Genomic DNA, 57,671 nt, shown 5'->3' with positions numbered 1-57,671 from the left:
GGCACGACGATCACGGGCATGAAGATCATGATGATCATGACGGTGAACACGCGCATGACGAAGATCACGATGACCATGCGAAAGACGATGACCACGATCATGCCGAAGTTGAAGAACATGACGCGCACGATCACGATGACAAACACGATCACGACGACCACGCCGATCATGACGACCACGAAGATCATGATGGGCATGCGCATGGGGAACATGACCCTCACGCCTGGCTGTCCCCGGCAAATGCTGAAATCTGGCTGAACCTGATCGCGGCACAACTTTCAGCTGCTGACCCCGACAATGCGGGAACATATTTTGCAAATGCCGCAGCTGCGCGGGAAGAAATGACGGCGTTGTCAGCAGAAGTGTCCAAAACGCTTGAACCAGTTCGTGGTGGTCAGTTTGTCGTGTTCCACGACGCCTATCAGTATTTCGAAGACGCGTTCGATCTTCCGGCGTCGGGGGCGATTTCTTTGAGCGATGCCTCTGACCCAAGCCCGGCGCGTATCACCGAAATTCAGGCGCGTATCCGCGAAGAAGGCATTGATTGCGTGCTGACTGAGCCGCAATTCAATCCCGGGATCGTGGCAACCGTGCTGGAGGGAACCGAGGCCAAAACTGGTGTGATCGACCCGCTAGGGTCTGATCTGGAGTCGGGTCCGACGCTTTATCCGCAAGTCATTCGCAACCTGGCAAAAACGCTGGCCGAATGTTTGTGATCCAAAGAGATTGAGCAGCGGTTGTATGGAACCCGGCGTGCTTTAGCGGCGCGTCGGGCAATCCACGCTTCAGCGACGGTTGGCCATGATTTCGCGGCAGTTGACCTGTGACAAGCGGGTTCGCGTTTGAAGGATGGGATTGGCAGGCATACGCGGCCGCGAAAACCGAAACACCTCGGACCAGTTGCGCATTTTCTTGCCGTACGCTGTAATCGCGACTTGCAACCAGGCTTAGGTGTATTGATTGCCTGCAATATGTGGACTGGCCAGAGAAGGTCTTCTGCCAGTTGCGCGCGAACGGCGTGGATGCGGTCCCCATCGCCATCACCCACGCGAACCCGCGCGCATGGTCGCATGGCCTGCGGAACAAGCGCGATGTGGTGTCCGTGCGGTGACGGAAAAGGATGGGATGCTTGGTTTCTCGGTTTATCCGCACCATCTGAAGGATAAATCCGACGGCACGTTGGACAATTTTTGTGAAATGATAGCCCGTTCCGCAGACAAGTACGGCGCAAGCCACCTTGGGATCGGCACCGGCCTGTGTCAGGACCAGCCCGACAGCATCGTCGAATGGATGCGTGTGGGCCGCTGGACCCAGCAAATCGACTATGGCGAAGGCTCAGCCTCGGCGCCCGGTTTTCCACACATGCCAAGCTGGCTTCAGGATAACCGTGATTTAGGCAATATCGAGGCTGGTCTGCGCGCCACCCTAGCTGAAATCGAAGACCTGTCCTTCGGAGGCTGGCCGCGGCGGACACCTGTGAGGCCAACGCCCGCCCTCTGGCTGTCGCGACGGTCCCGACCGGGGCCGACGGCGTGGCGAGTCACGGGCTGGCCTATGTCCCGACCTATTGCCAGCATGTGCAGTACGGTAAGGTCGGCGGGCAGGCTGCGCCCGTTCTGGAACAACCATGCCCTGGCGTTGTGACGGTTGACGCTGCGACTGGATTTGCCCATTCCCCAATCGCGGCCCGGTTCGAAGCACTGATCCCCACCGCCCGTACACAGGGTGTGGCTGCGCTGGCGATCCGCAACAGTTATAACTGCGGTGTTCTGGGTTATCATGCGTTTCGATTGGCGCAGGTCGGGCATGTGGGCCTCGGCTATCCCAATGAGCCTGCTTCAATCGCGCCGTCCGGCGGTAACACGGGTGTCGGCGTCGCTGTCAGGGTGCAACTCATAGCGGCAGCGCCGACCGGAGCCACGCTGGGAATCAACGCGTCCCCGTTTTCCGGAACATTGGGCGGACCGAAAACGGGGCAGTTTTTCACAGCGATTGATCCCGGAGCGACGGCGAATGGATGGTTTACGGCAGGGATGTCGGTGCTGGTCGAGGCGATCCGCGCGCAGGAAGGGGCGCATTTGCCCGGGCATGGTTGCGCGTTCAGACGGTGTGGCGGTCAATACGGCAACTCTGGCTAAGATCGAAGAAATCCTGAGCTAGTCGTACCGGCCAGAGATCATGTGTCCGGACCATAGGTTCTGTCCCGCAGCATAGCATTTGACACCGCAAGCAAGTGTGTTTCCATCACCTCGGCGGCCGCCTGACTGTTGCGATCCGCGATATTGCTGAACAATTGCTGGTGCTGTTCGCCCAGTCGCATGAGAGTTGACGGAGAGTACCGCGTTTCACGCCTGCGGGTCCACTCGGCCTGTCGCCGGACTGCACGAATGGAATCGTACACTGTCAGAAACAGAGGATTATGGGCCAGTTCCGCGATTTTGTAGTGGAAAATATCGTCGGCCACGCCATAGGCCTGCGTATCGGCGGCCTCAAGCGTTGCCTGCGTCAGTTGTTCCAGCGTTTTCAATTCTTTGATCGAAGCCCTTTGTGCGGCCAGTGCGGCCAGGGCGGGTTCGATCTCCAGTCGAACTTCCATCACGTCGCGAGGCATGACCTTGGCGGCGACGGCACGAAACGGGCTGGTGCCGACAGCTGGAGGCGGTGAGACGAAAGTTCCCTGACCGTGCCTGCGAAAAACGGTGCCGTCTTCTTCGAGTTGATCCAGAATGCGGCGCATCCGGGTTCGGGTGACGGTCAGTGCATCAGCCAGCGCGCGCTCGGGCAGCAGCTTTCCGTTTTTCAGGAAATCTCCGGTTTCGATCCCCGCACGCAACGCCGCGGTGAGTTCCGTATCAGTTGGACAGTTCCCCAAAGTCAGAAGGCTCCGATCAGGTCGTAAAACATGCGCAGGGACGTAAGCATCAGGAACGCGCCGAAAGCAAGACGCAATGCGCGCGGCGAGATCGAGTGTGCGATGCGGACACCTACATGTGCAAAGCTGGTGGTTAGTGGAATGATCAATGCCGCGGCCACAAGATTGACGTAGCCGATTGAAAACGGCGGCAGGCCCTCTTGTCCAAACCCGGTCGCGGCATAGATCAGCGCACCGGGCAACCCGATGACAAATCCGATCGCCGCAGCGGTGCCCACGGCGCGCCGGATGTCATAACCCAGAAAATTCAGCACTGGTACGCAGACCGTGCCGCCGCCGATGCCCATCATGGCCGACACTGCTCCGGCGAAGATACCTGTTCCGGTCCAGACGCGCGGCGAGAAACTGCGGGGTGTTTCGTCTTCCGTGGGTTTACGCAGGATCATGTCCAATGCCACCAGCCCGGCGACACTCGCAAAGACCGCAACCAGAATATAGCCGCTGACCAGACCACCCAGCAGCCCGCCGATGATCACACCCACAAGGATCGCGGGGGCCCAGCGTTTCAGCAGCGCCATATCCAGTGCGCCGCGTTTGTAATGCCCCCAGCTTGAGGACAACGCCGTGAACACAATGGTCGCCAATGAGGTTCCGACGGCCACCTGCATCGTCAACGCGGGATCATTGCCGTTCAGCGACAGGGCAAAATACAACGCGGGAACGATGACAATCCCGCCGCCGACCCCCAATAACCCGGCCAGAATGCCGCCGAAGACACCGGCGGCCCCAGCGATGGCCAACAGAGGCGCCACCGAGGACAGAGCCATCGCGCCCAAGGCTCAGGGTGCTCCTGTCGCCAGCGACACGCTGGTTCGCCCATCGGCCTTACGCTTGGCTTCCGCAGCGGCGATGGCTTTTTCCAAAGCGGCGCGGTCCGGGTTGCCTGAAAAGTTCTGCGTGCTTGGCATGGCTTCGGCGAAATGCAGGTAACGCTCACCGGCCACATCATACAAGCGACGCAGTTCTGCCAACGGATCGTGATGATCGTCGGTTCGAATGTCGAGCCAGGAATGCGCCTCACCCCGGTGGATCACCATCCCCGCCGCCTGTTTGCCGCGCTTGTCGCCGCCATTGCGCTCACCTGCCTCCATCGCTGCGATCAGGCGTTCGGGAAAAGACAGGTTGCTGGCGGATGCAAAGGCTTCAAACGTGGCGTTGATCACGTCCGGACCGGCCAGCATGTTCCCAGCGACCGAATGGGTGTCGCCACTGCGATGACCGGCCCAATCCACGCAATCCTCTCCGGTATATGCGGCGAAGCCGCCAGACGCGTCCATCAGATGCGCCTGTCGCGCCGCGCGCCCATCGTCGCGCTGCACAAGATCATCCAGTACGGCCTGCGCGGCTTCGCCAGCCTCAAGGCGCCGCAAACCCTCAGTTCCCCAAACCGGGTTCGAAAACGCCTGCGAGGCAATTGCACTGCGGGATCCGACTTTGGGCACCCGCGCGCCACAGGCAAAAAAGCGGCTGGCCACGATCAGGCCGATGGCCCCGGTGTCCGTATCTTTTGCAATCAGAGAATACGTCATCTTATCGTCCCACCGCGTAAGCCTGCATCAAGCGCGGTGTAGCTGCCGCGCGCAGGGTTCCGTCCTGTTCGCGGAGGGCCGCTGTCAGACGGCCCACGGTCCAGCCATCGGCCACCGTGACCTTGTGGCCGCGCGCGCGCAGGTCTTCGATCACCGTTTCGCCAAAGGTGGCCTCGATCATCATCTCTCCCGGAGCAGCGGCGCGGGGATAGAACGAGCCCTGAAAATGCATCGAATGAAACAGCGGCGCGTCCATGCATTGCTGCAGTTCCAGACCGAAATGCACAAAGCGCAGGAACCATATCAATTGCCACTGATCCTGCTGGTCGCCTCCGGGTGTGCCAAAAACCATTTGCACCCCGTCCTTTTCCGCAAGGCTGGGTGTCAGCGTGGTCCGTGGCCTGCGCCCGGGTGCAAGTGAGCTCGGCAGGCCCGGTTCCAGCCAGAACATCTGCGCCCGGCTGTTGAGCGGAAATCCCAGCCCCGGAACGACCGGAGAGCTTTGCAGCCAGCCGCCCGAGGGCGTCGCCGCGACCATATTGCCCCAGCGGTCGATTACGTCGAGATGCACGGTGTCGCCGCGTTTCTCGGTTAGGTGAGACATGGTTGGCTCACCGGCGCTGGCCCCGGCATTGGCCGAGAAATCCCGCGCGGCGCGGGCAATATAGGCATCCGCCAGATGTTCAAACCCCGGCACCCGACCCGGGCGTTGCTCGTGCGAGGCGTCCGGTGAGATCAGCGCGCGACGCTCGGCGGCGTAAGCGTCGCTGAGCAGGTGGTCCATGGGGATATCACTATGGTCGGGATCGCCGTAATAGGCCTCGCGGTCGGCATAGGCGAGCTTCATTGCTTCGATGACCGTATGCACGAATTCGGCCCCGTTCGGGTCCATTGATCCAAGGTCGATCCCTTTGAGAATGGCCAGCGTCTGCAGCAGCACCGGCCCCTGGCTCCAGGCCTGTGTCTTGTGGACGGTCCAGCCGTGATAGTCATAGGTCAGCGTGTCTTCATACGTGGCCTGCCAGTTTTCCATATCCGCGCGCGCCATGACGCCTGCATTACGCTGTCCCGAGACGTCCATGACCTTGGCGTCGGCCAGATAGTCAAAGATGCGATCCGCCACAAAGCCTTGCCGCCACGCGCGGCGGGCGGCATCAATCTGGTCGGTGCGGTCGTCATGCACGGCCTCGGCATCTGCGACCAGACGTTCATAGGTCGCGGCCAGAGCGGGGTTGGCGAAATTGCTGTGGGGTTCGGGCGCTTGTCCGTCGGGCATCCATGTTTCCGCCGAGCTGGGCCATTCATCTTCGAAGAAATCGGAAAGGCCACCGATGGTATGCGCGACGCGTGGCAACACGGGATGGCCGTCGCGGGCATAGTCGATGGCGGGCTGCATGACATCGCGCAGCGGCAGCTGGCCATGATCGCGCAGCATCAGCATCCAGCCGTCAAACGCGCCGGGCACCACCGTGGCCAACAGGCCCGAGCCGGGGATCAGGTTCAGGCCCAGCCCGGTGTAATGCTCAATGGCGGCGGCGGCGGGGGCAGGGCCTTGGGCGCACAGCACCTGTGTTTTGCCGGTCTTGGCCGAGTGGAAAATGGCGGGCATGTCCCCTGCGGGGCCGTTCAGATGCGGCTCGACCACTTGCAGGGTCATCGCGGTGGCGACGGCGGCGTCAAAGGCGTTGCCGCCCTTTTCCAGAATACCGAACCCCACGGCCGAGGCGATCCAGTGCGTCGAAGTAACGACGCCGAAAGTGCCTCGGATCTCGGGGCGGGTGGTGAATTCAGTCATTTCTGGTCTCCGAAATCAATGTTCGCGCGGGTCCAGCGCATCGCGCAGCCCGTCGCCCAATAGGTTGAACCCCAGCACCACGAGGAAGATCGCGATGCCCGGCCACATGGCCATCCACGGGGCTTGGTTGAGGAAGTTTTTGGCGGTGTTCAGCATCGATCCCCAGCTTGGCGCGGGCGGTTGCTGGCCAAGGCCGAGGAAGGACAGCGACGCCTCGGCTATGATGGCGGTCGCGATGGTCAGCGTCGCCTGCACGAGCACCGGCGGCAGCACGTTTGGGAACACGTACCGCGTCAGGATTTTGGGGGTCGGCAGGCCAATGGCGCGGGCCGAGGTCACGTAGTCTTCGGCCTTGACTGACAGGACCTGACCGCGTGTCAGGCGGATGAAGATTGGTGTCGCCGACAGGCCGATGGCGATCATGGCATTGGTCAGCGACGGGCCAAGAAACGCGGCCAGCGCGATGGCGAGGATCAGGAACGGCGCGGCCAGCAGCGCCTCGGTACAGCGCGAGATGATGGCGTCGATCCAGCCGCCGAAATAGCCTGCGATGATGCCCAGCGGCACACCCAGCAAGACAGCGATCCCGACCGAGACGACGCCTGCCAGCAACGACGCCTGCGCCCCCCAGATCATGCGCGACAGCACATCCCGTCCGATCTCATCCGTGCCAAACGGATGCGCAGCAGTGGGCGCTTTGCGCACCGCGCCCCAATCGGTGGCCGCCGGATCGGGCACAGGCAGGATCGGGGCCAGAAGGGCGATCAGCACGAAGAACGTGACCAGCACGCCACCCAGCATGGCGCTTTTGTGGGTGCGGAATTTCTTCCAAACCCGGTTTTCGGGACGGCGCGCGAGGATGGGATCAGCTAGGGCCATGTCAGGCGGTCCTCAGACGGGGGTTCAGCAGCACATAGGCCACGTCGGCCAGCAGGTTCATCACGATGAAGCCCACGGCAGTGACCAGCACGATGCCCTGCACCACGGCGTAATCGCGGTTGAACACGGCGTCGACGACCATCTTGCCGAAGCCGGGGATGGTAAAGATTTGCTCGGTCAGGACGGCCCCGGCGATCAGTTCACCGAACAGCAGTGCAGTCAGCGTGACAATCGGCGTCAGCGCGTTGCGGAAGGCGTGTTTAAGGACCACGCGACGTTCATGCAGTCCCTTAGCACGCGCCGTGCGCACATAGTCGGATTTCAGTACGCCCAGCATGGCCGAGCGTGTATGTCGCATCAGTGTTGCGGCCAGTGCTGTGCCCAGCACAAAGGCGGGCATCAGCATGGTGGTAATGGATTTCACCGGGTCCTCGGACAAGGGCACATAGCCCGAGGCGGGCAACAGGTCGAGTTTCACCGATACAAGCAGGATCAGCATGATCCCCAACCAGAAATTCGGAATCGACAGCCCGGACAGGGCCACGATATTAGCCACATAATCCGTGATCGTGCCTTTCTTGACCGCCGACAAAATCCCGGCGGGTATCCCGATCACCAGCGCAAACAGGATTGCCATGATCGCAAGCTGGATTGTCACCGGCAGCTTTTCAGCAATCAACTCGGTCACCGGCTGATTGGTCCGCAGCGAAATTCCCAAATCGCCCTGCAGCGCGTTGCCGACCCATGTCAGGTATTGCACCGGGATAGGATCGTTCAGGCGATATTTCTCGCGCAGGAATTCCAGCACTTCGGGGTCGCGCTCCTCACCTGCCATGGCAAGGACCGGATCGCCGGGCAGCAGCTTTTGCAGGCTGAACACGAAGATCGAGATCAGCAGGATCGTCGGGATCGCAATCAGAATGCGGCGCAGGATGAAAGACAGCATGGGATCAGGGCTTTCGGTCAAGGATACCCGCCCGGCTGGAGGACCGGGCGGGGGGTGAGTGGCTTATTTCTCCAGCGTCACACCTTCCAGACGGATCATACCGTCCGGGTAGGGTGTGAAGCCTTTGAGGCCATCATCAAGCGCCCAGATCCATGTCTGGTGATAGAGGTATACGATGGGCATATCCTGCGCGAGGATATCGCGAGCTTTGTCGTATTCCACCTTGCGTGCATCGAAATCGGTCGAGGCGCGGGCGTTGTTCAGCATCTCATCCACCTTCGGATCCGAATAGTGGCTGTCGTTGATGCCGCCGCCAGTGGTCATGAACTGGTGGATGTTGCCATCGGGGTCCACACGGCCCGACCATCCGATCTGGCTAGCCTGATAGTCACCGGCGCTTTGATCGGCCAGCAGGGTGGCGAATTCCTTGGACGTGATCTCGATATTGATCCCGGCCTCGGCTGCCATGGCCTGAACCACTTGCATCAACTGCAGCGGAACGGTGGTGTTTGGCACCTGAACCTCCAAATCGATCCCGTCGGGAAAGCCCGCCTCGGCCAGCAGAGCCTTGGCCTTTTCCACATCGCGCGCAGGCACCGGGTGATCGGCGTCATACCACGGAGAGGTCGGCGGGAAGGGCTGGTTACCCGGCGCAAACGCGCCCTCAAAGACGACCTGATTGATCGCATCACGGTCCAGCGCGTAGCTGAGCGCCTGACGCAGGCGTTTGTCGTTGCCCCAGGGGTTGTCGCCCTTTTCGCCATTGTTGACGTTGATGGTAATGCCCTGATATCCCAGCGAAACAGCGCTTTCGACATTGATGCCGCTGTCGTCGTTTGCTTGGCTCAGATCGGTCGCGGCCAGACGTTCCAGCATGTCGATATCGCCCGATTGCAGGTTCGCCAGACGCACGGTGGTGTCAGGGATCGGCAGGAAGGTGACGCTGTCGAAGTGAATTTCGCCCGCATTCCAGTAGTCCGGGAACCGCTCAAGCGCGATCCGGTCCTGCGCCACACGTTCCTTGAACTTGAACGGGCCAGAGCAGACCGGGTTAAGCCCGAAATCCGCACCTGCTGCCTTGGCCGCAGTCGGCGAAACCATCATGCCCGAGCGGTCGGCAAACTGTGCCAGCAGCGTCGCATCTGGGGCCGCCATGTTGAAGCGGACGGTGTAGTCATCCACCACATCGACGCCCACGACCGATTTCAGCTCGGATTTGCGGCGCGATTCCTCAAGGTTCTGCGAGCGGTCGATATTGTCCGCCACCGCCTGCGCGTTGAACGGCGTGCCGTCATGGAACACCACGCCTTCGCGCAGGGTCATGGTCAGGGACTTGCCGTCCTCGCTCCACTCCCAGCCGGTGGCCAATTGCGGGATCAGTTCCAGATCGGGGGTGATATCGACCAGCTTGTCACACATGGAGGCATAGACAATCCGCCCCACAAAGGTACGTGATTGATCAGGGTCCAGCACGTCTGCATCCGATTGCAGGGCGATACGCAGGTCGGCGGCCTGCGCCGAAAGGGCCGTGGCACCCAGTAGTCCGGCCAGTAGGCCGGTTTTCAAGACATTCATAATATATCCTCTCTGTTGTCGGCAGAAGCCGGGGGAGTTTGGACGGCAGCGCGGTAGAGCGCGAACCGCTCTTCTGCTCCGGCGCTGCGGCGTCGGGGCGGGGCCGGTTTTCCGGCCTCTGGTATGGTTTTCCAATGGTGGCAGGCGACGTGATGGTCGGCATCTGCCGCATCAAGAACCGGCGCAGTTGTCCGGCAATTGTCCTGTGCGAACGGGCAGCGGGTATGGAACCGGCATCCTGCAGGCGGGGCCGACGGGCTGGGCGTCTCGCCCAAGAGCGCCATGTGATCTCTTTCACGGTCGGGCTCGGGCTCAGGGATCGCCGACAACAATGCATGTGTATACGGGTGGCGTGGCTGTTCGAACACCTGCTCGGCCGGGCCGGTTTCGACCACCTGACCCAGATACATCACGGCGATCCGGTCGCTCATATGACGAATGACGGCCAGATCATGGGCAATGATGACCAGTGTCAGGTCAAGGTCCTGCTTTAGGTCGTTCAGCAGATTGACAACTTGCGCCTGCACCGACACATCCAGCGCCGAGACGGGCTCATCCCCGATCAGCAACCGCGGACCCGAGGCCAGCGCGCGGGCGATGCCGATGCGCTGCCGTTGACCGCCCGAGAACTCGTGCGGGTAGCGGTTGGCATGGTCCGGCAGCAACCCGACCTGCGCCAGCAGATCCGCAACCTTCTGACGGCGCGCAGTTTCATCCAGCTCCGGAGCGTGCACCTCAAGCGGTTCGCCCACCAGTTTGCCCACGGTCATACGCGGATTCAGCGATGAGAACGGATCCTGAAACACAAACTGCATCTGTTGACGCAGAGGAGCCATATCCCGGCGGGGCAGGTCCTGCACCTCTTGCCCGTCGAACAGGACCTGACCGGATGTCGGACGATCCAGCCGCATCAAGAGGCGTGCAAGGGTTGATTTCCCACAACCGGATTCTCCGACTATGGCAAAGGTTTCCCCTGTGCGGATAGACAGGGAAACGCCATCCACGGCGCGCACAGTGCTCTTACGCTCAAATAATCCGGTGCCAAGGGTGAAATGGCGGGTCAGATCCCGCGCCTCAAGAATTATATCGCGCATCTGACCCCCTTTAGCTGTTCCAGCGGGGCATAATGGCAGGCTACGGCGTGGCCTTGCCCGATCTCGGACAGAACCGGGCGCTCTGCACAGTCGTCCGTGGCAAATGGACAGCGGGTGCGAAACCGGCACCCCTGTGGCATATCGGCCAATGAGGGCACCGTACCCGGCACAGTGATCAGCCGGTCTCGCGACCCGCTCATTCGCGGGACCGAGCTCATAAGACCAATAGTGTAGGGGTGTTGCGGATCGTCAAACACGGCATTTACGGGGCCGCTTTCAACAATCTGACCACCATACATGACCGCAACATTCGTCGCGATTTCCGCAACCACGCCCAAATCATGGGTAATGAACAGAGCCCCCATTCCCGTCTCGGCCTGAAGCTCGCGGATCAGATCGAGAATTTGCGCCTGAATGGTTACATCCAGTGCCGTTGTCGGCTCATCCGCGATCAGAAGTGAGGGGTTGTTGATCAGGGCCATTGCAATCATGACCCGCTGTCGCATGCCGCCTGACAGCTGATGGGGATATTCGCGCAGGCGTTGTTCCGGTGCCGGAATACCAACGCGCCGTAACATGGTAAGAGCGCTTTCAGTGGCCTCGGCCCGGCTGCAATTGCGGTGATGCAGGACTGCTTCGGCAATCTGATCACCGATGCGGAAAGCCGGATTGAGTGAGGTCATCGGCTCCTGAAAGATCATCGCCATCCGATCCCCTCGGGTCTCGGCGTCAAGCTGTTGACGGGTCAGATCATATGACCGGCCTTCAAACTCGAGCAGACCATTGGGAATGTTGATCACGTCCTGCGGCAACAGGCCCATCAATGCCATTGCGGTCACCGATTTTCCACATCCGGATTCGCCCACGATACACAGGGTTTCACCCGCCGAGACAGACAGACTCAGGTCATCGACAGCAGGTGATCCATGGCCACGAAACGACAGGCTGAACGAGCTCAGTCGCAAAACCGGAGGCTCATTTTCAGAATTGGGGCGGTGTTCGCCAGTTGGCACGGGTTTCAACCTTTATAGCAACCAATATTGCATTGGTTGCATTTTGCCGTCGTAATTGTCAACAAATTCGCCTGAGATAATCATTGGGGGCGTGGATATTTACGGGTGCGCGCCCGTTTTCCGGGCAACTGCTTTACGACATGTCGTCAAGGCGACGGCCTCCATCAGAAACTCAGGACTGTTTGCAGCATCCCGCTCGACCCACTGCTATCATCTTGTGATCAGAGAATTTCCATCAAACTCGTCTAGTAAAATCAGGCACAACCGTGCCAAGCTCGAACAGTCGACAAGCTCAGGTCTTTGCAGTGGGAAGGTAGATATATGGCGTCAGGACGCGTGACAGCTTTGATGGGCCAGTTAAGCCTTGTCGCTCTTGTGGTCCTCTCTGGCTATCCGTCAGCCTTTGCGCAAACTGCAGATGCCACGATTGAAACCAGGCCGCTGCCAGACGAGGTGACCACGATTCTCGACCACCGCTGTGTCGTTTGTCACAGCTGCTACGATGCACCGTGCCAATTGAAACTGACATCCCCCGAAGGTCTTTTGCGAGGGGCAAGCAAAGAGGCCGTATACCACTCTGACCGGCTGAGGGATGCAGTGCCAACCCGATTGGGTGTCGATGCCACCACCGTTCCGGGCTGGCGCGCACTTGGGTTTCATTCCGTTACCTCACCTGCTGATCTGAACCTTATGGAGCGTTATCTGGAGCTCGGCCGTTCCGCCGAATTCACGCCCGATGCGCCGTTGCCTGACGAGCTGGACCTTGCACTCGACCGTCCGCTTGCCTGCCCTGCACCGCAGGAGTTTGAGGCCTTCCGAGAGAACCAACCCCTTGCCGGAATGCCTTATGCCATGGCACCGTTGAACGAGCTGGAATATCAAACGCTTGCGTCATGGGCGCGGAACGGGGCGGTGTTGTCCGAGACGCGTGCCGACCTTCCCGACGATCTGCAAGCACAGATTGCCGAATGGGAGGCATTTCTGAACGCCCCCGATCTGCGTACCCAACTGATGAGCCGGTATGTCTATGAACATCTGTTTCTGGCACGGCTACATTTTACCGGTGATGATCCGAGACGGTTCTTTCAACTGGTGCGCTCGTCTACGCCGCCGGGGGAAAAGATCGAAACGATCGCCACGCGGCGACCCTTCGACGATCCGGGCGGGGATGCGTTTTATTACCGGCTGAAACCGGTTGAAGAAACGATCGTCCATAAGGAGCATCTTGTTTACAGTCTTGGACCGGCTCGCATGGCCCGATACCGAGCTCTCTTTCTGAAGCCTGACTGGTCGGTGGCTGCATTGCCAGGGTACGGCGAATCCGAGGGGGGCAACCCGTTCACGACATTCGCCGACATACCGCCGCGCAGCCGGTATCAGTTTCTGCTAGACGACGCATTGTTCTTTGTGCGCAGTTTCATTCGCGGTCCAGTATGCCATGGCCAGACTGCCGTTGATGTCATCGAAGACCGGTTCTGGGTTAGCTTCTTGGACCCGAACTGGGATTTGTCCATCACGAACCCGGATTTCCTGCAGGATGGCGCGACATTTCTGGAATTGCCTGTTTCACAAAGCGAAGCCGGAGCATTAGGCGATCTCCATGGTTTCTCCCACAAAAACCAGGCGCAATATCTTGAATTTCGGGACGCGCGATATGCCAATAGCTCCGCTCACACATCAGGCTTTGGCTATGATGCGATATGGGACGGGGACGGAACGAACCCCAACGCACGGATCACCGTGTTCCGCCACTTTGACAATGCCTCGGCCATGACGGGGTTTCACGGCGGAATTCCCGAAACGGCCTGGGTGATCGATTATCCGATTTTTGAACGCATCTATTACAATCTTGTCGCAGGGTTTGATGTGTTCGGTCGGGTCGAGCATCAGCTGTCAACGCGCATTTATATGGACGAACTGCGGATGGAGAGTGAGGACACTTTCCTGTTCTTCATGCCGAAGGAAAGCCGCAAAGCGATGCATGATGATTGGTATAAGGGAACACTGGCGCAACTTCACACCTACTGGCATCAGCGTCGTGTGGATGACAGCTTTCCTGAAGGCATCGCCTTTGAAACCTCTGATCCAAAGCGGGAGTTTTTGTTAAGTCTGCTGGAGCTTGGTGACGGGCTGTGGCCAGTAATGGATCAGATCAACCGGTGCCCGGGGAACACCTGCCAAATACCTGCGTCCGGACCGATCCTGCCAATTCTGCAAACTCTGGCAGATCAGCCGGGTCCCTGGGTCAAGTTCCTGCCGGATTATACGATATTGATGGTCGAAGGGCTGGACGGCGAGCCGCAGCTTTTTTCACTGCTGCATGATAAAGCGCATGATAATGTGGCGTTTTTGTTTGATGAGACCGCCCGCCGGGACCCGCAATCCGACGTTCTGACAGTCCTGCCCGGCGTTGTGGGCAGCTATCCGAATTTCTTTCTAAGGGTTTCGCGGAGCCAGTTGCAGGCCCTCGCTCGCGATATCAAGTCGATCACAAATCAGGCGGATTGGATGCGGGTGGTGGACGCTCATGGCGTTCGCAGAACGAGCCCCGAGTTCTGGGCAACCAGCGATGCAATTCACCAGACTTTTCTACAACGGAACCCGGTTCAGGCGGGGATTTTGGACCTCAACCGCTACAAGGATCCCAAGTCGGGCGATAGCCCATCCTAACTGGCGTATTCCTGGATAACCGAACAATAGGTGTTTCATGACAACAAACCCGATCAACCGCAGCGTCATATTGTCGAGCAGGCCCAAGGGTATTCCTCAGGCGGACCACTTCACCGTGCAGGAGAGCCCGGTGCCCGACGTGCCAGAGGGGTGTTTTCTGATCCGCACCAGTTTTTGGTCTGCCGATCCGGCTCAGCGCGGCTGGGCAAATGACGCGCCAAATTACCTGCCGCCGGTCGAAATCGGCGCCGTAATGCGCGGCTTTGCTGTGGGTGAGGTGGTCGCCTCGCGGTCTCCGGACTACGCGGAGGGCGATCAGGTGACCGGCATGTTCGGTTGGAGCCGGTACGTGATCTCGAACGGATCAAATGTCGACCGGAAACTGGCTGAGCCTGACCTGTCTCCCTCATTGGCGCTTGGCATTCTTGGGCTGAATGGCGTGACGGCGTATTTTGGCCTATTGGATGTTTGCGCGGCCAAGGAAGGCGACACGGTTGTGGTCTCAACCGCTGCCGGTGCGGTTGGATCGGCGGTTGGCCAGATCGCTAAACTCAAAGGATGCAGAACGGTCGGGATAACGTCCAGTGCCGAGAAAATGCACCTTTGCACGACCAAGTTCGGCTATGATGCGGTGATCAACTACCGGGAACAGAACGTTGCCGAGGCCATCGGCGCGGCATGCCCAAACGGTGTAGACTGTTACTTTGACAATACATGTGGTGCGATATCTGACGCGGTGATGACACATCTGGCGCAAGGCGCGCGCATTGCCATCTGCGGAACCGCCGCGCTGGCGGATTGGGACCCGATCCCTCTTGGTCCGCGGGTCAACCGGCAACTTTTGGTGGCGCGGGCGCGGATGCAGGGGTTCATTATCTTCGACTACAAAGCGCGGTTCCCCGAAGCCATTTCGCAACTGGCGGATTGGGTGCGTACGGAGGAATTGAGCGTCAACGAACATGTTCTGGACGGGGCCGAAGCGGCGCGCGACGCGATTGCCATGCTCTATCGTGGAGAAAACACCGGCAAGCTGCTTATTCGCGTGGACTGAACAGCCATAGAGCCGGCGGTGTGTCAGTGGACGAAATGCAGCTTGGTAAAGCTGCGCCGCCACTCTGAAACCTCGGCTGCGATCTCGTCGCCCTGCAATCCTTGAACAATCAATGAGGCAAGGCGATCTGCGTCCTGTGCAGTCATGCCCCACCTGACCAACTCGGGCGTGCCGATGCGCAAACCGTTCAGGTCACCCTTTACCTGAGGAATTGGCAGCCCAATCCCGCAGGCCAAAAAGCCGCTTTTCCGCAGTGTTTTTGACGCCGTTTGTCCGCCGCCGTACCCTTGGGCGTGGATTGCGAATTGATGTGACCGCGTAAAGCCGGAGGTTCCGGAGAAAACCGGGACATCCCTGGCGGCCAGCGCCTTTGCCAGCGCGCGCGCCATCAAGATCATCTCGGCGGCATAGCTTTCCCCAAAATCGCGCCAATCCAATAATGTCAACGCCAGCGCTGCTGATTTTGCGGCGTCAAAATTGGCTGTCATGCCGGGAAACGCGATCGAGTCCAGAGACTGCGCAAGGCCGCTGTCATTGGTGACGATCAACCCTCCGGCAGGTCCGCCAAGGCTTTTGTATGTGCTCATCGTCATGAGATGCGCGCCCTCATGCAACGGATTGCGCCAGGCTTTGCCCGCTATGATCCCACATTGATGGGCCGCATCAAACATCACCTTCGCGCCCACCTCGTCGGCAATGGCGCGAATCTCCGCAACCGGGTGTTCAAACAGGTTCAGACTGCCACCAACGGTGATCAATTTCGGGTTTTCTCTACGGACAAGGCCCCTCAGCCCATCAAGGTCGATCGTGTAGCCATCTGCATTGACCGGGGCCTCGATGATCCTGAGGCCATACAACCCGGCGCATCCGCTTGTATGGTGGGTGACATGACCGCCGATGGACGCAGGCGGAACGACAATGGTATCTCCGGGCCGACAGGTCGCCATGAATCCGTACAGGTTGGCAATCGCGCCGGACGGCACCCGTATCTCGGCGTATTTTGCCTGAAAAACCTCGGCACATAGCTGCGCGGCGATGACTTCGATCTCTTCTATTGCCTCAAGACCCATCTCATATTTGTCGCCCGGATACCCAAGCGAGGGGCGAGAGCCGATGCCCGAGGATAAAAGCGCCTCGGCGCGGGGGTTCATCACGTTGGTCGCGGGGTTAAGGTTAAAACACTCTGTCTCGTGAATGTTGCGGTTCTTGTCGGCCAAATGAGCGATCCGGGCAGCGAGGTCCTGTGATGTGGCTTTGGATGCTTGTGTTGCAATATCCTGAACTAAGTCTTCGCAGTTGACAGGGACCCAGTCTCTGTGCGCAATTTTCATTTGGTTGTCCTTCCCAAGATGCTCATCTTGATAAAGTTCCCTGCAGTCGCTGCATCTGTCAAAGCTCATTTCGCAGTGCAGTAGGCGTTCGTCCGAATTCCGCCTTGAACGCCCGGGTCATCGCGCTTGCGTTTTCATACCCGCATCTGCTGGCAATCTCGGCCACCGACTGTTCTGTTTCTTCCGACAGGCGCCGCGCCAGATTCAGGCGTAGACGGCGGTACAGCGCTTGTGGTGTAGTTTTCAGCTCGGTCTGCACCCGCACTTCCAGTCGTTTTTGCGAGCAGCCGGAGTTTCGCGCAACTTCGCGGATAGGGATCGGGGTTTCCAGATTTGCCTGCATCACCGACAAGGCGCGGTTGACCACGGTATCCTCGGATTTCAGGGGCAGGGCATAGTGTTCCGCCGATCCCCGGCGCATCAGCAGGTGCGCGACTTCCATTGATAGCAGCGGGCCGTGATCCCTGCGGATGATCTCAGCCGCCAGATCGAAGGCGGCCATGGCCCCTGAACAGGTCATTCTGTCGTCCGAGATGACGTATCGTTCCTGCACCACGTGCACGTCGGAAAAGGATTCCTCAAAGCGCGACAGCTCATCCCAGTGAATTGTCGCCTTGTGATTGTCCAGCAACCCGGCCCGGGCCAAAAGCCAGCTGCCGGTGTCCAACCCCGCCAGTTGTGTGTGGCAGCCCGCTGCTGTCCGCAATGCGCGTCTTGTGTCACGGGTGTCCAGCATCAGGTATCCGTAAGAGGGCATGACAACCAGAACGTCGCCGGACTGATCCTTCAATGCGCCATGGGGCGTGATTGCCAACCCGCTAGAGCTTTGTACGATATCGCCGCCAAGGCTGCAGAACCGCCAGCGATAAAGGTCCTGCCGCGCCAGCGTGTTTGCCGCCCGCAATGGTTCGACCATGTTGGCAAGGCAATGGTTCGAAAAGCCGTCGAACAGAAGAATTGTATAGTGCCGGGTCAAATTGTTCTAACTCTGCACAAATCTTGGTCAACATTGCATGTCACGACAATGAACAGTGCGGTCTGATTGGTCAATCACGCAGTCAGGGAATTTGCCATGCAGTTTGGTCTGTCAGAAGAACAGGACATGATCGTCTCGACCGTTCGCAGCTTTGTGGAGAACGAGATCTACCCGCATGAACAGGCGGTCGAGCGCAGCGGGTCGGTGCCGGTCGAATTGGGCCAGGAAATCAAACGCAAGTGCATCGAACTGGGCTTTTATGCCTGCAACTTCCCGGAAGAGGTGGGCGGGGCGGGGCTTTCACATCTCAATTTAACATTGGTTGAGCGGGAACTGGGGCGGGGGTCGATGGCGCTGACTCATTTCTTCGGGCGGCCGCAGAACATCCTGATGGCGTGCAACGCCGAACAACGAGAGCGCTATTTGCTGCCCGCGGTGCGTGGCGAAAAGATGGATGCGCTGGCGATGACCGAACCGGAAGCGGGGTCGGACGTGCGGGGTATGAAGTGCCAGGCCGTACGAGACGGCGGCGACTGGCTTGTCAACGGATCAAAGCACTTTATCTCGGGCGCGGAGCACGCGGATTTTTTCATCGTGTTTATCGCCACCGGCGTTGACGAAACACCCAAAGGTCCAAAAAAGCGGATCACGACCTTTCTTGTCGATCGGGGAACGCCGGGATTTGAGGTGCGCGAAGGTTATAATTCGGTCAGTCACAAGGGCTACAAGAACTATATCCTCTATTTCGACAATTGCAGGTTGCCTGACGCGCAGGTTTTGGGCGAGGTCGGTGGCGGTTTTGCGGTTATGAACGAATGGCTCTACGCCACGCGTCTGACGGTGGCCGCCTTTTCGGTTGGCCGGGCTCGGCGGTGTTTCGACTATGCCCTGAGTTACGCGGCCGAGCGCAAGCAATTCGGGCAACCCATAGGTAAGTTTCAGGGTGTCAGCTTTCAGATCGCCGACATGATCACCGAGATTGATGCCGCCGATTGGCTGACCCTTTCCGCCGCGTGGCGACTGGACCAGAGCCTGCCATCTAACCGCGAGATCGCCTCGGCCAAGCTATACGCGTCGGAAATGCTGGCGCGGGTCACGGACACGACCTTGCAGATTTTCGGCGGTATGGGTCTGATGGATGATTTTCCAATCGAACGTTTTTGGCGTGATGCACGGGTCGAGCGGATTTGGGACGGCACCAGCGAAATTCAACGCCATATCATCAGCCGGGATTTGCTGCGCCCATTGGGGGCGTGACAATGGCCGGGGACCTAAACCGTCTGCTGTGCCCCGGCTCCATCGCGGTGATTGGGGGCGGTGCGTGGTGTCAGCAAGTGATCCTGCAATCAGAGCGCATGGGATATACGGGACACCTCTGGCCGGTTCACCCCGACAAGTCCGAGATTGCGGGACATCCAGTCTACTCCCGCCTAGAAGACTTGCCATCGGCACCGGATGCCACCTTTGTCGGGATCAACCGCCATGCAACCATCGAGGCGGTCCGTGTCCTGTCGCAGATGGGTGCCGGGGGCGCGGTTTGTTTTGCGTCCGGGTTTTCCGAGTCGGTGGCAGAAGACAACTCAGGCGCGGATCTGCAAGCGCATCTGATCGCCTCAGCAAGTGACATGCCTATTTTGGGGCCGAACTGCTACGGGTTCATCAATGCGTTGGATGGGGCGTTGCTTTGGCCGGATCAGCATGGGGCAAAACCCGTCGAAACAGGTGTTGCGATCCTGACCCAAAGTTCGAACATCTCCATCAACCTGACGATGCAGAAACGGGCTCTGCCAATCGCCTATATGGTCGCCTGTGGTAACATGGCCCAGACAAGCCAGGCAGCGATTGCTTCAGCTTTGATCGATGACCCGCGCGTGACAGCTGTGGGACTGCATGTCGAGGGGTTCGGCGACATTCGGGAATGGGAAGCTCTTGCCGCCAAGGCCTATGCAAAAGGGGTCCCGCTGGTGGTGCTCAAGGTTGGTGTTTCTGAACAGGCACAGGCGGCGACGGTGTCTCATACAGCGTCGATTGCGGGTAGCGACGCAGGCGCGCAGGCCTTGCTGAACCGATTGGGCATCCCCCGCCTGTCGGCTTTGCCGGACTTTCTGGAAACACTGAAGATATTGCATTGCTATGGCCCCTTGCCCGGAGCCAACATCAGTACGATCAGCTGTTCGGGCGGCGAGGCGAGTCTGATTGCCGATATGGCAACGGGAACGAACCTGAGCTTCCCTCGCCTCAGCGACCGGCAGCAGACCCGGCTGCGCGCGGTGCTTGGCCCAATGGTCGCGCTAGGCAATCCGCTGGATTATCACACGTATATCTGGCGCGACGAGGCCGCGATGACGCAAGCCTGGTCTGCGATGACCGGGGAGGGGATTGATCTGACCTTGTCCATTGTTGATTACCCCACCACCGACGCCGGCGATTGGGTTCATGCCACACGGGCGGCTTTTGCCGTTCGAGCCAATACCGGCGCGCGGTTTGCGGTTGCCTCGACCCTGCCCGAACTTCTGCCTGAAGATGTTGCGGAGGACCTTATGGCTGGCGGCGTCGTCCCCCTGATGGGTCTGCGCGAAGCGCTGTCGGCCACGCAGGCGGCAGGGCTGATCGGCGCGCCATCCAGCGACCCCATTTGCCAGCCCGGACATGCTGTGCCGCGCCGCACCTTGACCGAGAGCGCTGCCAAACAAGCGCTATCCGAGTTTGGTTTGCCAACCCCGCGCAGCCGGATCGCGAGCAACCCGGACGAGGCGGCTTACATGGCGCATGAGCTGGACGGCCCATATGTGATCAAAGGTGCCGGGTTTTCGCATAAATCGGAACACGGGGCGGTTCGATTGGGGGTGCGGATCGAGAACGTTGCGGATGTCGCGAAGAGCATCGGAACCCAGGAGGTTTTGATCGAAGAGATGATCACGGGCGGCGTGGCCGAATTACTGATTGGCGTTGTCCGTGATCAAGCCCATGGGTTTGTTCTGACACTGGGTGCAGGTGGCACCCTGACCGAAGTGTTGCGTGACACTGTGTCGTTGCTGATACCCGCCTCGGTTGACGATATCGTCTCAGCACTGGACACACTCAAAATAGCGCCACTGCTGGCGGGCTACCGTGGCCAGCCCGCGGCTGACAGGGACGCAATTGTCCGCGCGGTTCAGGCCGTTCAGGCCTATGTGATGCATAATGCCGACACGCTCGGCGAAGTTGAGATTAACCCGCTCCTTTGTACACCGGACAAGGCTGTTGCAGTGGACGCCCTTATCAGAAAGGCCTGAGATATGGACCCGATCAAAACCCGCCGGGACGGAGCAATTCTTGAGGTGACCCTGGACCGGCCCAAGGCGAATGCCATTGATCTGGCCACCAGCCGTGTCATGGGGCAGGTCTTTGCGGATTTTCGCGACGACCCCGCCTTGCGTGTCGCGATCCTGACCGGAGCAGGTGAGAAGTTCTTTTGCCCCGGATGGGACCTTAAAGCCGCAGCCGAAGGGGACGCCGTGGACGGAGACTATGGTGTCGGCGGATTTGGTGGCCTGCAAGAGCTGCGCGATCTCAACAAACCCGTCATCGCGGCGGTCAACGGGATTGCCTGCGGCGGAGGTCTTGAGCTGGCCTTGTCCGCTGATATGATCCTCGCGGCCGATCATGCCAGTTTTGCCTTGCCGGAAATCCGGTCCGGCACTGTCGCAGATGCGGCGAGTGTCAAACTGCCCAAGCGCATACCCTATCACATCGCAATGGAGCTTCTGTTGACCGGGCGCTGGTTCGACGCCGAGGAAGCCAAACACTGGGGTTTGGTGAACGAGATTGTCGCCGCCGATCAGCTGATGGATCGCGCATGGGAACTGGCTCGCCTGCTGGCCTCGGGGCCGCCTCTGGTCTATGCGGCGATCAAAGAGATCGTGCGCGAGGCGGAAGACGCCAAGTTTCAGGATGCCATGAACCGCATAACCAAACGCCAGTTCCGCACCGTGGATACACTATATTCCAGCGAGGACCAGTTGGAGGGCGCGCGGGCCTTTGCGGAAAAGCGCGACCCTGTCTGGAAAGGCAGATAGGGCCGCGCGTTGGTCCCCGTTGCGCCGCCCTGTAAGACAGTCCCTCGGTCCCTAGCCTTTGGCCCCTTGACCCCTTGAATAAACATCTTCGTACCGGATGATATCGTCTTCCCCCAGATATGAGCCGGTCTGGACCTCGATCAGGACCATGTTCACTTTGCCGGGGTTTTCCATGCGATGTACCGCACCCAACGGAATGTAGACCGACTGGTTTTCGCTCACCAGTTTGACCTCGTCGTCAATCGTGACCTTCGCGGTGCCTTCAACCACGATCCAATGTTCGGCCCGGTGATGGTGGCTTTGCAGGCTGAGCGCGGCACCGGGATGCACGTGAATACGCTTGACCTGAAAGCGGGGTGCAATGACAAGGCTTTCGAACCAGCCCCAGGGTCGGTAATCCCGTGGCAGGGTCTCGGCCTGAGGGGCGTCTTTGGCTTTCAGCGCCGCTACTGCGGATTTGACGTCTTGCGCCTTGTCTTTATGCGCAACCAGCACCGCGTCGGGCATGGCGATTGCTACAATATTCTCCAACCCGATCCCCACCAGTTCCTGAGCATCGGATTCTGCCCGAAGCAGTGTGTTTTCGCATTCCAGAGCTGTGGCAGCTCCTGCAGTGACCACGCCGTTGTCGTCCGGTCCGCTCTCGCGCCAGACCGCATCCCATCCACCAAGGTCAGACCACGCGCCACTATAAGGGACGACAGACAGGTTTTGAGCCTTCTCCATCACCGCATAGTCGACCGAAATGTCTTCGACAGTGCTCCATGGTTCAGGTGCCAGTCTCGTAAAACCCAGATCGCATTCTGCGAGATCGACAGCGGATCGTACTGCGGCCAGCATGTCGGGCATGAACGTCTCAAAAGCGTCGATCAGGACTGTGGTCGAGAACAGGAACAAGCCTGCGTTCCAAAGGTATTTCCCGTCCTTCAGCATCGCCTCGGCAGTCGCGAGGTCGGGTTTTTCGACGAACTGTTTCAACGCCTGCGGGGTCGCAGAGAAACTGGCGTCCGGGGTTTCACTCAGCTCAAGCCAGCCATACCCGGTTTCGGCCCGGTCGGGGCGAATGCCAAAGGTAACAATCTGCCCGCCACCCGCAGCCGATGTCGCGGCCTGAACGGTCTCGCGAAACCGCGCTTCGTCCGAAATTACATGATCGGACGGCGCCACCAGCATCAATGCGCCGGGTGTCTGTGCCTCAAGCGCCAGCGCGGCTGCCAGAATAGCCGGGGCCGTGTTGCGCCCTTCCGGTTCGATCAGGACCGTTTTTGTCGCGATTTCAACCTCGGCCAGTTGTTCAAGAACGATAAAGCGAAAATCGGACCCGGTGACCAACATCGGGGCTGCAAACCCCTCGCCGGACAATCTGCGCGCGGATGCCTGAAACAGGCTTTCTTCGCCGGTCAGTTTGGAAAATTGTTTTGGATAGCTTTTGCGGGACAAAGGCCACAGACGCGTGCCCGAGCCGCCACACAAAAGTAATGGATAAATGGTTTGCGTCATACGTTCGAATTCCTTGCAACACATATCACTTTTGCAACCACTATCGGGAAAACGCACGATGATTCTCAAGGAACCCGCCGTAATTCTGTGAAACAGCGAGATTTTCCTGCACCAGCATGCATCTCGATTTACACCAAATCCGAAAACGTTTTGGTCGTGATCAACCTGCGTGGTGCCGGGGTCAATATGCCCTGAGGTGGCGAAGAAAGCCCACTTGCCGAAAAATGCCGTGGCGACTATCTAGCGTAGAACGTTCACAGGTTTGTCAGAGTGCATTTTCCCTGTGTCACCCTCAATGATTGCGGAAAACCGTTTTGCCGAAAGCCAAACAAAAGTTAGACGAAATCCTGAGCGACTCCATCCTTTGGCGCCTTTTGACTGAAAATCTGCGCGCTCAGGCCGTTCCGTACATTATTTCGATGATCGCCATGGTTCTCGTGGCGGGCACGACAGCTGCCGTCGCATTCATCATGCGCGACGTGGTCGATTCCCTTTTCGACAGTGCAAACTCGGCCAAAATCTTCAGCGTTTCGATGGCCGTGTTTATCATTTTCATGGTGAAGGGACTTGCGACATATGTTCAGGTCGTTGCCATGACGCGCGCCGGAAATCGTATTGTCGCGCAGCAACAGATCAAGTTGTATGACAAGCTGCTGCGGCAAGGCGTTTCCTTCTTCAATCTTACTGAAAGTTCCGATTTGTTGCTGCGAGTGACACAATCGGCCCAAGCGGCGCGTTCGGCGATTGAAATCGTCATCACAACGGCGGTGCGGGATACGCTGTCTCTCATCGGACTTTTGGCCGTTATGTTCTATCAGCAGCCGTTCCTGTCCCTTTTCACGCTGATTATTGGTCCGCTGGCGATTTGGGGTGTTCGGACTCTGCTGCGCAAAGTGCGCGAAATCGCGGATATGGAGATGCAATCGCTTGGCGCGATTATGCAGGTTATCCAGGAAACCTCGGCCGGTATTCGTGTGGTCAAGTCTTTCAGTCTTGAAGAGCGGATGGCGGGCCAAATGTACACTGCTGTCAAAAGCGTCGAAAAACGGCGCAACAAACTCGCCCGTCTTCAAGCTGCGACCAGCCCGTTGATGGATATTCTTGCGGGTTTCGCGATTGCTTCAGTCATCGGGCTGAGCGCAGCCAATCTCTTTGGGTCCTCGAGCACCACACCGGGCGAGTTGATGTCCTTTGTGACAGCGTTGATGATGGCATATGAACCCGCCAAGCGCCTGTCCCGAGTCCGTGTTAAAATGGAGCTGTTTTTGCGGCGGGTGCAGATGATGTTCGCACTTCTTGACCAGCCGGAAACTCTGAAGGAGGAGGCTGATCCTCTGAGTCTGCCAGAGGGTCCGGGGGAAGTTATCTTTGACGATGTAACTTTTGGGTATCGGCAAGACGACCCAATCCTGAGGAACCTGTCCTTGACTTTCGAGGCGGGGAAAACCACGGCGCTTGTTGGCCTGTCCGGAGGCGGCAAATCGACGATCCTGAACCTTGCGCTGCGTCTTTACGATCCGCTTGAAGGGACGGTCAGCATCGATGGCAATGATGTAAAACTGGCCTCGTTCGAGACCCTGCGCAAGAAGATGTCTTATGTTGGCCAAGAGGTGTTTTTGTTCTCAGCCTCGATTGCGGACAATATCCGCCTGGGACGGCAAGACGCATCTTTGGAAGATGTCATCGAAGCGGCCAAGGCCGCAAATGCCTATGATTTCATCATGAAGCTCGAGGATGGGTTTGATACCCTAACGGGCGAAAACGGGGCGTTTTTGTCTGGCGGGCAAAAACAACGCCTTGCGATTGCCCGTGCTCTGCTGCGCGACAGCCCCATTTTGTTGCTGGACGAACCGACAAGTGCGCTGGATTCGAAATCTGAACATGTGGTGCAAGAGGCCTTGCATCGCCTGACTGAGAACCGGACGACGATTATTGTTGCCCACCGTTTGTCGACGATCCTGCATGCGGACAAGATAGTGGTTATCGAGAACGGTCAGGTGCTGGAGCAAGGCCGTGCCGAGGACCTGCTCAAGGAACCGGGGCCATTCCGTACGCTTTATGATCACCAGTTTTCGAACGCGGTCAAAACCGAAGAATAGCCGTCCGCCGGACGCCTTAACAAAAGCGAAACGACATGGATGCGTCCGTCATTATTCCGACCTATCACAGCTGGGACAAGCTGCAGGCTTGCTTGAATTGCCTGACGAAACAGAGCGTGGACCCCGCGCGGTTTGAGATACTCGTGGTCAATAACGACCCGGCCGATCCGCTTCCGGCCACGTTCAATCTGCCGGAAAACGCATCTGTTCTTGAGCAGGCAAAACCGGGATCTTACGCCGCGCGGAACCGGGGCATCGAACAAGCCACAGCCAACCTTCTGTTTTTCACTGATTCAGATTGTTTGCCCGATCCGGAGTACATCGCCGCTGGTCTGGACATCGCCGCCGCACACCCGGAAATCGGGCGTTTCGGTGGAAATGTTGTCCTCATTCCAAACGGGGACCATTGGACCACGACCGAGCTTTATGACTTGCACTTGGGGCTTGAACAGCAAAAGTGGGTCGAGCGGGGACGGGCTGTTACCGCAAACCTGATTGTACGTCGCGAAACAATGGACCGTGTCGGCTGGTTCAATGACACCGTCCTGTCCGGTGGTGATATGGAATGGAATGCGCGAGCGTCGGCGGCTGATGAACCAATCCTTTTTGCGGCTGACGCCATCGTCCGTCACCCGGCCCGTGGTAGTCTGAACGAGCATTTGACCAAGGCGCGCAGGATCGAGGGCGCGCGGCTACGTCGAAATGCGAGCCGAGGGTTGGTGAACTACATTCCGCCCATCCAGAAGCTCATTCCCTCTTTCAAAACGCTAGGCAACCTTCTGAAAAACCCTGAACTGAGCACGGGGCAGGCCTTTTCGGTCTGGGGCGTTCACTATGCGATCCGGGTCGTGAAAATTACCGAAACGGTGCGGCTTCTCTGGTTCAAGAGACCTGACCAGCGCACCTGACACATCTTCCGAGCTGTCCGGGAAACGTTCAGGAATACGCCTCATGCGGTTGTGCGTTGAGTTTGCCTGACGTCAACGCAGCCAAGGCGACCATCAGCGCAGCGGTTCCCAGCACCGCTGCCAACCCGCCGATTTGATAGGTCAAACCTGACAGGACCGTGCCGAGCAGGCGTCCGGTCGCGTTGGCCATATAATAAAATCCGACATCCATCGTGACACGTTCCGACTTGGTGAAAGTTAGGATCAGATATGAATGCAGCGAAGAATTTACGGCAAAAACCGCACCAAACGCCAGCAGGCCGACAACCAGCGTGACGGTTAACCAGGGTTGCGGCGCTTGCGACATAAGGACGGCCACCGTCAACACCATGGGCACACAAAACAATGCGGCGGCCCAGTTGCGGGCAGCCAGGATCAGATCTCCTTCGCTACGCTCCGAAGCACGCAGGATTTTGGGTGCGTTGGCCTGTACGACGCCATACAAGATAACCCAAATGGCCATGAACGTACCGATCATGAAAAAGGCAGTGCGATTGCCATCCTCAGAGCCGTCTGAAAGTACCGCATAGAAGTATATCGGGATGCCAACCACGAACCACACATCCCGCGCACCGAACAGGAATACCCGTGCCGCTGACAGCCAGTTCACGTTGGGAGATTTGGAAAAAACTTCCGAGAACTTCGCGCCTTTGCGCCCCTTGGGCAGACCCTGTGGCATGAACAGAATGACAGCCGCAAGGATTACGCCCAGTACGATTGCCATCACCAGGACGGCCCAAGTGAAACCCAGCGTTGCCAGCAGCGCCGCCCCCAACAAAAATCCAAGACCTTTGACCGCGTTTTTCGAGCCTGTCAGAAGCGCGACCCAGCGAAACAGTCCCCCGCCTTCTGTTGGGGCCAAAAGTTTCACTGCTGACTTCGAGGACATTTTGGCCAGATCCTTTGCGACCCCGCTGGCTCCCTGCACGATCATCACAAAAACGACCTTGGCCGGTATTGCCCAGTTCGGGTCCAGTTGTGTCAGAACCAGCAAAGCCCCGACTTGCAGCGCAAGGCCCGCGTATAATGTCGATGTCAGACCGAACCGTGCTGCGATCCAACCTGCGGCCAGATTGGTGACTATCCCCGCGATTTCATAAAGAACAAACAAATAGGCCAGCTGAACGGGTGAGAACCCCATAATGTGAAAGTGCAGAAGGACCAGCATCCGCAGGGCGCCGTCCGTCAGCATGAACGCCCAATAGGCTGCCGTGACCGCCACATAAGCCGAGAACCCCTCGGGCCGCTGCGTCACAGCGCGGCTCCGACCATCAAGGCAACATCAACCAGACGGTGGGCATAGCCCATCTCGTTGTCGTACCAGGCATAAATCTTAACCTGCGTCCCGTTCACGACCATGGTCGATGGCGCATCGATAACCGAGGATCGGGGATCATTGGTATAATCCGTCGAGACCAGAGGGCGGGTTTCATAGCCCAGAATGCCCTTCAGCGGACCATCGGCGGCGGCTTTGAAATAGCTGTTGACCTCTTCCGGCGTCGTGGGGCGTTCGACTTCGAACACACAGTCGGTCAGCGAGGCGTTCAGCAATGGGACACGCACGGCATGCCCGTTCAGCCGTCCTTTGAGTTCAGGGTAGATCAAGGTGATTGCGGTGGCCGAGCCTGTGGTGGTCGGGATCAGCGAATTCAGCGCCGACCGTGCGCGGCGCAGGTCCTTGGCGGGGCGATCGACAATGGTCTGCGTGTTGGTCACATCATGGATCGTGGTCATGGACCCGTGCCGGATGCCCAGATTCTCGTGGATCACTTTCACGACCGGTGCCAGACAGTTGGTCGTGCAGGACGCTGCCGTTACAATGTGGTGCTTGTCAGCGTCATAGGTACCCTCGTTCACGCCCATGACGATATTCGCCGTCGGACCGTCCTTGACGGGGGCAGAAACGACAACCTTTTTCACTCCGGCCTTGAAATAGGGGGCCAGTTTCTTTTCGCTTTTGAAAACACCAGTGCAGTCAATCACCACATCGACCCCATCCAGCGGCAGGTCCGACAGGTCCGTGGTTCCGATAAAGGGCAGGCGGGTGCCGTCGATCGTTACACTCTCGGCATCATGCTGGAACGTCGCGTCCCAGCGCCCGTGAACCGTGTCGAACTCAAGCAGATGAGCGTGCATCTCGGGGTCGCCGACGCCATCGTTGATCCAGGCGATCTTAGCACCCTTTTCCAGCAAAGGTTTCAGGGCCAGCTTTCCCATTCGGCCAAGGCCGTTTATGGCATATATGGTCATTTCACGCCCTCGACCGGCGTGCGCCCGATATCATCGACTGCGGATTGTAATGCGATCCGGTCGAGACTTTCGACAGGCAATGATGTAAACGCCTCGATCCGCCGTTTGAGCGCGCCGTAGGCGTTCTGAAAGGCCAGGCTTTTCTCGGCATCCGTGCCGGTCGCCTTGACTGGATCCACCATGCCCCAATGGCCGCTGATCGGTTGGCCTTCCCAAGCGGGGCAATCCTCGTTCGCGGCCTGATTGCAGACTGTAAAAACGAAATCCATCCGAGGCGCGTCGCCTGTCGCAAATTCCGACATGTGTTTTGATCGCAGTACCGAAGTGTCGTGCCCTTTGTCGGTTAGCACCTGCAAGGCAAACGGGTTTAATTCGGACGTTGGCTGCGTTCCGGCAGAGTAGACGTTGAACCGGTCTGCCCCCAAAGAGCCCAGAATGGACTCGGCAAAGATCGACCGGGCTGAGTTGCCAACGCATAAAAAAAGGACATTAAATTTTCGGTCCGCCATGGTTTCATTTCCTTGGGTGAAAGGCAGGCAGACATCAGGTCTGCCGCGACAGCAATCGTTCAGCAGAAATTCCAGCATCTTTTGCACGTTGCCCATTTCGATCGAATAAAGAAGTGAGGTTCCCGACCGCGCCTGACGCACCAAACCCGCTTGCTGAAGCGCATTCAGATAATTCGACAACGTGCTGGGTTTTATGTCGAGCCCAGAGGCCAGTTCCCCCGCCGGCACAGCGTCAGGAAAGCGTCGCATCAACATGCGAAACACAAGAATCCGTTGCGGGTGGCCCAGCGTGGCCAGTTGGCTTGTTATCTCTAATTCCATATTTCATGAAATATGGAATTAGATAATCAGCGTCAACATCGAATAGCCTTTAGGCTCAAATAGAAGCAAAAGACGGAAGCTGAACTATCTGACATAAAAACACAAATTAGTGAGCAAGAAAGAACATTATTTTCGGACGATCTGCAATGCTTGTTGGGGTTTAGAGCATACCTCTATCATAAAGAGCAGATAAATTTCCTTGTAGAAAACCGCTGGATCAGCCGGCGGCTGCCGCAGAATCAGAAAAGGAAGCTTGTCATGAAAACCATGAAAACTCTTGCGTTTGGACTTGTCCTTGGCGCCTCAGCGCTGGCGTTTGGCCATTTTGCACCCTCAGTGCAGGCACAGGTATCGGATGACTGGCAACCAAACTGGACAGCTGACGGCGAGCTGGTTTTGCCCACAGGCTATCGGGAATGGGTCTTCCTCGGCTCTCCCCTGACCCCTAACGCGTTGAATGGCGGGCAGGCAGGGTTTCCCGAATATCACAACGTCTACATGCACCCGGCGGCTTATGCGATTTACAAAGAAACCGGCGAATTTCCTGAAGGCACAATTTTGTTGAAGGAGCTGCAATTGACTCAACCGGGAGAGGAAGAGGACGGCTCGCGCTTTGAAGTATCCGGGCGTGGTTTCTTTCCTGCCGGCTTCAATGGCATCGACATCGCGGTCAAGGATTCCTCGCGCTTTGCGGACAGCAACAACTGGGGATATTTCAACTTTGGCCACCATGCACCACCATATGCAGAAACCGCCGCCGCGGCCCCGATTGAGGCCTGTGCATCCTGTCACATTGATAATGCTGACGAAGACATGGTCTTTACCCGGTTCTACACAATCCTGAGCGCTGACTGAACCTCCGCCGAAGACACGGGCCGCTGATCTCCAATTGCGTTGCGGTCCGTGTCTGGCGCGGCGACACGGGCACGTGATGACCTGTCTTGTCTTCAGACACCGGAACGAACACATGAAACCTCATGAATCCGCGATTTGCATATTGATACTTGGTTTTTTCATGCTTGTGTCCCCGGCCTTTGCGCAGATGGGCGCACCGGTTGATCATTGCGCGGCGCAAGCGGAACCAGGCGTTGACTGGCATGAGTGCGACTTTTCCCACGAAGACCTGGCAGGTGTGGATCTAAATGGGGCCAACCTGAACGGGGCCAAGTTCACGGCGGCCAATCTGCGCGGCGCAAACCTGTCCAACGCGGACCTGAGTGGTGCGATCCTGATTGGCGCTGATCTGCAGGAGGTTGATTTTTCCGGCGCAGATTTGCAGGGCGCGTTCATGACCAAGGCACAGCTTGGGAAAAACCGGTTTGATGGCACATTGCTGAGCGGAGCTTATTACAATAACGCGCATAAATGCGCGCAGGGTTCGGTGGGCATCTGCAAGTGACGCCCAAATGGTCCGGTCTGATGTCACGCCGTCAGTGGATGGCGCTGATCGGTATGGCGGGCGTCTTGGCGCTTGCAGGTCCAACAGAAGCCAGCACCCGAAATATCCGACAGAACCGCGCATCCAGGCGGGGATTCTATGCCAACACATATCTGATCGAAGGTCCGCAGAGCTTTGCTCTGATAGACGCACATTTGCATCCGGACGAAGCCCAAGAGCTTTCGGCGCTGATTCTGGCGGCACAAAAACCGCTTGAGGCAGTTGTCATCACCCATCCGCACCCGGACCACTATCTCGGCTTGGAACATCTGGGCAGCTTGTTCCCCCACACTCGTGTCCTGAGTTCAGACGTGACCCTGCGTTTCATTCGAACAGCCGCAGCAGACTGGCCTGAGTTCAAAGCTCCTCTGATTGCTGTGGGGCAAGGCGAGTTGACACTCGCCGGACGTCGATTTCAGTGTTCGCTGATGCCGGATGCGGAAAGTATGGCACCCTTGGTGCTTTTTGAAACGGAAACCCGCACGCTGATCACCGGCGATCATGTTCTGAACCGACAGCATTTGTGGTTGGTCGAGGGGCGCCCCGAGGCCTGGTTACGCAATCTTGATCACTTGGCTGCCTTAGCCCCGAAGACGGTGTTGCCCGGACACGGGGCCATCGGCAGCGCTGAGTTAATCGGCGCGACGCAGGCTTATTTGCGCGATATACTGGAGCTCACGGAGCGAAATACTCCAACGGAACATCTGCGCGCCGAGATGCTGCGCCGTTACCCTGAACATGTCTTTGTCGAGGCTCTCGATGACAGTCTTCGCGCGCTGCTCTGATTTTCTTCGCTTGGGTCCAACGCAGTTCGGCCGCCAACTGGTTAGCTCTGTTCCTTCGTAGGCTCGATCTGGTCGAATATGGCGTTGCAAATCTGGCCCATCTCCAGCGCGAAGAAATTCTTCGCAGCAGCCTCATTGGGGTGGAATGGGTCCTTGACCAGACCTTTCTTATTCAGCCGAAAATAATCTTTATTGCCCTGATTTGCCGCGACGGTTGCCGGAGTGGCACCAGGTACAAATGTGCACCGCAGTCCTGTTGTTTTGAACGCATTCATCAGGTTGGCCTGTGCCCGCAGACGCAGGTCCACGATTTTTTTCTTATAGGCCGGGGCCGTTGTCATGAAGATGCAGGGCAAATCCGGCGGCAATTGCGCTTTCAGCCGTTCCACATCCCTGACGGCCGACTCGGGATTGTTGGCCCAGTGTTTGGCGGAATTTCCAAGAAAAGACATGAGCAGCAGCTTGGGTTCGTAATAGTCTTCTCGCAGCATCGCCTCGAGAGGTGATTTGTTCGGCGAGCAGAATTGATATTCCTTGCCTTGGCCGATCTGCACATATTTGTTCTTGGTTTTGTTGACGAACCCGTATGTGCCTGCATTAACTCTCCATTTCGGGTCGACCTTGCAGATCGTATCTTTCTTGCGGCCTGACCGCGCGGTCCACGAGTCGATCGAGCTGGAACGTACCCCGATAACGCCGACCCGCATGTCACCCAGTTTCGCAAGGTTTTGTTTCTGTTCGGCATTGGGGCTGCAATGCTGCTTGATATCGCTGAAGAACTCCAGAAACGCGGGGCCAGAGCCAAATGATATCTGACTGTCCCCAATGATCAGGATCTCGGGCGAGTCAAACGCCTCGGCGTGGCTCTGCCCGACAGGTATCAGCAGCGCACTCAGCGCCATTATTATCTTATTTCGAAACTGCATGTTCCCCCCTATGCCGTTCCCCTAGTCCAAAGCGGAAAATACCGCATCACATAACGCATCCGCGTTAATATCCAGAAACTGGCGGATGGCCGCCGGGCTCGGATGGTGCGGGTCTTTTACCTTGCCGGCATCATTGCGCCGGAAATACTGTGGTTTCCCTTCAATTGCCGCTCTGGTTTTCTTGTTGAACCCCTCAACAACTTCGCAATGCCCGCCGGCCCTTTCAAAAGCGCGGGCGATCTGGGTTTGCGCCTTCATCCGTTTGTCATTGGTCTTTTTCAAATAGACGGGCACGCTTGAGACAAACACGCATGGAATGTCCTGCGGAATCTGTGCCAGCGTACGTTGCGCATCCTGATCAGCAGCCTCGGATGAATTTGCCCACCGGTCGGCCGAATTGCCCAGGAAAGTCAGAACAAGAAGACCTGGTTTGTAGTAGCCTTCGGCAAATGCGGCCTCGAACGCGGTCTTTTGTGGTTTGCAAAACTGATAGGACTTGCCCTTGCCGATCTGGATGAAGACCCGTTTTGGGTTTCCATCTATGCCATAAGCGCCTGCGTTCACACCAAATTTCTTGTCTACGTCACAGATTGCCCCGCGCGGCGCGCCCTTGGTGGTGGTCCAGGATTGCAACGATGTCGATCGAACACCGATGGCTGCGATCTCGCGTTCCCCTAGTTTTTGCAGGGATTTTTGGCGTTTGGGCGTCATTTCGCATCGGTCGCCAAGCTGTTCGAAGAACCGGGTATATTCCTTTCCGGCCCCAAACGATATCTGGCTGTCGCCCAAAACCAGAACATCAGGTTGTGCCAACGCCGGAACCGAGGCCAGAGTCAAGAAGACTGCTAAACAGGTCCGCAGGGCATTTGCAGTTTTGTTCTTCACGTCGTCACCATGGTCGCGGCCAGATTAAGATCGCTGTAAAGCGTTTGTCCAGATTATGATGCCGCTTTCGGCAGTGAAATACGATACAACACCTTGTTAATGCCATGGTGTCAGGGCTTCCGACGGTATTTCGCCCTAAACTCAGCATACTAACCGCGTTTGGGGCAGCTTCCTGAATGTCACAGGTTTTCAAAGGTCGCGGGGGTTCACGGCAACGTCAGCCGGATTTAACCCGACAGGTGCTGACGCCGTGAACGTCCCGGACCTTGTCAAACTGACTTCAGCTTGAGATCGGAAGCCAGTTTGCGATTGCCTGTCCAATCTCATCTGGCGAGTCTTCCTGAATATAGTGAATGCCCGGAACCGTGACTTCGGTCAGATTGGGCCAGCTTCGCACCAGATCCTGAACCGGCCCCTCTGTAATCAGCGCGCCCGGTTCGGCGTTTACGAACAACTTGGGAAACTGGGACGTCGCCAGCCACGCGCCGTAAGCTGCGACAAGCTCGGCCACGTCTGTGGGGTCACCCTCGATCGGGATTTGCCTTGGCCAGGTCAAGGTCGGCCTGCGGTCTTCACCAGCGCTTAGAAACGGACGCCGGTATTCATCCATTTCTTCAGGATCGAGTGCGCGCAGTATGCTGCCGGGCAGAACGTTTTCAATGAAGATATTCCCCTGCAGGATCATCTCTTCACCCGCTGGTGAACGGAAGGCCTGAAAGATCTCACGCGCGGCTTCGGGAAACGCGGACCAGCTTGGGACCGGTGCGACAATGGCCTCCATGAAGGCGATTCCCCTGACAGCGTCCGGATGGGTATGCGCCCAGTGAAAACCAAGGCCGGACCCCCAATCATGGATCACCAGCGTGACGTTGTGCGCGACGTCCAGTTCTTCCAGAAGAGCAAACAGATAGCTTCGGTGTTCCGCGAAGGTGTAGCGGTCCGGTCCCGAATTATCGAGCTTTTCGGAATCGCCCATCCCGATAAGGTCCGGTGCTATCAGACGGCCACGACCTTCAAGATGAGGCATGATATTGCGCCACAGATACGAGGAGGTCGGGTTGCCATGCAAAAATACAATCGGGTCCCCCTCGCCATGCTCTACATAAGCCATTTTCCTTCCGAGAATTGTTTTTGATTTTTTGCTGTAGGGCATTTGTGAGGTCTGTTTGGTCGGCATCTCAGTCTTCCCATTGGATTGAATTTCGGGGGTGGTGCGCATGTCTGGATCTTAGATAGCATGGTCGCCCCAGACGTCATGTTCGCTATTTTATAGGTCGTTTACATTAGCCCGGTCTAAAGGTTTCACGCTACGCGTTCGCTTCAACCCCCATCACGACGCGGTGAGCAATTTCAACATTGGAAAAAAAATATTACCAATTTTTGCGCCCCGCGTTATGTTACGCGGGTATCGTTTGGCCTGTCACAGGCAAGGCGATCATCTATGGGAGGAACAGATGACCAAAAAGCTTATCACGCGCCGCAGCGCGTTCAGAAGCATTGCCGGTGCCGGTGCCGCGACACTGGCCGCACCGCATATCGCAACCGCCGCTGGTGAAGGGACCACCTGGAAGATACAGACATCCTGGCCTGGCGGCATCGGTCTGCAGGTCTTCAAGGACTGGTGCGCGACGATTGAGGAAAAGACCGGCGGAGAACTGGCCTTTCAGGCCTTTGGCGCCAACGACGTCGTGGGTGATTTCCAGCTGGCAGATGCTGTAAAGAACGGCGTTCTGGACGCAATCAACCCGTTCACCATCTATTATCAGGGTATCATCCCTGCGGCGGTTTTCCTCAGCTCTTATCCGCTGGGCCTGCGTCAGCCGCATGAATATGACACGTTCTATTACGGTCTGGGTGGTCTGGAAATCGCCCGCGAATTGCTGGGCGCGCAAGGTCTGCATTTTGTCGGACCGGTGCATCACGGGCCGAACATCATCCACTCGAAAGTGCCGATCCGGTCGATTGACGATTTTGAGGGCCGCAAGATGCGCCTGCCAGGCGGAATGGTGGCCGAGGTGTTCTCGGAACTGGGTGCGGAAACGACCGTTCTGCCGGGGTCCGAGATTTTCCCGGCACTGGAAAAGGGCACAATCGACGTGGCCGACTTTGTGGGGCCAGCCGTGAACCACGCCCTGGGCTTCAGCCAGGTGACAGATTACATCGTGATGGGTCCTGCGGGCTTTATGTCCGTCTATCAACCGGTCGACATTATGGATATCACGGTCGGAAAAACCGCCTGGGACAAGCTGAGCCCGCAGATGCAGGAATTCGTGGAAATGGAAACCCACGTCTATTCCGACCTGCACCATGCAGCCATTCAGGCCGCCGATCAGGAAGCCTGGAAAAAGTTCGAAGCCGAAGGTACCGAGATCACCCGTCTGTCGCAGGACGACGTGGAGCTGATGACCGAAATCGCCGTGCCGATCTGGTTCAAATACGCAAACCGCGACAAGAACGCTGCGCGGGTTTTCAAAATCCAGCTTGATTACATGATGTCTGGCTCATTGGGCTATGTGACGCCTGAAATGATCGAAGGTCAGACGCTGGATCTGTGATCCGCTGATCCTTTGCTAACAGTCCGCGCGGTCGCCGCGCGGACATGACTTTTCTTTGGAATTCGGAACGTACCATGCCGAGCGTCGATTTCACGCTGCCGCACTGGCTGTATTGGGTCGGGCTGATCGCCTTTCCTGCTCTGGCCATGGTGTTGGCGCGTAAAGCCCAGCCTGAAAAACGCACCTATGGAATGCCACTGGGCTACCTGATCCTTGTCACGGGCGGGATGCTTGGCCTGCACCGGTTTTATTTGCGCAGTCTTCTGGGGCTGATTTATCTGCCGATCTTCCTGATGATCCTTTTTGCGAATGGAGAAGAGCGCACGGCGCGGAACGAATTCTCCAACGCCATCAACATCGTGCGACAGGCCGAGCGTACCATCGAAAGGGAATCCGGTCGGGTTGAGGCTGCCGAGGAGGGGCTCGCGGACCTGCGCGCGGCCGCCGAGGCGGCACAGGATGGCACCGCGCTGCAGAAGCGACGCGCAGAAAGGTCTCTGGACCGGGCCGAAAAAGCCATTGCAACGGGTCGCGAGCGACTGGCCGAATCCGAGGCCGCGCGGGTTGAAGCCCAGCCTTTGGCCGACGCTGCCGGCAAAGATCGCGCCTTTTGGGGATCAGTTGCGCGCTATGCGTTCTTCACAATTCTGGCGCTTATGGCAATCGATGCGCTGTTGATGCCCAAGCTGGTTGCAAGCGCCCGCGCCAAGGCCGAGGCCGAACCACATGAACCTGAAATGGAGATCGACGAAGAAACTGCCGCCCGGGCCGCCGAACTGGACCCGAATGCCCGCAAGTCAGATCAGGACTATGCGCAGAACTGGATAGACAGGCTGTCGCTTTATGCTGGTGAGTTCGTCTCGTACTGGGCGGTGATCGCTGTCTTTGTCTACTATTACGAGGTGATCGTCAGATATGTGTTCAACGCGCCGACCAATTGGGCACATGAATCCATGTATCTGATGTTTGGGATGCAATACCTGATCGCCGGATCCTATGCGATGCTGACCGAAAGCCATGTGCGGGTGGATATCTTCTATGCTCCGCTGACCAAAGCAAAACGGGCATGGGCGGACCTTTTCACATCGATCTTCTTCTTCATCTTCGCAGGTACTCTGCTGGTGACGTCGTACATTTTCGCAATGGATGCGGTTGCGGTGCCCACTGGCAACTCGGTCGTATCGGATTGGGCGCGTGGTGAGATCGGGTTCTTCCAGATGTTCGGATCGCTGACCTTCGGCGACTGGACCGATCCGAACATTCGCTGGGGTGAGATCAGCTTTAACGAATGGGAAATCCCGCTTTGGCCGATGAAATGGATGATGGTCGTGGGCGCGATACTGTTGATTTTGCAAGGGGTGTCGAAACTGTCCAAAGACATCCGAACGATTGCACGGGGGTACTGACCGATGGGTCTTGATATGTCCATCGAGCTGCTGACGCTCGTTATGTTCGGATCCCTGCTGGTCCTGCTGATGGCGGGTTTGCCGCTTGCTTTTGTCACCGGGGGGTTGGCCTGTGTCTTCCTGTTCGTTCTGGGCGATGCGCGGGCGCTGAATATCGTACCCAGCCGGATTTTCCCGCTGATGACGAACTATCAGCTATCTGCGATCCCACTTTTCATCTTCATGGCTTCGATGCTGGAACGGGCCGGGATCATCAACGACATGTTCGATGTGATCTACAAGGTACTCGGCGGTCTGAAAGGCGGGCTGGCTGCGGCGACAATCATCGCCTCGACCGTTCTGGCGGCGATGGTTGGTGTCATCGGGGCCGCTGTGGTGACAATGGGGATCATCGCGCTGCCTGCGATGCTGAAACGCGGCTATGATACCAAGATCGCCATGGGTTCGATCATGGCAGGGGGGACGCTGGGCATTCTGATCCCGCCGTCTATTCTGGCCATCATCTACGCCGTTGTGGCCGAGCAATCGGTGGGAGAACTGTTCATCGGCGCCGTCATTCCCGGTCTGATGCTGTCGGGGATGTACATCATCTATGTGGTGGTCCGGTCCTATATCAATCCGGTTCTCGGCCCCCCAATCCCCGTCGATGAACGTATCTCGAACCGCGAGAAAATGCGCCTAATGGGCAAGATGTCGGCCCCAATCGCGTTGATTGTCATCGTGCTGGGCGTGATCTTTTCCGGCGTCGCGACCCCGGTCGAGGCCGCAGGTATCGGTACCTTCGGCGCGTTCATTGTGGCGGCTATCCACAACAAGCTGGACTGGCCCACGGTTCGCGAGGCGTGTCTGACCACGCTAAAAGCTTCGGCCATGGTGATCTGGATCATGTTCGGTGCGACGATCTTTGTGGGGCTTTACGTGCTGGAAGGCGGTCAGCAATTCGTGCAGGAAACGATGCAGGGCGCGGGTCTTGGGCCGTGGGGTATCCTGATCGTCATGCAGATCCTGCTGGTGGTGCTGGGTATGTTCCTCGACTGGGTCGGTATTCTGCTGCTGTGCGTGCCGATCTTTGTTCCGATCATCAAGGCGTTGGGGGCGGCCGCGTTCGGCTTTGAAGATCCGAACGATTTGGTTCTGTGGTTCGGGGTTCTCTACCTGGTGAACATGCAGATGAGTTTCCTGTCGCCGCCCTTCGGTTATGCGTTGTTCTATCTGCGTGGGGTTGCCCCGCCCTCGATCCCGATGACGGACATCTTCAAAGCGGCCCTTCCATTTCTGTTCTTGCAGATCGTAGGGCTTGTCATCTGTATGCTGTTCCCATGGGTCGTGACGTGGCTACCGAACCTGGTCTATGGCTAGGCGTTCCGGCTGGTCGCGAACCTATTTGAGCGCGCGGGCCAGAAAGGCCCGCGTCGCTTCATGCCGGGGTGCGCCAAACAGCTGCGCGGGGGGGCCTTCTTCGACAATGCGCCCGTCCTGAAGAAAGCAGACCTTGTCTGCCGCCTCGCGGGCGAACCCCATTTCATGGGTCGCCATCACCATGGTCATACCCTGCTTTTTCAGCATCAGCAGCACGTCCAGTACCTCACCCACAAGTTGCGGATCAAGGGCCGAGGTAATCTCGTCAAACAACATGACCTCGGGTTTCATGGCCAAGGCACGCACAATGGCGACGCGCTGTTGCTGACCACCGGACAACTGATCGGGATAATTGTCCACACGGTCCGCCAATCCGAACCGGGCAAACAGGGCTTCGACCTCGGTTTGGAGGTCTGCACGGGTCAAACCGTGTACCCGGCGCGGGGCCAACATCACGTTCTCCAGCGCCGTCATATGCGGAAACAGGTTGAAGCTCTGGAACACAATCCCAATGCGTGCGCGCACCGATTGTGGATTGAGACCGGGGATCGAGATATCCTCTCCGTCGAGAAATATCGCTCCGTCATCGATTGGCTCCAACAGGTTGATGCATCGCAAAACCGTTGACTTGCCCGCACCAGAGGCGCCGATCAGACAGACCATTTGGCCTTCTTCAACCGCCAGATCGATGCCGTTGCACACGGTGCGTTCGCCGAACCGTTTGATGACGCCTTGCAAGTCGAGTTTCGGCATCAACGCCTCGCTCGCATTTGACGGGCCATCAGGTGATCAGCATAGCGGGTGGCCGGAACGGTCACGATCAGAAAAATGATCGCTGCACCAACATAGGGGGTAAAATTCGCCAGCAATGATTTGAAAACGCCGGCCTGACGGAAGATTTCGACCGGGCCGATGAAACTCAGCAGCGAGACATCCTTTTGCAACGCAATTAACATGTTCATCTGCGATGGAACCACATTGCGGACGGCCTGCGGCAAAACCACATCCCGCATCACCTGTCGTTCGGACAAACCCAGCGAAAGCGCGGCCGCCCTTTGACTATGATGTACGCTGTCTATCCCCGAGCGGAAGATTTCAGCCACATAGGCCGAATAAGTCAGGATCAAAGCCAGAGACCCCCAAATATACGGCGAATTCCAGGGGCGTGGCAGGCCAAGGCCCGGGATTCCAAAGCCGATCAGATAGACCGTCAGAATAACCGGCACGCCACGAAAGACATCCGTGAAGGCAGCCCCAAATATCCGCAATGGAAAAAGCGCGGGTGACTTGGCATCACGCGCAAGCGCGATCAGCAGGCCCAGAACCGCGATAGCAGGGGCGGACCATGCAAAGATCATGACGTTGATGCGAAATGCCTCAAGCAGTTTCGGAAATGTCTTGATCAACGTGTCGCCGTCGAAAAAGCTCTGCTGAACCTTGGCCCATCCCGGGGCCAGCGGCACAAGAAAGTAGATCGCCGCAACCACGATCACCGTACTTGTCGCCGCAATTACCACCGAGCGCCGCCGCTGCTGCGCCTCATATCGTTCGCGGCGGGTTGCTCCCGTCGCCTCTGGTCCGGTCATCTTATTTGATCAATGGGACACCAGTCGTGTCCTGCAGCCATTTGGCCTCGATCTCGGCCAGTTTGCCGGTTTCGGCCAAGGTCACAATGGCCGCATCTATGCAGGGTTTGAGCGGGTTTCCTTCCTCCATCAACATTCCAAACTGGTCAGGGTTGTCACTTTGATCCGGCGGAAACTGTCCGATCACCTTTGACCCTTCGATCATAACGGCGCTCAGAAACAATGCTGTCGGCAAATCGAACAGGGCCGCATCGATCTGATTGGCTGTCATAGCCGCATTCACGTCTGCGTTGTCCCCGTATAGCAATGGATCGCTGTCGGGCTGGATGATACTCGCCAGTTTCGGAACTGCCGTGGTCGATCCCACTGCGCCCCACTTCAAAGCTTTCAACGCCTCCAGAGACGGCGCAGTGCCGACAGCATTGGCGCTGACAAGAACGGCCATCGGCGCGGTATAGTAGGGTGCCGAGAAATCCACCACCTGATCCCGTTCTGGCGTGATCGAGTATTGCTGCATATTCACATCAAACTCTTTCACACCGGGCTGGATCGCTTCATCGAACGAGGACCGGATCCAGATCACATCTTCCGCTGCAAAGCCCATTTCTTCTGCCACTGCATAGGCTACAGCGGCTTCGAAGCCCTCGCCGCTTTCGGGCGTATCGTCCAGAACCCATGGGTAATAGGCAGGGTTTCCGGTGGCGATGGTGAACTTGCCCTCGGTCAGTGTTTTGCCTGCGGCGCACTGCCCGTCCGCAGAAACCGCAGTGGCAAAGCCAAGCGATAGGGCCGCAAAGGTAAGCGTCCTGAACATGAGATCATCCCTCGTATTGGGTTATGCAGTCGCTACGGTAGTCCCGCCCGGACAACCTGTCCAGCGCCTGTCATCCGCCGGTTTCGGAACCACCAAACAGGGTCGGCGTATCGCCTTCCTGCCACTGCGCATACTTGGCCATTACACTTTGAAATGGCGCGCTGTTCAGGAAGTTGTCGAGCCAGAGAACAAGATCGGGCCAGTCCTGCGCGTCAAACCATGCTCTGTCGATATAGGCAAATTGCCGGACAAAGGGCAAAAGGGCCAGATCAGCCAAGGTAGGACGATGCCCGAACAGCCAGGGCTGACCTCCCAAAACCAGATTGAGTTCCTTGAGGTGCAGCGCGGCTTTGGCCCGCTCTGCTTGATGATCAATGTCCGGATAGCGCGTCGCATATTTGGTATGATCAAGCGCCCGTTTAAACGGCCCGTCATTTGCGGCGATCAGGTCCCATCCCAGGCGCGGCATATCCAGCAGGCGCTGTGGATCACTTTGTTCAAGCGCCCAGACCATGATGTCCAGGCTTTCATCCAGAACGCGATCGGTCAGACGCAGGGCGGGTACGGTGGTACTGGGCGATGTTGCAAGAAAAGCCTGCGGTTTTTCCCGCAATACCACTTCGCGTAATTCGACCGTTATGGCAGCGCTGGCCAGCGCCAAGCGGCTACGAATGGCGTAGGGGCAGCGGCGAAACGACCAAAGAACAGGGTAATCTGTCATAGCGTTTTCTAACGGGCCACCCTGTCGCTGGTCAAACCCGGGGCGCCTCAGGCTGTGACACCTACGCCGACATAGGTTTCAAAACCCGATCCCAGAACCATCTTGGGCGAATAAATATTGCGCAAATCGACCATACGAGCCGAGTTCATCATCTCGGCCATCTCAGACAGGTTCAGCGCGCGGAACTCGTTCCATTCGGTCAGAAGAACCACTGCATCGGCACCTTTTGTGGCCTCGTAGGGATCGTCCATCCAGGTCACGCCGGGCAAAAGCGCTTCACCTTCGGCGCGGCCCTGAGGGTCGACCACGCGGACCGTCGCGCCACCGCCGATCAACGCTGGCACAATGGTAAGCGAAGGTGCATCTCGCATATCATCCGTGTTGGGTTTGAACGTGACGCCCAGGACGGCAATTGTTTTGCCGTTGAACTTGTCGTCGCAGACGTCGCGGATTTTCTCGACCATACGGGCTTTGACGCTGTCATTGACGCGCATGACGGTTTCCGTGATCTGCATCGGATACGCATAGTCCTGCCCTATCCGGGCCAAAGCCGCGGTGTCTTTAGGGAAACACGACCCGCCATAGCCGGGACCAGCGTGCAGGAACTTGTTGCCAATCCGCCCATCCAGACCAATCCCGCGCGACACCTCTTTCACATCTCCGCCGACCCTTTCGCACAGACCTGCGATTTCGTTGATGAAGGTGATCTTGGTGGCCAGAAATGCATTGGCGGCGTATTTGATCATCTCGGCGCTTTCCACATCCGTCGTCAGGATCGGGAAATCGCGCAGATAAAGGGGGCGGTAGATCTCGGCCATGACTTCGGCGGCGCGGTCATTTTCGACACCGACAACAACGCGATCAGGGCGCATGAAATCGTCGATCGCTGCCCCTTCCCGCAAGAATTCCGGGTTGGACGCAACATCGAAATCTGCGTCCGGGTTGGCCTTTGCCACGACTGCCTGAACCTGACGATTTGTACCGACGGGCACTGTCGATTTGGTCACAACAACAGTGTAGCCGGTTATGGCATGCGCAATCTCTTCGGCGGCAGCCATGACATATGTCAGATCAGCATGCCCATCACCACGGCGTGTCGGGGTGCCAACGGCGATGAAAACAGCATCTGCACCATCCACGGCTGACGAAAGATCGGTGGTAAAGCTCAACCGGCCGGCTGCAACATTCTTGGCCATCAGAACATCCAGGCCCGGTTCATAAATCGGAACCTCGCCTGCTTGCAGCATGTCGATCTTGCTTTCGGATTTATCGACGCAGATCACATCATGACCGAAGTCGGAAAAACACACTCCGGAAACCAGGCCCACATATCCGGTGCCTATCATTGCAATGCGCATGGTTCAAATTCCTTCCTATCAGCACCTTGCGGTGCCAAATTGTATCTCAGCCAGAGAGAGGGTGTTCCAACCGAAACAATTGCGACAAAACTGCAGAAAAGTCGTTTGTTCCCCTTCGCCGCTTGTGTTGTCCAACTCCAGCTCCTTGGCGCCCGAATATGCGTTTCGCAGGACGTTATTCAAGCGGATAAATTCCATGATGGACGTATCTCGCACAGGCCCGCGTCAAAATTGCTGCACAAGCGGGCGGCGTGTGTGCCCATGCCAAGAATGGACGGGGTGGGACAGGTTGCCTTGAGGCGTGATAAAGGGATAAGGAAAGCGTCAGAAAGACGTTCCAGTCATGAAGGCCGGATATCCGGCTGAAAACAGGATGAAATCTTGGCGATCTTCAAGAAAAACGATCAGGACAAGCAGGTGCTGAGCCTAGAGCAACGCGTTCGCCGTAAGCGGCGGCGCAATCGTCTTCTGGTTCTGTTTTCCCCTTTGATCCTTTTGTTGTCGCCGGTTCTGATTCCCGGATATTTTTTGTATCGCAAGCGCAAGAAGGCGCGACAGGAAAAGCCGACGCGGCGCATGGATTCGGTTGTTGGTTCACTCCGCACGGTCAAACCTCTGCCGCTAGACACCGCAATCGAGACGCGGATCAACGCGATGCCGGACACATTCGCATTGTGTCGGGTTATTGGCAACGATCTGGTGCCACGTCACACGGCAGGGCAATCCCGTGCCAATGTCTCGTTCATTCTGGAACACGAGCCCGAATTCGAAAACTGCACCAAACTTTGGCTTCTGAACCGTATTTTCGACCCTGAGAACGAAGCGCATCTGATCGAACTGTTAGAACAGCACGGACAAACCTACGAGCGAATTCCTTACGATCCACTCGAGCTGCAAGCCACTGGTTTCGATTTTGAACCCTTCGACGATCCAATGATTTTTGTCGATGGCTCAATGGATGGTGAAAATGCCGAGATGAAGGCGCGTATGATCGCTCAGGCGTACCGCGCCCGCAACAACTATGTCATGAACAACAATGGGGCACGCAACGCCGCGTTGGAGCTTTGTTTGCGCCACGCGAAATGGGCGTTGCCGTTTGATGGCAATTGTTACTTCACGCAATCTGCGTGGGACGCCTTGACCTCGGATATTCTGGCGAACCGCGATAAACGGTACTTTACCGTCCCGATGGCGAGAATGCATGACAATGCCGATCTTCTGAACGACAGCGTCCGACCGGAGGCGGAAGAAGAACCCCAGCTTGCATTCCGATGTGATGCGCCGCTCAGGTTTGATGTGGCTCACCCATATGGGCGCCGGCCCAAGGTCGAATTGTTCCTGCATCTGGGAATTCCCGGCCCATGGCAGAAATGGCCCCTTCTACCCTTTGACATCCCGCCGCGTCGGGTCAGCCCCGAGGGGCACCGTGTTGGGTCGGCGGGCTGGGTCGCGCGCCTGTTTTCCGGCAAATCGCAACTGGAGGTGACGGGTGAAGAGGGCGTGGTTGTCCGTGGGTCGGCCCGAAATGATGCGATCCGGGCTACTCTGAATATGCTTGAAGCCAAAGACGTGCAGGCCTGTCTAAGGCGTAACGCCTTGGGCATTTATGTAGAAGAGAAAATCGAGGCATTGGCCAAGCACCCAGCTGACGCGGACCATCTTGCGATCCTCTCAGCCGCAGACGAGGCGGTTCGGCGCGGACCGTTCTCGGTCACGGACAAACCCGAGCCAGGCCCGAGCGGAGATTTACAGGACTATTTCCACCCTGCGCCCTACTGGTGGCCCAATCCCAAAAAGAAAAATGGGCTGCCCTATGTGCGACAGGACGGTAAACGCGTTCCGGGCACGCAATTGTATGAACCCGAGAGCGATCGATATGACCGAAGCCGTCTGCAACGGGTGTTCGACGACACCACCGCGCTCGCTCTGGCCGCACGGTTGACCGGCAATCAAGCCTATAAGGCACATGCAGAAGCACTTGTACGGACCTGGTTCATTGAGCCGGAAACACGTATGAACCCCCATCTCTTTTACGCACAGGTTCGGCGGGGCCATTCCGGCGATCGGGGTCTATGTCATGGTTTGATTGAAACCAAGGATTTCTATTACTTTCTGGATGCCGTCCGGTTACTTGAGATTGAAACGCTTGCCTCGGGGCTGAAAGAGTGGTGCCGCAGTTTCTTTGACTGGCTGCAAACAAGTGACCAGGGCATCGAGGAACGACACGCTGCCAACAACCACGGCACATGTTATGACCTGCAATCGGCTGCTTTGGCCGCTTTTGTCGAAGATATCGACGCCTTGCAAGAGATCAACTTGCGCGCTCAGGCCCGCTTGCTTGGGACAATTACAGCTGAGGGAACGCAGCCACATGAAGTCAAACGCACGCTTACCCAGCACTATTGCGCGTTCAACCTTCAAAGCTGGATCAACCTGTTTGATCTGCTGGAAGCTGCGGGGCTGAAACCCTGGAGCAGCGCTGCCGCCGACAGGCTGTTGCTTGCGATGCGCCACACCTTATCCGAGTCAGCCAGAGGCTGGACGCTGCCGCAGATCGAGCCGTTTGAGATGGCGCGCCTTGTCCCGATTGACCACGCATTGGAAATCCGCGCGGGTGAGCGTATTCTGGATACGGAGAAAGCACCTTCGTGTTTCTTTCCGCATGACGGCATCCCGCCGTTTTGGCGTCTGACTGAACGCAGCGTCTGAGGTCACAAAACCAGGCTCGATTTGGCGTATTCCGGTCCGATACCCTTCGGGTTTGGGGTGAAGACCACATAAAGTTCACAATATGGTGTTGCAAGTCCGGCGATCATCTGGATGATCATGGGCATGACGACCGGGACAAACCGGTCAGCTGCACAAATGCAGTCAAATACATAATGGGGAGACTTACATGTCATTGAAATCTTTGATGCTTGCCGCCAGCGCGATCGCTCTGGTCACAACCGGTGCCTCTGCCGAGACGCTGCGTTGGGCACGTGCGGGGGACTCGCTGACTCTTGATCCACACGCCCAGAATGAGGGTCCGACTTCGGCCATGGCGCATCAGATCATGGAAACGCTGGTCATGCGTGACCATTCCGGCGCACTCGTTCCATCGCTGGCGACCGAATGGGGACCATCCGAGGAAAACCCTAACGTTTGGGTGTTCAAGCTGCGTGAAGGTGTGACTTTCCATGATGGGGCTGAGTTTGACAGCGAAGACGTTGTATTCTCGCTCAACCGCGCGATGACACCGGATTCCGATTACAAGGAACTGCTGGCCTCGGTGAAAGAGGTACGCGCGCCGGACAAATACACCGTCGAGATCGAGACTAACGGCCCGAACCCGATCATGCCCAACAACCTGACCAACATGTTCATGATGGACAAGGGCTGGGCCGAGGCGAATAACGCCGTGAAGGTGCAGGACTATGAGGGCGGTGAAGATACGTTTGCCGCAAAGAATGCCAACGGCACAGGCCCTTACAAGCTGGTCAGCCGCGAGCCGGATGTGAAAACCGTACTGACCGCAAATGAGAACTACTGGGGAAAAGACGAGTTCCCGCTGCAGGTTACCGAGATCATCTATACCCCGATCCAGAACGCAGCGACCCGTGTGGCAGCTCTGTTGTCGGGTGAGGTTGATTTCATTCAGGACGTGCCGGTGCAGGATCTGGCCCGCGTGGCCGGTACCGATGGGCTGGACGTGCGCACAGCACCGCAGAACCGGGTGATCTTTTTCGGCATGAACATGGGTGATGCCGATCTGACCTCGGACAGTGTTGACGGCAAAAATCCGCTTGCCGATGTGCGTGTGCGTCAGGCGATGTCCAAGGCGATCAACCGTGATGCGATCAAACAGGTTGTCATGCGCGGCCAGTCGGCGCCTGCGGGCATGATCTCGCCGCCTTTCGTGAAAGGTTGGGATGAGGGCATGGATGCGTCCTCGACCACCGATATCGAAGGGGCCAAGGCCCTGATGGCCGAGGCGGGCTATCCCGATGGCTTTTCGCTGACCCTGAACTGCCCGAACGACCGCTACATCAATGATGAGGCGATCTGTCAGGCCGCCGTGGGCATGCTGGCCCAGATCGGGATCACCGTGAATCTGGATGCTAAACCCAAGGCGCAGCACTTCCCGCTGATCAACAACCTCGAGACCGACTTCTACATGCTGGGCTGGGGCGTTCCGACCTACGATTCCGAGTATATCTTCAACTTCCTCGTGCATTCGAAGGGTGAGAAATACGGTTCGTGGAATGGCACGCGGTATTCCAACCCTGACTTGGATGCCAAGATCGTGGCGCTGGCCTCGGAAACAGATCTTCCGGCGCGCGACAAGCAGATTAGCGAGATTTGGCAGGTTGTTCAGGACGAACAGCTGTATATCCCGATTCACCATCAGGTGCTGAACTGGGGCATGAAATCAGGTGTCGGCACCATTGTGGAACCGGAAGACTCGCCAAAGATCAAATACTTCGAAATGAACTAAAACACCTTGATCAAGGTGGGGCAGGGCGCGGTTTCGCGCCCTGTTTCTTTTTGCGGGGTAGGTCACGGGCTTGTGATCCCAATGTGAGAATTCCTTTACCTGTCCGCAAAAAACCACGAAGGTTTGGATAATAAACAGGGAGTAATGCCATGATCCTCAGGAACAGCGCCATCGGCCTGACCATGCTGCTTGCCAGCACGGCACAGGCCGCCGAGTTCAAATGGGCCTCGACCACCGACCCGCAGACGATGGACCCGCACGCGGTCAATTCTGCGCCGGTGCTCGGCTTTCTGAACAATGTCTACGAAGGACTGGTGCGGCGCGGCAAAGATATGACCGTTGAACCGGCACTGGCTGTCAGCTGGGAACCCATCGGTGACGGAGATGGCTGGCGTTTCAAACTGCGCGAGGGTGTAACCTTCCACGATGGCAGTACGTTCGACGCGCAGGACGTGCTGTTCAGCTACCAGCGCGCCTCGGGTGAGGCGTCGGACACCCGCAGTTGGTTTGCACCGGTCAGTGATGTGATCGTGGTTGATGACTACACCGTCGATATCATGACGTCTGCTCCGAACCCGCTGTTTCCTTCGTCCATCGCCAACTGGATGATCATGGATCAGGGCTGGACCGAGGCAAATGACGCAGTGGTGCCCGACAAGGAATCCGGCAATTACGCGACAATAAACGCAAACGGCACGGGCGCTTTCAAAGTGACTGCCCGCGAGCCCGGATTGAAAACCGTTCTTGAGCCACATGACGGCTGGTGGGGCGAGGCCGAGCACAACATCACACGCGCCGAATTCAACCCGATCCAGAATCCGGCTACCGCCGTTGCGGCACTTCTGTCGGGTGATGTCGACATGATCAACCCTGTGCCTATCCAGGACGTCGCGCGCCTGAATGAAAACGGGGATGTAGATGTCATTCAGGGCATCGAAGCGCGTGTGATCATGCTGGGTTTCGATCATGAGGCGGAGACCCTGAAATACACGGATGACGCGGGCAAACCAAACCCGTTCCAGGATGCGCGTGTGCGTCAGGCCGTGGCGCAGGCGATCAACGTCGATGCCATTCTGGCCACGATCATGCGCGGCAATGCCGAGGCAGCCTCGCAACTCGTCAGCCCCGCGATGAGCGGCTATTCCGCAGCCAATGCCGACCGTCCGTCCTTTGATGTCGAAGGGGCCAAGGCCTTGCTTGCCGAGGCAGGCTATGGCGACGGGTTCTCGTTCGGTCTAAAATGCCCCAATGACCGATACCTGAATGACGAGGCCGTGTGTCAGGCGGTCGTCAGCATGCTGGCGCAGATCGGAGTGACAGCCGAATTGGACGCGATGCCGGTACGGAACTACTGGCCAGAACTGCGCGAAGACAATTACGACATGTATATGCTGGGCTGGAGCCCGGGCACGTTTGATGCAGAACACCCCGTTCGCTTCCTTGTGGCAACACCCAATGAGGAAAAGAAGCTGGGCAGCTGGAATTTCGGCGGTTTCTCAAACGCGCGGGTGGATGAATTGTTGCCGCAGATTCAGTCGGAACTGGATCAGGCCAAACGGCAGGCCATGCTGGATGAGGTCACGCAAATCTATCAGGATGAACATGTCTATGTGCCGATGTATGTGCAGCCTCTGGTTTGGGGAACACGCAGCAATGTTGAGCTGACGCAGCGCCCGGACAACTTCTTCATCCTGCGTTGGGTGACGGTGAACTGAGCCCATGGGCGTGATGATCGCCGGGGTCTACCACGCCGAGGACCCCGCGCCCGACACAAGGCTTGACGGTGAATTCCGCCGTCAGGCCTCAACCATTAGGAACGCGCTGCCGGATGCTCTGGAACCGGGTCGGTTTCATCTTTACGCGGCGTGGAACTGCCCCTGGGCGCATCGCGTGCTGCTGGTTCGTGCGCTCAAGGGCCTGCATGACCTGATCACGGTTGCCTATGCCGAGCCGCGCCGTACAGCCGACGGCTGGGTCTATGCCGACGGCGCGGATGCGGTCTATGGCGCAACAGCGCTGCATCACGCTTATGCCCGCGCCACACCGGCCTATACCGGGCGGATCACGGTGCCCTTGCTATGGGACCGGGCCGAGGATCGGGCGGTCTCCAACGAATCCGCTGATCTGGTGCGGATGTTGGGCTCGTTGCCGGGCTATGGCCCAAATCTGTCACCGCCCGATAAGCTGGACCAGATCAACGACTGGAACGCAAAAATCTACCCACGGCTGAACAACGGCGTCTACCGCGCAGGGTTCGCCCGCACGCAAGAGGCCTATGAGGCCGGGTTCCGCGATGTGTTCGCCACGCTGGACGAGATTGAGGCGCATCTGGCCACCAACCGCTACCTCTGCGGCGACACGCTGACCGAGGCCGATCTGCGCCTGTTCCCCACGCTGGCCCGGTTCGATGTGGCCTATCACTATGCCTTCAAATGCAACCTGCGTCGGCTGATCGACTATCCAAACCTCTGGGGTTACGCGCGCGAAATTTACGCGTTGCCCGGCGTGGCCGCGACCGTGAAACTCGACATCTACAAGCAGGGCTATTTCTCACCGTCCGAACTGCGAAATCCGCTGGGGATCGTGCCGCTGGGCCCTGAAATCGATTGGAGCGCGCCGCACCACCGCGACATCTTGACCACCCGGTCGGTTAAAGCATAGAGAGACGCACCAATGGGGAAAATCAATGTTCGCATATATCGTCAGACGGATGTTCCAGTCCGTCATCGTGCTGTTGGTCGTGGGTCTGGTCGCGTTTTCGATGTTCCGCTTTGTTGGCGACCCGATCGACAACATGCTGGGGCAGGAACGCACGCAGGCTGACATCGACCGCCTGCGCACCGAACTGGGGCTGGATCAGCCCTTTGTGGTGCAATACGCCAAGTTCCTGCAGGGCGCGGTTCAGGGCAATTTCGGCGTCTCATACCGGCAGGGCCGACCGGTTTCGACAATTCTGGTGGAACGGGCCCCGGCGACGCTGGAACTGGCGTTTGTCTCGGGCTTTCTGGCGATCACGATCGGTATTGCCCTTGGCGTTTTCACCGCGATCCGACGACAAGGGATCGCGGCAAATGTGATTATGACCGTGTCCCTGATCGGGGTTTCGCTGCCCACCTTCCTCATAGGTATATTGCTGATCTACATCTTCTCGGTCGAGCTTGACCTGCTTCCCAGCTTCGGGAGGGGCGAGACCGTTATGATTGGCGGCTGGTCCACCGGGTTCCTGACCGCATCCGGTCTTAAGGCACTGATATTGCCTGCAATCACGCTGGGTCTGTACCAGATGACACTGATCATGCGGCTGGTGCGATCCGAGATGCTGGAAGTCATGCGCGCCGATTATGTCCGTTTCGCCCGCGCCCGGGGGCTGTCGGATCGGGTGATCAATTTCCGCCATGCGTTGAAGAATACTCTGGTGCCGGTGATCACCATCACGGGCCTGCAACTGGGCTCGATCATCGCGTTCGCGATCATCACGGAGACGGTGTTCCAGTGGCCCGGCGTGGGCCTGTTGTTCATCAACGCGATCCAGTTCGTCGATATCCCCGTGATGGCGGCCTATCTGATGCTGATCTCGGTGATGTTCGTGACGATCAACCTGATTGTCGATCTTCTCTACTATGCCATTGACCCGCGCCTGCGTGTCGACGCGAGGGCCACATGACCGATACCCCAAATACTCAAACCCAGTCGCGGATGGCCAAATTCTGGGACGGCGACTTTGCCTGGTCGTTCCGGCATTCACCGGTGGCGGTGATTGCCTCGCTGGTCGTGGTCATTCTGGTGCTGGCGGCAATTTTCGCGCCGCTGATCGCGCCCTATGATCCGTTTGACCCGTCTACACTGAACCTGATGAACGGGTTCACACCTCCGGGCACGCCCAACGCCTTCACGCAGGAAACCTTTCTGCTGGGCACTGACGATCAAGGGCGGGACGTGTTTTCGACCATCCTTTACGGCATGCGAATTTCGCTGTTCGTGGGGGCCGCGGCGGTGCTGCTGGCGCTGATTATCGGGGTTATTCTGGGGCTGGTGGCGGCCTATTTCGGTGGCTGGATCGAGACGCTGATCATGCGCATCGCCGATGTGCAGCTGACCTTTCCGGCGATCCTGGTGGCCATGCTTATCTTTGGTATCGCCAAGGGCGTGACACCGCCGGAATACCGCGATGAGATGGCCATTTATGTCCTGATCATCGCAATTGCCTTGTCCGACTGGGTTCAGTTCGCGCGCGTGGTACGCGGCGCGGCGCTGGTTGAGAAGAACAAGGAATATGTCCAGGCCGCCCGCCTGATCGGACGCGGATCCTTCCCGATCATGTTCCGCCATATCCTGCCCAATGTCCTCAGCCCGGTTCTGGTGATTGCCACCATCTCTTTGGCTCTGGCCATCATCGCCGAGGCGACGTTGAGTTTCCTGGGCGTTGGTGCACCTCCGACCCAGCCCTCGCTGGGGACGCTGATCCGGATCGGGCAGGGCTTCCTGTTCTCGGGCGAGTGGTGGATTCTGTTCTTCCCGGCCTGCACTTTGCTGGCGCTGGCCCTGTCTGTGAACCTGTTGGGCGATTGGCTGCGCGACGCGCTGAACCCCAAGCTGCGGTGATTTCATGAGCCTTCTGACGATCAACGACCTGACGGTCGAGTTTCCAACCCGTCGCCAATTGTTCACGGCTGTAGACCATGTGGACCTGTCGGTCGAACCGGGTGAAATCCATGGGTTGGTGGGTGAATCCGGGGCCGGGAAATCCACCATCGGCGCTGCCATTATGGGCCTTTTGGATCGTCCCGGACGGATCGCCAGCGGCACGATCAAACTGAGCGGCGATCAGATCAGCGGACTGGATGCCGAGGCGATGCGAGGGCTGCGCGGGAAGAAGATTTCGATGATCTTTCAAGACCCACTGACCTCGCTGAACCCGCTGTTCACCGTGCGCGAGCAATTGGTCGAGACCATTCAGGCGCATCTGGGTGGCTCGGATGCCGAGGCCAACGCACGCGCCCGCGATTTGATTGACCGGGTTGGCATACCCGATCCTGACACGCGCTTGGATCAATATCCGCACCAATTCTCGGGCGGGATGCGGCAGCGCGTGGTGATTGCGCTGGCCCTGTGTACCGAACCAGACGTGATTATCGCGGATGAGCCGACCACGGCGCTGGACGTTTCCGTGCAGGCGCAGATTCTGGACCTGATCAAGGAACTGGCGACCGAACGACAAGTTGGCGTCATTCTGATCACCCACGATATGGGGGTCATCGCCGATACCACCGACAAGGTGACCGTGATGTATGCAGGCAAAGTGGTCGAGACCGGCCCAACGTCTCAGGTCATGGGGCAACCCAGCCACGAATACACCAAGTCACTTATTGCGGCTGTTCCACGCCCGACGTTGAAATTGCACCGGTTTCCTCAGATCAGCTATGGCGGACGCGAGACTCGTTTCGCGATCGATGACATGGCCCGGCATTGGCCGAAAGTGGACAACGACACCAGCAAACCCATTTTTGAGATCCGGAACCTGACCAAGAAGTTCCTGCAGAAACGAGGTCTGCTGCCGTGGGATCGCACTTATTTTACAGCAGTGGATGACGTCAGCTTTGACATCCGCGCCGGTGAAGTGTTTGGCGTCGTGGGAGAGTCTGGTTCGGGCAAATCGACTGTCGCCCGTATGATCGCGGGACTTTACCCGGTCGACGGTGGCACAATAACGTTTGACGGCAAAGTGGTCAGTGATCTGACCAACAAAACCGCGCTGGATGCGTATCGCAAGAACATCCAGATGATCTTTCAGGACCCGTATTCCTCGCTCAACCCGCGTATGCGGGTTGATGATATTGTGGCCGAACCGATCCGCCATCACCGATTGATGGAGGGCGTCGATATCAAGCGACGCGTAGATGAACTTCTGGATCAGGTGGGCTTGGGCCACGAGGCCGGGATGAAATACCCGCATGAGTTTTCGGGCGGGCAACGTCAACGCATCTCGATCGCGCGGGCGCTGGCGACCCAGCCACGCTTTTTGATTTGCGACGAACCCACCAGCGCCCTGGATGTTTCGATTCAGGCGCAGATTCTGAACATCCTGAAGGATTTGCAGGAGCATCTGGGTCTGACTTTGCTGTTTATCAGCCACGATCTGCCAGTGGTGCGCCAGATGTGTGACCGTGTCGCGGTGATGAAGCAGGGCAAGGTCGTCGAGTTGCAGGAAACCAACGCATTGTTTTCAAACCCGACCACGGATTACACCCGCGAATTGCTCAGGCTGATGCCGCGACTGGATGATCTGTCGACCGATGGGCTGGGCTTGCAGGACTAGAAACTGACCTGAGGCGTTAGTCAGGCCGCGGTAAAATGGTTCTGAAATCGTCGGCCAGCCAAGGATACTTCGCGCTCATATGGTCGGTCACATGCCGTCGGATCAACCCCAGAAGCGTCCGGTAAATCAGGCGCGACGTCGACTCGGGATACACGTCTGTCGTGAACAGGGACACGGTGCGGGCAAAGCTTTTGCCCGGGAAAGGCAGGATGCGTGTGTCGTCATGGAACCCCCGGGCCTGATGATAGCTGGCGGCGGTCGTGATGGTCCATCCGCCGTTTTCAGCCACCAGGCCGATCAGCGATTGATTGCCCTCCAGTTCAAACCGGTTGGGCAGGGTAATTTTGCTACGCGTCAGCTGAATCTCGATTAGTTTGCCAATGGTGTGATCCCGCGAATACCGCAAAAAAGGCAAGGAACTTCTGGCGCTCAGCAAGTTCTCGACCTTTTCATCATAGCGGCGCGGCAGGATGATGATGAAGGGATCGCGCATCAGCGGGTATTCCGTCAGTCCCACAATCCGGCCGGCCGGTCTGGTCGCCACGCCCGCGTCCAGCTTTCGCGCCTGCAGTTTCTCGATGATCTCATGGCTGGGTCGCGTGAAATGGCGAAAACTGCAGCGGGGCAGGTTGGCCGAAAGCAGGCGGAACAGTTCGGGTACAATCTGGTTGTCAAAATCGTCAATCAGGCCAAGCCTCAGGTCCGTTGCATGTTGCCACGACCCGGACCGTATCTCGGCCTCGCCGCGCTGAAGCGCCAGTAAACCTTCCTGAACGTAGCGAGCAAAGACCGTTCCGGCCGGGGTCAGTTGCATGGGCCTGCGACTGTGATCGATCAGTTCGACCTCCAGCGCATTTTCGAGGCTACGCAGATGGTTCGACACGGTGCTGATTGACAAGCCGGTTTCCGCCGCCACTTTTTGAATGGAGCCGAGCTTGGAAATCAGCTGAAAGACATCCAGCCATTTCAGGCTGAGTGATTTATTAGTCAATTGTGACCTTTATATTTGCGTTACACAGCAATTCATCGAAACAAAGTTTCGCTTTTTTCGCAACCTTGAATTTGTTTTACTGTTTCCGAACCCTGCGTCTATGGTTTCGGGACTGATCCGACGTTCGGAAGACTCAGAACAATCGAACACACGAGACCAGCAGGGAGAAAATGGACAAAATGATCAAGAAACATCTACTTTCGACAGCTTTTGCCGGTGTGGCCGCATTGACCGCTTCTCAGGCCGCTGCATTGGATGAACTAACGGTCGCTTATTTTCTGGAATGGCCGATGCCGTTCCAATACGCCAAGGCCAACGGCACATATGAAGAAGAGTTGGGCGTCAAGATCAACTGGGTGTCTTTTGACACTGGTACGGCTATGTCTGCGGCGATGGCGTCGGGCGACGTACAGATTGCGGTCAGCCAGGGTGTGCCGCCTTTCGTGGTGACGACCTCTGCCGGTCAGGACATCCAGATCGTTGACGTGGCGGTAAGCTACTCGGAAAACGACAATTGCGTCGTTGCCGAGGCCTTGGAAATTGACAAGACCAATGCGGGCGAACTCAACGGCAAAAAGGTTGGTGTGCCGATCGGTACTGCAGCGCATTATGGCTTCCTGTCGCAAATGAGCCACTTTGGGGTCGATGTCGGTTCGATGGAGATCGTCGATATGGCACCAGCAGACGGTGCGGCTGCCTTTGCGCAAGGTAATCTGGACATGGTCTGCGGCTGGGGCGGTGCGTTGCGGCGAATGGTTGATCACGGCAACATCTTGTTGACCGGCGCCGAGAAGGAAGACTTGGGCATTCTCGTGTTTGACGTGACCAGTGCCCCATCTGGCTTTATCGAAGAAGAGCCCGAGCTTCTGTCTAAATTCCTGAAAGTGACGGCGGATGCCAATGCGAAATGGAACGCGGGCGACAGCAAGGACGAGATGCTGCCGGTGATCGCCAAGGATGCGGGTATGGACCCTGCTGATGCCGAGGCGACCATCTCCACCTTCACCTTTCCATCCGTGGACGAACAGCTGTCTGACAAGTGGCTGGGCGGCGGCGCGCAAGAATTCATGAAAGGCGTGGCCAATGTCTTTGTCTCGGCAGGTAGCATCGAATCCGCTCTGGATTCCTATGATGGCGCGGTGAACTCTGCGCCGCTTGCGGCAACAAGCAACTAAAGCCAGCAAGATGCTCGATCCGACCGGCCCCGCAAACGGGCCGGTCCTCAGCTATGCACGCAGGAAGGTAACAGAATGCCCGAATTGGACATTGTCGATTTATCCATGCGCTTCGACCTGCCGAACGGTTCCTCTGTTCAGGCGCTCAAGGACGTTTCCCTCAGTTTGAAAGAGGGCGAGCTGATGTCCGTCCTTGGCCCATCAGGCTGCGGTAAGACAACTCTGTTGAACATCCTTGCTGGGTTTCTGGCCCCCACATCGGGGCGGGTGGAGCTTAACGGCCATATCGTCAAAGGCCCTGATGCGGAACGCGGAATGGTGTTTCAGAAGGGCGCTTTGTTCGAATGGATGAATGTGCGTGAGAATGTCGAATTCGGGCCGCGCATGAAAGGCATGCCCAAGGCCGAGCGGGACAAGATCTCTGATCATTTGCTCGAGGTCGTGGGCCTGCAGGATTTCAAGGACAAAGCGGTATACGAACTGTCGGGCGGCATGCAGCAGCGCGTCGCGCTGGCGCGGTGTCTGGCCAATGAGCCGGACGTGATCCTGATGGACGAACCGCTGGGTGCGCTGGACGCGCTGACGCGGGAAAAGATGCAGGGGCTGGTCCTGAAGCTTTGGAAAGAGACTGGCAAGACGATCATCCTGATCACCCACTCGGTCGAAGAGGCTCTTTTGCTGGGCGAGCGCCTGATCGTCATGGCACCTCGGCCCGGTCGCATTCACCGTGAATACAATTTGCCTTTTGCCGAGCGTGGGGTGAATGCTGATCTGCGCGATGTCAAGAAATCTGAAGGGTTTGCAGAAAAACGGGATGAAATCCTGTCGATGATCTGGGAGATGGAAGAGGAAATCATGGGCCGGACGGAGCAGGTCGCATGATTGTTCTTCTGTTCTATATCGGTCTGTTCGGCGGCGCGTTCTTTATCGTGTACCTTCTGCGGCGTGGACTGACAGCCCGCCATGATTTCACCAGTCTGAAAACGGTGACATTTGGCGATGAAAGCGCAGTGCGGGCCGACCGTGCCGCCTCGATCATTTCAGTGCTGGTGATTTTCGTGATCTGGGCAGCGTTTACGGGATCCAAGCTTATCCCGATTCACGTGCCCGGTCCGTTTGTCGGCGATACCGAATTTACCTACACACTCGAAAACGCAGACGGCAGCACAGATGATGCAACCATTTTTGTGCGGGTGCCGGCCTTTGGCGAGCAGGCGGACTCCTTCGAAGTGGATCCCGGAAGCGGCTTCGCAAAAGACGATGCTTACTCCGCCGCGGCGGGTCGGTCCTCAACAATCCTGTTTGACAAAAACGACGATACGACGCGCAAAGACGGGGCTAAAATCATAGCCATCAACGGGACATCTATTGGCCCGGGTGTTCAGGTCGATACCGGAGACGGCA

49 protein-coding genes and 1 pseudogene (2 of these 50 running past the window's edge) are annotated in these 57,671 nt (G+C 57.7%); 26 read left to right on the top strand and 24 right to left on the bottom strand.

Annotated features, from left to right (window positions below; translation table 11 throughout):
• The 3 genes and pseudogenes from ACR0K4_RS13320 to ACR0K4_RS13310 all read left to right on the top strand — a co-directional run.
• On the top strand, window positions 1–716 hold the 3' portion of the coding sequence (locus ACR0K4_RS13320) for a zinc ABC transporter substrate-binding protein (protein ID WP_480854359.1). The gene continues 394 nt to the left of window position 1, outside the view; only the last 716 of its 1,110 coding nucleotides appear in the window; its start codon lies off the left edge, out of view; the stop codon is at window positions 714–716.
• 314 nt (window positions 717–1,030) lie between these two features.
• Window positions 1,031–1,467 (top strand): annotated as a pseudogene (locus tag ACR0K4_RS13315) (membrane dipeptidase); the annotation flags it as partial.
• On the top strand, window positions 1,458–2,138 hold the full coding sequence (locus tag ACR0K4_RS13310; protein ID WP_480854394.1) for an Ldh family oxidoreductase: 681 nt from the start codon (window positions 1,458–1,460) through the stop codon (window positions 2,136–2,138). The pseudogene ACR0K4_RS13315 and the gene ACR0K4_RS13310, both read left to right, overlap by 10 nt.
• A 38-nt stretch (window positions 2,139–2,176) precedes the next feature.
• On the opposite strand, the gene ACR0K4_RS13305 is transcribed toward ACR0K4_RS13310, so the two are convergent.
• Genes ACR0K4_RS13305 through ACR0K4_RS13265 form a run of 9 tightly spaced genes read right to left on the bottom strand, consistent with a single transcriptional unit; the run spans window position 2,177 to window position 11,763 of the window.
• On the bottom strand, window positions 2,177–2,872 hold the full coding sequence (locus tag ACR0K4_RS13305) for a FadR/GntR family transcriptional regulator (RefSeq protein WP_480519005.1): 696 nt from the start codon (window positions 2,870–2,872) through the stop codon (window positions 2,177–2,179).
• A 2-nt stretch (window positions 2,873–2,874) separates the two neighbouring features.
• Window positions 2,875–3,699, bottom strand: coding sequence for a sulfite exporter TauE/SafE family protein (locus ACR0K4_RS13300; RefSeq protein WP_480519106.1), 825 nt, complete (start codon window positions 3,697–3,699; stop codon window positions 2,875–2,877).
• A gap of 12 nt (window positions 3,700–3,711) precedes the next feature.
• Window positions 3,712–4,461, bottom strand: coding sequence for a DUF1028 domain-containing protein (locus ACR0K4_RS13295; protein WP_480854358.1), 750 nt, complete (start codon window positions 4,459–4,461; stop codon window positions 3,712–3,714).
• Between the two features lies 1 nt (window position 4,462).
• Window positions 4,463–6,256 (bottom strand): gamma-glutamyltransferase family protein, encoded by a 1,794-nt coding sequence (locus ACR0K4_RS13290; protein WP_480854357.1) that lies wholly within the window; start codon window positions 6,254–6,256, stop codon window positions 4,463–4,465.
• Between the two features lie 15 nt (window positions 6,257–6,271).
• Entirely contained in the window at window positions 6,272–7,135 is an 864-nt protein-coding gene (locus ACR0K4_RS13285) for an ABC transporter permease (protein ID WP_480519002.1), read from the bottom strand.
• A 1-nt stretch (window position 7,136) separates the two neighbouring features.
• Window positions 7,137–8,102, bottom strand: coding sequence for an ABC transporter permease (locus ACR0K4_RS13280; protein ID WP_480854355.1), 966 nt, complete (start codon window positions 8,100–8,102; stop codon window positions 7,137–7,139).
• Window positions 8,103–8,144: 42 nt separating this feature from the next.
• Entirely contained in the window at window positions 8,145–9,656 is a 1,512-nt protein-coding gene (locus ACR0K4_RS13275) for an ABC transporter substrate-binding protein (RefSeq protein WP_480854354.1), read from the bottom strand.
• The gene (locus tag ACR0K4_RS13270; protein WP_480854353.1) at window positions 9,653–10,750 is read right to left on the bottom strand and encodes an ABC transporter ATP-binding protein; all 1,098 of its coding nucleotides are present in this window, start codon (window positions 10,748–10,750) and stop codon (window positions 9,653–9,655) included. The genes ACR0K4_RS13275 and ACR0K4_RS13270 overlap by 4 nt, the downstream gene beginning before the upstream one ends.
• Window positions 10,738–11,763 (bottom strand): ABC transporter ATP-binding protein, encoded by a 1,026-nt coding sequence (locus tag ACR0K4_RS13265; protein WP_480518995.1) that lies wholly within the window; start codon window positions 11,761–11,763, stop codon window positions 10,738–10,740. Before ACR0K4_RS13265 ends, ACR0K4_RS13270 begins: the two co-directional genes overlap by 13 nt.
• Window positions 11,764–12,084: 321 nt before the next feature.
• Here ACR0K4_RS13265 and ACR0K4_RS13260 point away from each other — a divergent pair, with 321 nt between their 5' ends.
• Both ACR0K4_RS13260 and ACR0K4_RS13255 read left to right on the top strand, forming a co-directional pair.
• Window positions 12,085–14,433, top strand: a complete 2,349-nt coding sequence (locus ACR0K4_RS13260) for a fatty acid cis/trans isomerase (RefSeq protein WP_480854352.1) — start codon at window positions 12,085–12,087, stop codon at window positions 14,431–14,433.
• Window positions 14,434–14,470: 37 nt separating this feature from the next.
• Window positions 14,471–15,484, top strand: a complete 1,014-nt coding sequence (locus tag ACR0K4_RS13255; protein ID WP_480854350.1) for an NADP-dependent oxidoreductase — start codon at window positions 14,471–14,473, stop codon at window positions 15,482–15,484.
• A gap of 23 nt (window positions 15,485–15,507) precedes the next feature.
• Here the strand turns inward: ACR0K4_RS13255 and ACR0K4_RS13250 are convergent, their stop codons facing one another.
• A complete protein-coding gene (locus ACR0K4_RS13250) occupies window positions 15,508–16,815 on the bottom strand; it encodes an aminotransferase class I/II-fold pyridoxal phosphate-dependent enzyme (protein ID WP_480854349.1) in 1,308 nt (435 codons plus the stop codon).
• Window positions 16,816–16,873: 58 nt separating this feature from the next.
• A complete protein-coding gene (locus ACR0K4_RS13245; RefSeq protein WP_480854348.1) occupies window positions 16,874–17,791 on the bottom strand; it encodes a GlxA family transcriptional regulator in 918 nt (305 codons plus the stop codon).
• 96 nt (window positions 17,792–17,887) lie between these two features.
• Here ACR0K4_RS13245 and ACR0K4_RS13240 point away from each other — a divergent pair, with 96 nt between their 5' ends.
• The 3 genes from ACR0K4_RS13240 to ACR0K4_RS13230 are packed head-to-tail and all read left to right on the top strand — an operon-like array spanning window position 17,888 to window position 21,849.
• Window positions 17,888–19,048: an acyl-CoA dehydrogenase family protein gene (locus tag ACR0K4_RS13240; protein ID WP_480854347.1), complete on the top strand. Its 1,161-nt coding sequence runs from the start codon at window positions 17,888–17,890 to the stop codon at window positions 19,046–19,048.
• Between the two features lie 2 nt (window positions 19,049–19,050).
• Window positions 19,051–21,066 (top strand): acetate--CoA ligase family protein, encoded by a 2,016-nt coding sequence (locus ACR0K4_RS13235; protein ID WP_480854346.1) that lies wholly within the window; start codon window positions 19,051–19,053, stop codon window positions 21,064–21,066.
• A 3-nt stretch (window positions 21,067–21,069) separates the two neighbouring features.
• Complete coding sequence (locus ACR0K4_RS13230) at window positions 21,070–21,849, top strand: carnitinyl-CoA dehydratase (protein WP_480854345.1); 780 nt, start codon at window positions 21,070–21,072, stop codon at window positions 21,847–21,849.
• A gap of 51 nt (window positions 21,850–21,900) precedes the next feature.
• Here ACR0K4_RS13230 and ACR0K4_RS13225 read toward each other — a convergent pair whose 3' ends face one another.
• Complete coding sequence (locus tag ACR0K4_RS13225; protein ID WP_480854344.1) at window positions 21,901–23,349, bottom strand: mannose-1-phosphate guanylyltransferase/mannose-6-phosphate isomerase; 1,449 nt, start codon at window positions 23,347–23,349, stop codon at window positions 21,901–21,903.
• A 314-nt stretch (window positions 23,350–23,663) separates the two neighbouring features.
• Between ACR0K4_RS13225 and ACR0K4_RS13220 the strand changes: the two genes are divergently transcribed.
• Together ACR0K4_RS13220 and ACR0K4_RS13215 are read left to right on the top strand one after the other, a co-directional pair.
• Window positions 23,664–25,448 carry an ABC transporter ATP-binding protein gene (locus tag ACR0K4_RS13220; protein ID WP_480854343.1) on the top strand — a complete coding sequence of 595 codons (1,785 nt, stop codon included), beginning with the start codon at window positions 23,664–23,666 and terminating at the stop codon, window positions 25,446–25,448.
• A gap of 35 nt (window positions 25,449–25,483) precedes the next feature.
• Entirely contained in the window at window positions 25,484–26,356 is an 873-nt protein-coding gene (locus tag ACR0K4_RS13215; RefSeq protein ID WP_480854342.1) for a glycosyltransferase family 2 protein, read from the top strand.
• A gap of 28 nt (window positions 26,357–26,384) precedes the next feature.
• Here the strand turns inward: ACR0K4_RS13215 and arsJ are convergent, their stop codons facing one another.
• The 3 genes from arsJ to ACR0K4_RS13200 are packed head-to-tail and all read right to left on the bottom strand — an operon-like array spanning window position 26,385 to window position 29,475.
• Complete coding sequence (gene arsJ / locus ACR0K4_RS13210) at window positions 26,385–27,650, bottom strand: organoarsenical effux MFS transporter ArsJ (RefSeq protein WP_480854341.1); 1,266 nt, start codon at window positions 27,648–27,650, stop codon at window positions 26,385–26,387.
• On the bottom strand, window positions 27,647–28,645 hold the full coding sequence (locus ACR0K4_RS13205) for an ArsJ-associated glyceraldehyde-3-phosphate dehydrogenase (RefSeq protein WP_480854340.1): 999 nt from the start codon (window positions 28,643–28,645) through the stop codon (window positions 27,647–27,649). Before ACR0K4_RS13205 ends, arsJ begins: the two co-directional genes overlap by 4 nt.
• Window positions 28,642–29,475, bottom strand: a complete 834-nt coding sequence (locus tag ACR0K4_RS13200; RefSeq protein WP_480854339.1) for an arsenate reductase/protein-tyrosine-phosphatase family protein — start codon at window positions 29,473–29,475, stop codon at window positions 28,642–28,644. Before ACR0K4_RS13200 ends, ACR0K4_RS13205 begins: the two co-directional genes overlap by 4 nt.
• Window positions 29,476–29,733: 258 nt before the next feature.
• On the opposite strand from ACR0K4_RS13200, the gene ACR0K4_RS13195 reads away from it, so the two are divergent.
• The 3 genes from ACR0K4_RS13195 to ACR0K4_RS13185 all read left to right on the top strand — a co-directional run bounded on the left by ACR0K4_RS13195 (window position 29,734) and on the right by ACR0K4_RS13185 (window position 31,698).
• Window positions 29,734–30,330 (top strand): cytochrome P460 family protein, encoded by a 597-nt coding sequence (locus ACR0K4_RS13195; RefSeq protein WP_480854338.1) that lies wholly within the window; start codon window positions 29,734–29,736, stop codon window positions 30,328–30,330.
• Window positions 30,331–30,490: 160 nt separating this feature from the next.
• The gene (locus tag ACR0K4_RS13190; protein WP_480854337.1) at window positions 30,491–30,874 is read left to right on the top strand and encodes a pentapeptide repeat-containing protein; all 384 of its coding nucleotides are present in this window, start codon (window positions 30,491–30,493) and stop codon (window positions 30,872–30,874) included.
• Window positions 30,841–31,698, top strand: coding sequence for an MBL fold metallo-hydrolase (locus ACR0K4_RS13185; protein ID WP_480854336.1), 858 nt, complete (start codon window positions 30,841–30,843; stop codon window positions 31,696–31,698). The genes ACR0K4_RS13190 and ACR0K4_RS13185 overlap by 34 nt, the downstream gene beginning before the upstream one ends.
• A 41-nt stretch (window positions 31,699–31,739) precedes the next feature.
• Here the strand turns inward: ACR0K4_RS13185 and ACR0K4_RS13180 are convergent, their stop codons facing one another.
• The 3 genes from ACR0K4_RS13180 to ACR0K4_RS13170 form a co-directional block, all read right to left on the bottom strand.
• On the bottom strand, window positions 31,740–32,624 hold the full coding sequence (locus ACR0K4_RS13180) for an SGNH/GDSL hydrolase family protein (RefSeq protein WP_480518961.1): 885 nt from the start codon (window positions 32,622–32,624) through the stop codon (window positions 31,740–31,742).
• 21 nt (window positions 32,625–32,645) lie between these two features.
• Window positions 32,646–33,509, bottom strand: coding sequence for an SGNH/GDSL hydrolase family protein (locus ACR0K4_RS13175; protein ID WP_480518960.1), 864 nt, complete (start codon window positions 33,507–33,509; stop codon window positions 32,646–32,648).
• Window positions 33,510–33,789: 280 nt separating this feature from the next.
• Window positions 33,790–34,662, bottom strand: coding sequence for a haloalkane dehalogenase (locus ACR0K4_RS13170; RefSeq protein ID WP_480854393.1), 873 nt, complete (start codon window positions 34,660–34,662; stop codon window positions 33,790–33,792).
• A gap of 301 nt (window positions 34,663–34,963) precedes the next feature.
• On the opposite strand from ACR0K4_RS13170, the gene dctP reads away from it, so the two are divergent.
• The 3 genes from dctP (at window position 34,964) to ACR0K4_RS13155 (ending at window position 38,829) form a co-directional block, all read left to right on the top strand.
• Window positions 34,964–36,064 (top strand): TRAP transporter substrate-binding protein DctP, encoded by a 1,101-nt coding sequence (dctP, locus tag ACR0K4_RS13165; protein ID WP_480518958.1) that lies wholly within the window; start codon window positions 34,964–34,966, stop codon window positions 36,062–36,064.
• Between the two features lie 74 nt (window positions 36,065–36,138).
• Window positions 36,139–37,470, top strand: coding sequence for a TRAP transporter small permease subunit (locus tag ACR0K4_RS13160; protein WP_480518956.1), 1,332 nt, complete (start codon window positions 36,139–36,141; stop codon window positions 37,468–37,470).
• 15 nt (window positions 37,471–37,485) lie between these two features.
• Window positions 37,486–38,829, top strand: coding sequence for a TRAP transporter large permease (locus ACR0K4_RS13155; RefSeq protein ID WP_480854335.1), 1,344 nt, complete (start codon window positions 37,486–37,488; stop codon window positions 38,827–38,829).
• 21 nt (window positions 38,830–38,850) lie between these two features.
• On the opposite strand, the gene ACR0K4_RS13150 is transcribed toward ACR0K4_RS13155, so the two are convergent.
• The 5 genes from ACR0K4_RS13150 to ACR0K4_RS13130 all read right to left on the bottom strand — a co-directional run bounded on the left by ACR0K4_RS13150 (window position 38,851) and on the right by ACR0K4_RS13130 (window position 43,308).
• Window positions 38,851–39,582 carry an amino acid ABC transporter ATP-binding protein gene (locus ACR0K4_RS13150; RefSeq protein ID WP_480854334.1) on the bottom strand — a complete coding sequence of 244 codons (732 nt, stop codon included), beginning with the start codon at window positions 39,580–39,582 and terminating at the stop codon, window positions 38,851–38,853.
• The gene (locus tag ACR0K4_RS13145; protein ID WP_480854333.1) at window positions 39,582–40,415 is read right to left on the bottom strand and encodes an amino acid ABC transporter permease; all 834 of its coding nucleotides are present in this window, start codon (window positions 40,413–40,415) and stop codon (window positions 39,582–39,584) included. Before ACR0K4_RS13145 ends, ACR0K4_RS13150 begins: the two co-directional genes overlap by 1 nt.
• A gap of 1 nt (window position 40,416) precedes the next feature.
• A complete protein-coding gene (locus ACR0K4_RS13140; protein WP_480854332.1) occupies window positions 40,417–41,229 on the bottom strand; it encodes a transporter substrate-binding domain-containing protein in 813 nt (270 codons plus the stop codon).
• Window positions 41,230–41,299: 70 nt separating this feature from the next.
• Window positions 41,300–41,950, bottom strand: coding sequence for a glutathione S-transferase (locus ACR0K4_RS13135; RefSeq protein ID WP_480854331.1), 651 nt, complete (start codon window positions 41,948–41,950; stop codon window positions 41,300–41,302).
• Window positions 41,951–41,997: 47 nt separating this feature from the next.
• Entirely contained in the window at window positions 41,998–43,308 is a 1,311-nt protein-coding gene (locus tag ACR0K4_RS13130) for a UDP-glucose dehydrogenase family protein (protein WP_480854329.1), read from the bottom strand.
• Between the two features lie 381 nt (window positions 43,309–43,689).
• On the opposite strand from ACR0K4_RS13130, the gene ACR0K4_RS13125 reads away from it, so the two are divergent.
• The 7 genes from ACR0K4_RS13125 to ACR0K4_RS13095 all read left to right on the top strand — a co-directional run bounded on the left by ACR0K4_RS13125 (window position 43,690) and on the right by ACR0K4_RS13095 (window position 54,101).
• Window positions 43,690–46,017 carry an alginate lyase family protein gene (locus ACR0K4_RS13125; protein ID WP_480854328.1) on the top strand — a complete coding sequence of 776 codons (2,328 nt, stop codon included), beginning with the start codon at window positions 43,690–43,692 and terminating at the stop codon, window positions 46,015–46,017.
• Window positions 46,018–46,204: 187 nt separating this feature from the next.
• Window positions 46,205–47,785, top strand: a complete 1,581-nt coding sequence (locus ACR0K4_RS13120) for an ABC transporter substrate-binding protein (RefSeq protein WP_480854327.1) — start codon at window positions 46,205–46,207, stop codon at window positions 47,783–47,785.
• Window positions 47,786–47,934: 149 nt separating this feature from the next.
• A complete protein-coding gene (locus ACR0K4_RS13115) occupies window positions 47,935–49,500 on the top strand; it encodes an ABC transporter substrate-binding protein (protein WP_480518938.1) in 1,566 nt (521 codons plus the stop codon).
• A 4-nt stretch (window positions 49,501–49,504) separates the two neighbouring features.
• Window positions 49,505–50,446 (top strand): glutathione S-transferase family protein, encoded by a 942-nt coding sequence (locus ACR0K4_RS13110; protein WP_480854326.1) that lies wholly within the window; start codon window positions 49,505–49,507, stop codon window positions 50,444–50,446.
• A 25-nt stretch (window positions 50,447–50,471) separates the two neighbouring features.
• A complete protein-coding gene (locus ACR0K4_RS13105; protein WP_480518935.1) occupies window positions 50,472–51,449 on the top strand; it encodes an ABC transporter permease in 978 nt (325 codons plus the stop codon).
• The gene (locus ACR0K4_RS13100) at window positions 51,446–52,387 is read left to right on the top strand and encodes an ABC transporter permease (RefSeq protein ID WP_480854325.1); all 942 of its coding nucleotides are present in this window, start codon (window positions 51,446–51,448) and stop codon (window positions 52,385–52,387) included. The genes ACR0K4_RS13105 and ACR0K4_RS13100 overlap by 4 nt, the downstream gene beginning before the upstream one ends.
• A gap of 4 nt (window positions 52,388–52,391) precedes the next feature.
• On the top strand, window positions 52,392–54,101 hold the full coding sequence (locus tag ACR0K4_RS13095; protein WP_480518931.1) for an ABC transporter ATP-binding protein: 1,710 nt from the start codon (window positions 52,392–52,394) through the stop codon (window positions 54,099–54,101).
• 16 nt (window positions 54,102–54,117) lie between these two features.
• Here the strand turns inward: ACR0K4_RS13095 and ACR0K4_RS13090 are convergent, their stop codons facing one another.
• Window positions 54,118–55,092 carry a LysR family transcriptional regulator gene (locus ACR0K4_RS13090; protein WP_480854323.1) on the bottom strand — a complete coding sequence of 325 codons (975 nt, stop codon included), beginning with the start codon at window positions 55,090–55,092 and terminating at the stop codon, window positions 54,118–54,120.
• Between the two features lie 179 nt (window positions 55,093–55,271).
• Between ACR0K4_RS13090 and ACR0K4_RS13085 the strand changes: the two genes are divergently transcribed.
• From ACR0K4_RS13085 to ACR0K4_RS13075, 3 genes are all read left to right on the top strand, one after another.
• Complete coding sequence (locus ACR0K4_RS13085) at window positions 55,272–56,267, top strand: taurine ABC transporter substrate-binding protein (RefSeq protein ID WP_480854392.1); 996 nt, start codon at window positions 55,272–55,274, stop codon at window positions 56,265–56,267.
• A 75-nt stretch (window positions 56,268–56,342) separates the two neighbouring features.
• Window positions 56,343–57,149, top strand: coding sequence for a taurine ABC transporter ATP-binding protein (locus ACR0K4_RS13080; RefSeq protein WP_480518925.1), 807 nt, complete (start codon window positions 56,343–56,345; stop codon window positions 57,147–57,149).
• Window positions 57,146–57,671 carry the start of an ABC transporter permease gene (locus ACR0K4_RS13075; RefSeq protein WP_480518923.1) on the top strand. 740 nt of this gene lie beyond the right edge of the window, so the window shows 526 of its 1,266 coding nt (coding positions 1–526); its start codon is at window positions 57,146–57,148; its stop codon lies off the right edge, out of view. Before ACR0K4_RS13080 ends, ACR0K4_RS13075 begins: the two co-directional genes overlap by 4 nt.

The sequence above is a fragment of the Ruegeria sp. K11 genome (assembly GCF_056531905.1).
The sequence above is the reverse complement of the archived record's forward strand: the minus strand, read 5'-3'. Positions and strand labels throughout refer to the sequence as shown.

Bases quoted from the DNA above. Each gene is read 5' to 3' on its own strand.
- ACR0K4_RS13095 (WP_480518931.1), top strand. From the start codon at position 52,392: ATGAGCCTTCTGACGATCAACGACCTGACGGTCGAGTTTCCAACCCGT.
- ACR0K4_RS13160 (WP_480518956.1), top strand. From the start codon at position 36,139: ATGCCGAGCGTCGATTTCACGCTGCCGCACTGGCTGTATTGGGTCGGG.
- ACR0K4_RS13105 (WP_480518935.1), top strand. From the start codon at position 50,472: ATGTTCGCATATATCGTCAGACGGATGTTCCAGTCCGTCATCGTGCTG.
- ACR0K4_RS13185 (WP_480854336.1), top strand. From the start codon at position 30,841: ATGCGCGCAGGGTTCGGTGGGCATCTGCAAGTGACGCCCAAATGGTCC.
- ACR0K4_RS13270 (WP_480854353.1), bottom strand. From the start codon at position 10,750: ATGCGCGATATAATTCTTGAGGCGCGGGATCTGACCCGCCATTTCACC.
- ACR0K4_RS13145 (WP_480854333.1), bottom strand. From the start codon at position 40,415: ATGACCGGACCAGAGGCGACGGGAGCAACCCGCCGCGAACGATATGAG.
- ACR0K4_RS13170 (WP_480854393.1), bottom strand. From the start codon at position 34,662: ATGCCCTACAGCAAAAAATCAAAAACAATTCTCGGAAGGAAAATGGCT.
- ACR0K4_RS13290 (WP_480854357.1), bottom strand. From the start codon at position 6,256: ATGACTGAATTCACCACCCGCCCCGAGATCCGAGGCACTTTCGGCGTC.
- ACR0K4_RS13240 (WP_480854347.1), top strand. From the start codon at position 17,888: ATGCAGTTTGGTCTGTCAGAAGAACAGGACATGATCGTCTCGACCGTT.
- ACR0K4_RS13215 (WP_480854342.1), top strand. From the start codon at position 25,484: ATGGATGCGTCCGTCATTATTCCGACCTATCACAGCTGGGACAAGCTG.
- ACR0K4_RS13135 (WP_480854331.1), bottom strand. From the start codon at position 41,950: ATGACAGATTACCCTGTTCTTTGGTCGTTTCGCCGCTGCCCCTACGCC.
- ACR0K4_RS13225 (WP_480854344.1), bottom strand. From the start codon at position 23,349: ATGACGCAAACCATTTATCCATTACTTTTGTGTGGCGGCTCGGGCACG.
- ACR0K4_RS13295 (WP_480854358.1), bottom strand. From the start codon at position 4,461: ATGACGTATTCTCTGATTGCAAAAGATACGGACACCGGGGCCATCGGC.
- ACR0K4_RS13235 (WP_480854346.1), top strand. From the start codon at position 19,051: ATGGCCGGGGACCTAAACCGTCTGCTGTGCCCCGGCTCCATCGCGGTG.
- ACR0K4_RS13255 (WP_480854350.1), top strand. From the start codon at position 14,471: ATGACAACAAACCCGATCAACCGCAGCGTCATATTGTCGAGCAGGCCC.
- ACR0K4_RS13300 (WP_480519106.1), bottom strand. From the start codon at position 3,699: ATGGCTCTGTCCTCGGTGGCGCCTCTGTTGGCCATCGCTGGGGCCGCC.
- ACR0K4_RS13155 (WP_480854335.1), top strand. From the start codon at position 37,486: ATGTCCATCGAGCTGCTGACGCTCGTTATGTTCGGATCCCTGCTGGTC.
- ACR0K4_RS13150 (WP_480854334.1), bottom strand. From the start codon at position 39,582: ATGCCGAAACTCGACTTGCAAGGCGTCATCAAACGGTTCGGCGAACGC.
- ACR0K4_RS13205 (WP_480854340.1), bottom strand. From the start codon at position 28,645: ATGACCATATATGCCATAAACGGCCTTGGCCGAATGGGAAAGCTGGCC.
- ACR0K4_RS13285 (WP_480519002.1), bottom strand. From the start codon at position 7,135: ATGGCCCTAGCTGATCCCATCCTCGCGCGCCGTCCCGAAAACCGGGTT.
- ACR0K4_RS13275 (WP_480854354.1), bottom strand. From the start codon at position 9,656: ATGAATGTCTTGAAAACCGGCCTACTGGCCGGACTACTGGGTGCCACG.
- ACR0K4_RS13180 (WP_480518961.1), bottom strand. From the start codon at position 32,624: ATGCAGTTTCGAAATAAGATAATAATGGCGCTGAGTGCGCTGCTGATA.
- ACR0K4_RS13140 (WP_480854332.1), bottom strand. From the start codon at position 41,229: ATGTTCAGGACGCTTACCTTTGCGGCCCTATCGCTTGGCTTTGCCACT.
- ACR0K4_RS13230 (WP_480854345.1), top strand. From the start codon at position 21,070: ATGGACCCGATCAAAACCCGCCGGGACGGAGCAATTCTTGAGGTGACC.
- ACR0K4_RS13100 (WP_480854325.1), top strand. From the start codon at position 51,446: ATGACCGATACCCCAAATACTCAAACCCAGTCGCGGATGGCCAAATTC.
- ACR0K4_RS13195 (WP_480854338.1), top strand. From the start codon at position 29,734: ATGAAAACCATGAAAACTCTTGCGTTTGGACTTGTCCTTGGCGCCTCA.
- dctP (WP_480518958.1), top strand. From the start codon at position 34,964: ATGACCAAAAAGCTTATCACGCGCCGCAGCGCGTTCAGAAGCATTGCC.
- ACR0K4_RS13130 (WP_480854329.1), bottom strand. From the start codon at position 43,308: ATGCGCATTGCAATGATAGGCACCGGATATGTGGGCCTGGTTTCCGGA.
- ACR0K4_RS13120 (WP_480854327.1), top strand. From the start codon at position 46,205: ATGTCATTGAAATCTTTGATGCTTGCCGCCAGCGCGATCGCTCTGGTC.
- ACR0K4_RS13080 (WP_480518925.1), top strand. From the start codon at position 56,343: ATGCCCGAATTGGACATTGTCGATTTATCCATGCGCTTCGACCTGCCG.
- ACR0K4_RS13250 (WP_480854349.1), bottom strand. From the start codon at position 16,815: ATGAAAATTGCGCACAGAGACTGGGTCCCTGTCAACTGCGAAGACTTA.
- ACR0K4_RS13200 (WP_480854339.1), bottom strand. From the start codon at position 29,475: ATGGAATTAGAGATAACAAGCCAACTGGCCACGCTGGGCCACCCGCAA.
- ACR0K4_RS13110 (WP_480854326.1), top strand. From the start codon at position 49,505: ATGGGCGTGATGATCGCCGGGGTCTACCACGCCGAGGACCCCGCGCCC.
- ACR0K4_RS13085 (WP_480854392.1), top strand. From the start codon at position 55,272: ATGATCAAGAAACATCTACTTTCGACAGCTTTTGCCGGTGTGGCCGCA.
- ACR0K4_RS13115 (WP_480518938.1), top strand. From the start codon at position 47,935: ATGATCCTCAGGAACAGCGCCATCGGCCTGACCATGCTGCTTGCCAGC.
- ACR0K4_RS13190 (WP_480854337.1), top strand. From the start codon at position 30,491: ATGCTTGTGTCCCCGGCCTTTGCGCAGATGGGCGCACCGGTTGATCAT.
- ACR0K4_RS13260 (WP_480854352.1), top strand. From the start codon at position 12,085: ATGGCGTCAGGACGCGTGACAGCTTTGATGGGCCAGTTAAGCCTTGTC.